This is a genomic window from Kitasatospora sp. NPDC001159, from assembly GCF_053598235.1.
Genome location: NZ_JBSFJV010000057.1, coordinates 1 through 55,745 on the forward strand (window position 1 = coordinate 1; position 55,745 = coordinate 55,745).

Sequence of the window (55,745 nt, forward strand, 5' to 3'; positions counted from 1 at the left end):
CGAACGGCTCGCGCGACTGGCCATGCACCCACCGGGACCGAGAGGTCACAACCCTACCGAAGAGGGCCGCAGAAGGGATGGTCCTCTAATGAGCGCGACGACGCGTGAGCACGACTGGCCGGGTGTCCGGCCCGAGGTGGTCGCCGAGGTGGTGGCCGGGCTGAGCGCCCGGCTGCGGAAGCGGCTGGACGGCGCGGCGGCCAAACTGGCGCACCTGCCCGTGACCCGCGACGGCGAGGAGTGGCGGGTGCAGGTGGACGAGGAAGCCCTGCTCGTCCTGCACGCCCGGGGCGGGGTGGTCGCCGACCAGGGCGACGTCCGCTGCGGCTGCCTGCTCGCCCCGGCCTGCGTCCACCGGGCCGCCGCCGTCAGCCTCTGCCCGATCGCCGAAGCGACCGAGACCACCAACGAGGCCATCAACGAGGCCATCAGCGCACCCGCGGAACCCGAGTCATCCGAGGCACCCGCCCCGCAACCGGGAGCAGGAGCAGCGAAGACGTCCGCAGCGCCCGACCCCACCCCCCTCTCCCCGCCCGAACTCGACGCCTGCCGCCACCTCCACCGGGCCGCCTGCGCCGTCCTGGCGGCAGGGGTGAGCGGAGCGGGCGCCGTCTCCCAGGCGGAGCTGCTGCGGGCCGCCCACCGGGCGCGCCTGGCGGGGCTGTACCGTTCGGCCGCGGCGGCGGTCGCCGTGGTGACCCGGATCCGGGCGGCGCGCTCCGGTGCCCCCGACCACCGGCTGGCCGATCTGGTCGCCGGACTGCGCGACCTGCTCGGCCTCACCACCGCGCTGACGGCCACCGCCGGTTCCACCCCCGGTCTGCGCGGCACCGCCCGCCAGACCTACGCGGAGGAGGGCGGCTTGCGGCTGTACGGCCTGTTCGCCGAACCCGTGCTGACCGCCACCCACGCGGGCGCGGTCAGCTGGGCGGTGGACGCCGACGGCAGGCTGAGCACGATCGCCGAGGTGGCCCCGCACGGTGACGCCGAGGCCGCCGCTCCGCTCGCGGTCGGGGCGGGCAACCGGACGGTCCGGCTGGGTGACGCTGCGCTCAGTCACCGGGAGTTCAGCCGTGCGGGGCTGGCCGTCCAGGGTGCGACCAGGTCGGTCTCCGGGCGGCTGGGCGCCGGGGCCTCGGTCCGGGCGGTCCGCGCGACGGGTACGGACTGGACGGCGCAGCCGGCGGCCCGGCTCTGGTCCGATCCGCCGGCCGCCCAGGTGGCGCGGGCCCTCGCGGCGCAGGAGCTGCCGTACGAGACCCGTCCGGCCGGGAGCGACCTGCTGTTCCTGGACATCACCCTGCTGGGCCCGGCCTCGTACGGGCCGGGCGGGGCGCCCCGGTTGCTCGCCCACTGCGGCGAAGGCGGCTCGGTCATCGCCCTGCGCCCGGGCCACGAGCACCCCGGGCTGGCCTTCCGGGCCAACCTCGCCCTGCTCGCCACCGCGCCGGGCCTGAGGCTGCGGGTGATCGGCCGCCTGGAGCGCGCGGACCGCCCGGAGCTGCGCCTGCTCGCGGTCGGCACACTCCCGGACGCCCACGACGCGCTCGCCCTCCCCGCCGATCGGGCGGGCCGGGTCAACCTCGGCCTGGAGCGTCTCCAGACCGCGGACCTCCCGGCAGGTGCCCCGACCGGTCCCACAACGGTGACGGTCGCATCCCCGGACGGCCCGCCCGTGCACGTGCTCGGCCGCCGCGTGGAGCAGACGGTCACCACCGGCCGGCACGCCCTCGCCCCGAGTGCGGCTACGGCTGCGGCCGAGCGGAGCCTGCTGCGTTCCGCCGGTCTGGCCACCGCCGCCGAGCTGCTGGACGGCCTCCGGGCGGCCGCGGTGAACCAGCAGCGCGATGTGTTCGGCCGGATCGTCCAGGACGACCACGACGCCTTCGCCACCGCCTGGTTGGCGGCCGCCGCCTACACCGAGGCGCTGGCCGCCGCACTCTGCTCGGCGGCCTGGACACCAGAGGAGGCGGTCACCGCAGAGGCGGTCACCACAGAGGCAGCTACCGCGGAGACAGCCACGGCAGAAACAGCCACCGCAGAGGCAGCCACGGCAGAAACAGCTACCGCGGAGCTATAAGTCCAAGTAATTGCAGAGACAGATAATCCGCGCGCAAATGGCATACTTGTCAGAGGGGAGACGCAACGGGAAGCACGGGCGAACGCGAAGGGAAGGCGAGCCATGGGGATCCACGATGACGCCGCCGAGGTCCGGGCCAGTGGCTGGCGCACGCTCGCCGCACTTCACGGGCTGATCGACACCGCGCTGGAGAAGGCGCTCCAAGCCGAGCACCAGCTCTCGGTGGTCGAGTACACCGTGCTGGAGGCCCTCTCCCGGCAGGACGGCTGGCACATGCGGATGCAGCAGCTGGCTGGCGCGGCGGCGCTCAGCAGCAGTGCGACCACCCGCCTGGTGACCCGCCTGGAGGACCGGGGCCTGCTCAGCCGCTATCTCTGCGCGGACGACCGCCGGGGCATCTACACCGAGCTGACACCGGAGGGTCGCGCCTTGCTGGAGGCCGCCCGCCCGGTGCACGACGCCACCCTGGAGGCGACCTTGGCCCAGGCCGCCGGCGCCCCCGAACTGGCCCCGCTGGTCGACGCGCTCACCGAACTCACCCCGACCAAGGCCTGACCGGAATACCGGGAACAACCGGAAGACCAGAGGGAACCGGAGCAGCTGGAAGTGCCGGGCGTCACCGCCGCCCGGCCGCCAGCGCTTCCCGGTGCACCCGGTCGAGCAGGGCGAGCAGCAGTTCCTTGCTGGACGCCCGCTCCCGGACGTCGCACAGCACCACCGGCACCTCCGGCCCGAGGTCCAGGGCCCGGCGGACGTCCTCCGGGCTGGCCTCGCGGCGGCCGTGGAAGCAGTTGACCCCGATCGCGAACGGGATGCCCCGTTGCTCGAAGAAGTCCACGGCGGCGAAGCTGGATTCGAGCCGCCGGGTGTCCGCGAGGACGACCGCCCCGAGGGCGCCGAGCGCGAGGTCGTCCCACATGAACCAGAACCGGAACTGCCCCGGCGTGCCGAAGAGGTAGAGCACCAGGTCCTCGCGGACGGTGATCCGCCCGAAGTCCATCGCCACCGTGGTGGTGGACTTGTCCTGGACGCCTTCGAGGCTGTCGATCCCGATGCTGGCGCGGGTCATCCGCTCCTCGGTCTGCAGCGGTTCGATCTCGCTGACCGAGCCGACCATGGTGGTCTTCCCGACGCCGAAGCCGCCGGCGACGAGGATCTTGACCGCGCCCGGCACCAGGCTCTGGGTCGTCAATTCGGGTCTCCTGGATGAGAACGGGGTGGTGCGGTGAGGGGCGGGCCCACCGGTCAGAGCCGGCGGACGCCCTCGATCACGGCCTGGATCAGCGAGATGTCCGGCGCCTCGGCGAGCTGGACCGGGGCCCGGGTGAGGATCAGCCGGGCCTCCGCCAGGTCGTCCAGCAGCACCTTGACCACGCTCACCGGCAGGTCCATGGTGGCCGCGATCTCGGCCACGGCCAGCGGGCGTTCGCGACACATGTCGAGGATCGCGGCCGGTTCCGGTGCTAACCGGCTGGTGTCGGTGCGCGGGTCGGCGGTGACCACCAGGGTGATCAGCGCGAAGCCGTCACGGACCGGGCCGGTGCGCCCGTTGGTGATCGCGTAGGGGCGGACCAGATGGCCGGCGTCCTTGTCGTAGAACCAGCCCTCGTCGGCGTCGGCGGTGGTCACGCACCGCCACCCGCGCCGACCCGGCCCGCGTCGCTTCGCGGCGCCGCGGTGAGGTACTGGCCGACCTGCTTGACCAGCATGTTGATCTCGTACGCCATCAGCCCGGCGTCCACCTGCTCGCTGGTGAGGACGGCGAGCCGGGCGCCCTGCCCGGCGGTGGTGACGAACAGGAACAGCTGGTCCATCTCGACCACGGTCTGCCGGACCCGCCCGCCGTTGAAGCGGTGCCCGGCGCCGCGGGCGAGGCTCTGCAGGCCGGAGGCGACGGCGGACAGGTGCTCGGCGTCGGCCCGGTCGAGTCCCTGGGACATGCCTACCAGCAGGCCGTCCTCGGAGAGGACGATGGCGTGCCGGGTCTCGGGTACCCGCGCCACCAGCTGGTCCAGCAGCCAGTTGAGGTCGCGCTGGGTGTCGGTGTGCTGCGTCATCACTGCTGATCCTTGGCTTCCTGAACGGCGGAGGCTTCCGCAGGGGCTTCCTGAGGGGCGGAAGGGGCGGCCGGGTTGGGGGCAATGGCGGGCGCGTCCGGTTCGGTACCGGCCGCGCGGGCGCTCCGGGTGCCGCGCTGGATGGCGGCCATGGTGGCGCGTGAGCGCGTCGGTGAGGCGTCGTCGGCATCGCGGCCGTCGAACCGGGGGCCGTTCGGGGCGGCGTGCGCCCCGTACGGCCGGGACGGCGACATCGAGGACGCCGGCGACACCGGTGGCATCATCGCGCCGGGTGCGTGGGCCTCGCGGAGCTGCTCGGCGAGGCTGGCGTTGCGGACCCGCTGCGGCAGGACCCGCGGGGTGCGCAGTTCGCCGTCCGGGCCGTGCTCCACGTGGTCCTCCTGCGGGCGTTCGTGGGTGGGCGCCGAGCGATCGGCGGGGACACCGTCGAAGGCGGCCGCCGGGTCCGCGAGCGGTCCGTCCGGAAGACCGGAGGAGCCGGATGCGTGGCCGGAAGCGCCCGAGACATGGCCGGGAGCACCGGGGGCAGGGCCGGAACCGATGCTGGCGGCGAGGTCCGCCGCGAGCCCGGCGGCGAGTTCTGAGGGGTCCGTCGGAAGGTCGTACGGCCGGGGCAGTGCGGGCCGGGGCACGACCACCGCACCGGGCAGCCCGGGGATCTCGGCGCCCACCAGCAGCCCGCCGTCGGACGGGGCGGCGCCGTCCTCCCCGCCCTGCCGTCCGAGCAGCTCACCGATGATCACACCGCCGTCCGGCTCCCCCGGGGCCGCAGCCACGAGTCCCTCGGGAGCAGACGGAGCAGACGGAGCAGAGGGAACAGGCGGAGCTGACGGACCATCGGTCGGGTCCGCGGACCCCCCGCCCAGCAGCCCGCTGAGTACCCCGGCCAGCGCGCCCGACAGCTCCTCGTCGACCTCCCCGAGGTCGCCGTCCGCTGTCGGCTGCTGCTCCGGCACCGGCGTGCGGGTGACCCGTGCACCGGAAGGCAGTCCGGGCACCGCGGCCGGCTGTTCGGCCTGCTCCAGCAGCACCGAGGGCACCAGCACCACGGCCCGGGTGCCGCCGTAGGGCGAGGGCCGCAGGGTGACCTGGATGTCATGCCGGGCGGCCAGCCGCGCGACGACGAACAGGCCGAGCCGCAGGTCGTCGCCGAGCGCGGAGACGTCCAGCTCGGGCGGGTTGGCCAGGTACTCGTTGAGTCGCTCGTACTCGTCCTCGGTCATGCCGAGGCCGCGGTCCTCGACCTCGACCGCCAGGCCCTTGGGGACCTCCTGGGCGGAGACCTGCACCTGGGTGTACGGCGGGGAGAAGGTGGTGCCGTTCTCGATCAGCTCGGCGATCAGGTGGATCACGTCGGCGACGGCCTGTCCGCTGAGCGAGGCCCGGGGCACGCCCTGGACGACCACGCGGGCGTAGTTCTCGGTCTCGGAGACGGCGCTGCGCAGCACGTTGACCACGGGCACGGCGTTGCGCCAGCGCCGGGCGGGCAGCGCGCCACCGAGGATGACCAGGTTCTCGGCGTTGCGCCGCATCCGGGTGGCCAGGTGGTCGACCGCGAACAGTTCGCGCAGCAGCTCGGGTTCCTCGTGCTCGCGCTCCAAAGCGTCGAGCATGCTGATCTGCCGGTGGATCAGGATCTGGGTGCGGCGGGCGATGTTGAGGAAGACCTTCTTCGTCCCCTCCCGGCCCTGGGCCTGGTGGACGATGGCCGCGACGGCGGCCTGCCGGACGGCGGCCAGGCCGTCCGAGGTCTGCTGGACCTCGTCGCCGATCCGCCGGGACGGCGCCCAGGTGGGCGGGGTGGGGACGGTCTCCCCGGCGCGTAGCCGCCCGACCACGTCGGGGATCTCCTGCTGGGCGAGCGCGAGGGTGTCGGTCCGCAGGCCGGTCAGCCGGGCGGACAGCGTCCGGGCGGCCCGGACGCCGCGGATCAGGCTGAACAGCAGCACCACGGCGACGACGGCGGTGCCCGCCACCAGTGCGGTGCGGTGTTCGGTGTCCCGCAGCAGGTAGGCGGCGTAGCCCCAGGCGGCGGCGAGGCCCAGACTGGGGACCAGCACGAGGGCGAGGAGCGAGCTGCGGAGGGAGCCGGACCGGCCGGCGCGGTGGCCCGTGCGGGGGGCCGATATGCCTGGCATCTGATTCCTTGTTGCAGGGCCGAGTTGCAGGCCGGGTCGCGGGTCCGAACGGCGGGGTCGGCCCGGGCGGCCCGGACGGGCTTCAGGGCGCCGGGGCCGGGGTCGCCGGACGGAGTGATGCGGTGTCACCGTCCGGGCGGGGTGCAGCCACGGCTGCCGACGGCAGGAAACCTATCAGTCCCAGGTGCCCTCATCGCAACATCAACTGACGATATGTGAACGGCTGATGGCAGTGCCGCCCGCTCCCGGTCGATGCGTTCGCCGACGGAACGCCCCAGTTCAGCGCTGTAGCGGCGAAGCGGGAACGGCTCTCCGGGAGGCCAGGTGCGTCTCCCGGAGAGCCGTCAGGAACAGGTCAAACAGTTGTTGTGCTGAAGGTTCGCCGCCGTTCGGGCGGCGGTTTCCGGCTGGCCCCAGGACCCGCGGCGGCCCCCAGCACCGTTCCGAACCGGACGGTGGCTCAGCTCGGCCGGGCTCGGCTTCGACTCGGTTCGGCTCAGCTCGCCATGGAGATCGGCACCACCCGACCGCCGCGCGGGCGCTGCGCCTTCGCCTCGGTCTCCAGCTGGTTGAGCTCCGTCCACGCCCAGCTCGCCAGGTCGGACAGCTCGGCCGACCACTGCTTGCCGTACGTGCCCGAAGCCACCTGGCCCAGCCGCAGCTTCTGCACGTCCGAGGTGCCGGCCGGGGCGTAGATGTGGGTGGCGTCCCGCAGGTAGCGGATGATGTTGTGCTCCTCCTGGGTGCCGCGCGCGGCGAAGATCTCCATCGCCTGGCGCGCCGAGTCCATGGCGTACTCGGTGTTGACGAGCTTGGCGTTCATCAGTTCGGCGTCGCAGGCCTTGCCGAGGTCGAGCAGGTGCGAGGCGTGGTAGGCGGCCAACTTGGCCGTCATCAGCCGGGACTGCATCTCGCCCAGCTTCAGTGCGACGCTGTTCAGCTGGTTGAGCGGCTTGCCGTACAGCACCCGCTCCTCGGCGTAGCGCACGGTGTCCTCGACGACGGCGACGTGGATGCCGAGCGCGACGGCGCCCAGGTTCAGCCGGCCGTACAGGGTGGAGGAGGAGTAGGCGACGTCGAGGCCCTGGCCCTCCCGGCCCAGCCGGTTGCCCACCGGGATGCGGCAGTCCTCGAAGACCAGCTCGCCGAAGCTGAAGCCGTGCAGCCCGCCCTGGGTGCCGATCGCCCCGGCGCGGAAGCCGGGCCGGTCGCTCTCGACCAGGAAGGCGGACAGGCCCTTGGTGCCGGTGTCGGTGCGGAAGACCACGCCGTGGACGTCGCCGATGTGCGAGTTGCCGACGAACACCTTGCGGCCGTTGAGTACGTACTCGTTGCCCTCGCGGCGGGCGGTGCCGGACATGCCGAGCACGTGGCCGCCGGACTCCGGCTCGGTGACCGCGATGGTCGGCAGCGACTCCCCGGACGCGAACTTCGGTAGCCACTTGCGCCGTTGGGCGTTCGAGCCGAAGTGGATGACCTTGGCGACGCCGAGCTGGGAGGCCTGTGCCATCGCGCCCATCGCGCCGCTGACCCGGGCCAACTCCTCGACGATGACGGTCTTGGCGAGGTGTCCCAGCCCGAGGCCGCCGAACTCGCGCGGGATGGTGACGCCTATCCAGCCGCGGCGGGCGATCTCGCGGGAGAGTCCGAACTCGACCTCCCGGTCGGCCTCCATTCTGGCCACTTCGGGGCGTACCTCCTTCTCCGCGAACTCACGGACCTCTGCCCGGAGGCTCTCGTGGCGCTCGTCGGTGAAGTAGTCCATCGCCATGCTCTGGTCCTCTCGTTGCGTGGGTGTCGTGCCTCCGTTCGTGCCGTCGATTCCGCTCCGACCGCTCCCCCATCGATTTCGGGTGGGGGTGTGGAGGTGTGGCGGGGCCGATCGCGTCCTCGCAATCGGGCCAATGCGGACCCCTGGGCGGGTTTTCCCAGGGGGTGGGAACTACCGTCCGTGTCTTCGGCAGGGCTCATTGTCATATGCACGCCCCGGTTCCACAGCTAGTTGATCTTGGATTGGCGGAATCCGGTTCATCTTTTTATCGAGTGGTTTGGTGTGGCGCTGAGAGGGAAGTGATCTCCACCCGCTCCGCCGATCCGCCCGTGGGGCCGCTCACATGCTGCTTTGACTGTTCATCAGCAGGGGTGGCGAGCGGTCCCGGTAACACCGCGGCGCCCCAATGTCTGATTACATGTGCGCCATGACTGATGTGATGAGCACTCAAGGCCAGTTCCCGGGTGCTGCCGGGGAGTCCGAACGGACTCGCAGGCTGCGCAGCCTGGGTCTCAACGAACCCTCCGCGGACGAGGCCTTCGACCGCTTCGCCCACCTGGCAGCCAGCATCACCCGCGCTCCCATCGCGATGGTCAACTTCATCAACGACGAGCGCCAGATGTTCCGGGGGCTCTACATTCCGCCAAACTCGTCCGACGTCGCGTCCGACGAAGGCGCCTCCTGGGCGGATCGGGGCATCGCCTTCGACCTTCCCACCCGTCAGATGCCCTTGAGCCACGGCTTCTGCCCGCACGTCGTCGCCCAGCGCTCGCCCCTCGCACTGGACGACATCCTCGCCTACCCCCGGTTCGCCGGAAATCCGGTCGTGGACGAGCTCGGCGTCCGGGCCTACCTCGGCGCCCCCCTCGTCGACGACACCAACACCGTCATCGGCACCGTCTGCGTCCTCGACCGGGAACCCCGGCAGTGGGGGCGCGAGCGGCTGCGCGACATCCAGCACCTCGCCGAGGCGCTGCTCTCCGAGATCCGGCTGCGCGACAACCTGCTCGCCCAGCAGCAGGAGATGTTCGCCGCCTTTGACGGCTCCCCGTTCCCGATCATGCTGACCGACGGCCCCGGCCAGGAGATCCGCTACGCCAACGCCCAGCACGCCGACACCTTCGGTGCCCCGGTGGCGTACGGGTCGATCGGCACGGCCTACCCGCAGCTCGGCGCGGCCGGCCTCCAGCAGGCGGTCGCGGAGGCTTACCACACCGGCCGCGCCACCGTCCTCAACGACGTCCGGCTCCAGTCCGGCCGCCCCGAGGCGCAGCGCATCCAGCAGATCTTCAGCTTCACCTGCACCCCGCTGCGCACCGCCCGCACCGGCCAGGTCAACGGCGTCCTCACCGTCGGCATGGACGTCACCGCGCAGTCCCGCACCGAGGAGGAACTCGGCACACTGGCCGCGCTGCTGGTCGACCGGCTCCAGCAGAACGGCGCCGCCACCGCGACCGGCCGCCCCGGCCTCGCCGGCGGGTCCGGACTCGTCCTGCCGAGCTGAGCCGCCGACCCGCCGCCCGCGCGCGGCACCGCGGCCGCCGACTCCACCTTCCGTACCGTCCACCACCGTGGCGGGGCGCCTCTCACCCCCGAGGAGAGGCTCCCCGCCACGGTGCCGTCCGGGGGCATCGCGCAGCGGCGTACGGCCGTGCACCCCCCTCCGCCCGGGCCGAGCGGGTGAACCGCCCGCCGCCCGCGCCCCGGCCGGGCCCGACCGGGGGCCGCCGGTGGTAGGCATGGGCCGCATGGACTGGTTCGCCGCCCCCGACTACTGGCTGAGCCGGCTGCTCGTCCAACGCCTGCTCGCCGGCCTCTACCTGATCGGATTCCTCGCCGCCGCCGCGCAGTTCCGCGCCCTCATCGGCGCCGACGGCATGCTGCCGGTGCCCCGCTTCACCGCCCGCGTCCCGTTCCGCCAGGCGCCCAGCCTGTTCCACCTCCACTACAGCGACCGCTTCTTCGCTGTCGTCGCCCGGTGCGGCGCCGCCCTGGCCGCCGCTGTTGCCGCCGGGCTCGGCGACGCCGTCCCGCTCTGGGCCTCCGTCCTGCTCTGGGCGGCGCTCTGGGCCCTCTACCTCTCCATCGTCAACGTCGGCCAGACCTGGTACTCCTTCGGCTGGGAGTCCCTGCTGCTCGAAGCGGGCTTCCTCGCCGCCTTCCTCGGCAACGCCGACACCGCCCCGCCGACCCTCGTCCTGTGGCTGATGCGCTGGCTGGCCTTCCGGGTCGAGTTCGGCGCCGGACTGATCAAACTGCGCGGCGACACCTGCTGGCGCGACCTGACCTGCCTGCGCTACCACCACGAGACCCAGCCGATGCCCGGACCGCTCAGCTGGTTCTTCCACCACCTGCCCGACCCGCTGCACCGGGTCGAGGTCGCCGCCAACCACGTCGTCCAACTCGTCGTCCCGGTCTGTCTGCTGCTCCCGCAGCCGATTGCGAGCTACGCGGCCTGCACCGTGGTCGCCACCCAGCTGTGGCTGGTCGCCTCCGGTAACTTCGCCTGGCTCAACTGGCTGACCATCATCCTCGCCCTCGCCGCGGTCGAACCGGCCCGCCTCGGCCTGCCCGTCCACGCCCGCCGCTACCCCGGCATCCCCGTCTGGTACGAGGTGCTGGTGATCGCGCTGACCGTCGCCGTCCTGGTGCTCAGCTACTGGCCTGTGACCAACATGGTCTCCCGCCGCCAGGTGATGAACCGCTCCTTCAACCGGATCCACCTCGTCAACACCTACGGCGCCTTCGGCAGTGTCAACCGGCTGCGTCAGGAGGTCGTGGTCGAGGGCACCGAGGAGGCCGTCCTCACCCCGCACACCGTCTGGCGCGAGTACGGCTTCAAGGGCAAACCCGGCGACGTGCGCCGCCTCCCGCGCCAGTACGCCCCCTACCACCTGAGGCTGGACTGGCTGATGTGGTTCGCCGGCATCTCCCCCGCCTATGCCCGCCCCTGGTTCCTGCCCTTCGTCGCCCGCCTGCTGGCCGGCGACCGGGCGACCCTGAGGCTACTGCGCCACAACCCCTTCCCCGACGCCCCGCCGACCCACGTCCGGGCGACCCTCTATCTCTACCGGTTCACCGGATGGCGCGAACTACGGGAAACCGGCGCGTGGTGGCACCGCACCGCACTGCACGAGTACCTCGCGCCGGTCGACCGACACACCCTCGGCCGGGCCGGGTACCGTCCGCCGCTCGGCCGACCGGCCCGCCGTGTCCGCAAGGTCCCGCTGGACGGGCTCCGGCGGCACCGACCGCCCCGGACGGAGCACCCCGGCCACCGACCCGGCCACCCGTCCGGACCAGGGGCGGACCACCCGGGCGGCCCTCCCGAGTAGCGGCCAGGCGGGCGGTATGGCACACGACACCGGCCCGTCCGGCGGTGGGTGCGTGCAAGGCTCGAACGGGCACCCGTATTCTGGGCCTCCACAACCGGCGGCCCGACCGCGCGCCCCCCGGCCCCGCGCCAGGGGCATCCGCGCACCCGGCTCGTCGCCCCCCGCCGCCAGCCCCGCCGTCGACGCCCAGAACCGGACCACACATGACAGTGCTTCACTCGCGCAACGCCGACGCAGCCGACCCGGCGGACGTCGCCGGCGCCGCAGACGTCAAGGACCCCCAGGACGCCGCCGCGGAGCCCGACCTCCGCGAGGACCTCGGCCGCTACGCCGAACTCGGGGCCTTCACCCTCAGCGCCGACACCCACGCCTGGTACGCGGCCGTCGACACCGTCGCCACCCCCGAGGACGCCCGCGCCGCCTCCACCGCCCTGGCCGAGCTGCGCGGTTGCGACCTCCAGCAGACCTGGGAAGCCGTCGCCGCACTGGCCGCCGAGGTCAAGCTCGACGAGCCCGACAGCGTCGCCAAGACCGCGCTGCTGGTCGAGCTGCTCCAGCGGGTCCACCGCACCTCCGCCGTCCTCGTCTCGGCCGCCTACGACACCGACCTCACCGCGCTCGCGGCCGCCACCGCCGACAGCAGCTGGCGCCGGGAGAACGGCGTCAAGCTCTCCTGGCTGCGCGGCCGCTCGCTGCGCAAGCAGGCCGCCGCCCTGGCCACCGACCGCCGGGTCCGCCGCGAGGACCTGCACGAGGCCCTCACCTCCGCCGAGATCGAGCGCCGCGCCTGGGCCGCCCTCGCCCCCGCGGGCACCCTCCCGAGCGTGCCCGCCGACGGCTCCGTGGTCGACCGCACCGCCCAGGCCTTCGAGGCCATCAACACCGGCCTGCGCGACCTCACCCGCCTGCTGCCCGACCACGACCTGGACGGGCTCGCCTTCGCGGACCTGGTCGACCTGGTCGAGCGCCTCGCCGCCGACGAGGGCACTCTCTACCGCCTGCCCACCATCCGCAGCCTGCGCGCCACCCTGGAGGAGGCCGGCCTCGGCGACCTGCTCGCCGAGCTCACCGCCGCCAAGGCCGACCGCCGTGCCGCCGAGGCCGCGTACGCGGCGCGCCAGGCGCTGGCGGGCGGGCAGCGGAACGGGCTGGCGGATTCGGACGAGCTGGTTGCCGAGGAGCCGCGCGTCGAGGAGTCGGACGTCGAGGAGCCGGGCGTCGAGGAGCCGGGCGTCGACGCCGAGGCTGCTGCGCGTCAGGCGCTGGCCGGTGGGCAGCGGGACGGGCTCGCGGAGGAGGCCCCGGTCTCGGTGACCGCTCCGGTTGAGGCCGAGGTTGTCGCGGCCGAGGTCTCGGCTGAGGTTCCGGTCGAGGTCGAGGCCGAGTCGGCTGCGGAGGAGGAGGTGACGGAGGAAGAGGCCCCGGCCGCCGTGGTGTCCCTCCCGGCGCCGTCCCCGGCCGCCGACGACCTGGTGGCCGCCGCCGCCGCGGCTCTGGCCGAGGCAGAGCAGGCGGAGGAGCCTGCCGCTGAGGTTACGGCCGTTGAGGAGACGACGGAGGAGGTCACCGAGACCGAGCCGGTGGCCGAGGCCGTTGTGGTTGAGGCTGCTGTCGAGGTTCCCGCCGTTGAGGTTGAGGAGCCGGTGGCCGGGGTCGAGGAGCCGGGCGAGGCTTCGATCGCCGAGCCCGAGGCGGTCGAGGTGGAGGAGCCGGCCGCTGAGGTCGAGGTTCCCGCCGTTGGGGTTGAGGAGCCGGGCGAGGCTTCGATCGCCGAGCCCGAGGCGGTCGAGGTGGAGGAGCCGGCCGTTGAGGTCGAGGTTGCCTTCGAGGCCCCCGTCGCCGAGGTCGAAGACGCTGCTGCCGAGGTTGAGGCTGCTGTCGAGGTTCCCGCCGTTGAGGTTGAGGAGCCGGTGGCCGAGGTTGAGGAGCCGGGCGAGGCTTCGATCGCCGAGCCCGAGGCGGTCGAGGTGGAGGAGCCGGCCGCTGAGGTCGAGGTTGCCTTCGAGGCCCCCGTCGCCGAGGTCGAAGACGCTGCTGCCGTTGAGGCTTCGATCGCCGAGGCCGAGGCCGTTGTCGTCGAGCTCGAAGAGGCGGTAGCCGTCGAGTTCGTTGCCGAGCCTGCGGTGGTTGCTCAGCCCGAGCCCGAGGCCGTTGAGGTGGAGGAGCCGACTGCCGAGGTCGAGGTTGCCGGCGAGGCCGAGGAGGCCGCCGTCGAGCCCGAGGCCGTCGAGGAAGCCCCGGCCGTCGAGCCCGAGCCCGCCGTCGAGCCCGAGGCCGCTGCCGCCGAGCCCGCTGAGGCCCCGGCAGGCCGTCGCGAGAAGCCGGACTTCACCCCCGGTCGCCCCGTGACCGCCTACTCGGCCGACGAGTTGCTCGCCGTCGTCCGGTGGATCGACGGCGACGGTACCGAGCGGACCGACGAGGAGCTGCTCCGGGCCGCCATGAAGGAGCTGGGCTTCGCCCGCCTCGGTCCCCGCATCAAGGAGGCGCTGGGTACCGCCGTCGCCGCCGCGCGCGGCTGACGCCTCAGCACCCGACAGCAGGGCCCGGGACGCCCGAGCAAGCGTCCCGGGCCCTGTGCCGTATCCGTGTCCGCAGTCGTCAGCCGGCCTTGTTCCACGGCTGGCTGGACATCAGTGCCTTCACGTTGGCCACGTACTTCGGGTTCGGGATGTCCAGACTGCCGACGACCTCGCCCGTGGTCGGGTCGGTGACGGTGTTGTAGTGCACGTTGCCCGCGCCCGCGTTGTACGCCGAGATGACCAGGTCGAGCAGCGACGTCTTGCCGGTGGCCGGATCGGGGGAGAGGTCGTACTTGCCGCCGAAGGAGGAGTCGCCGTAGTAGGCGACCAGCCAGTCGAGCAGCTGGGTGCCGAGCTGGATGTTGCCGGTCAGGGTCTTGGGGTCGGAGGCGGTGCCGAACTTGCCGTTCATCCAGCTGACGGAGTTCGGCATGACCTGCATGGTGCCGATCCCACCGTCGCAGGCGAGGATGCCAGACTGCCAGCCGCTCTCCTGCCAGGCGATGGCCTTGACCAGGTTGACCGGCAGCGGCGGGAGCTTGTCGGTGCTGCCCGAGCTGAGGGTGAGCACCCGGGACTGGCCGGCCGCGGCCGTGAGCGCGGCGCCGACGGCCTCCTTGGGTTCGTCCGGCTGGGGCTTGCTGGGCTGGCATCCGCTCTGCAACGGCGGCACGTGCGGGGCCGGCGGTGCGGGCGGCGGCGGGAGCGCCACCGCGCCGGGCTTGGCGGTCGGCACCGGGGCGGCGATGACGGGCTTGGCGACCGGCGGCTGGGTGGCGGGCGCGGCGGCCGCGTTGCCGGTGGCTGCCTTGGCGTTGCCGGCCGGGGTGCTCGGTGCGGCCTTCGCCGTCCTGCCCGCGCCGGCACTGGCCGCGGCGCTCGGGCTGCGCGAGGCGCCGGGGCTGGCCGACGCCGAGTCGGTCGGCGCCGGGGTCGCGCTCGCGGACGGGCCCGCGCTCGGCGTCTCGCTCGACGCGGCGGTGGCCGCCGCGGGCGTACCGCTTGCGGCCGCGTTCTGGTGGTTGTCAGCCTGCTTGGTGCCGCAACCCGCCAGTACGGCGGTGGAGACGGCGATGGCGGATACCAGGATCAGTGTCCGCCGGGTGGTGCTCAGCTTCATGCGTGGTCCCCCCACTTGTCGCCGGGTGATCCCGGCGAGTGGCGGTCATCCTACGATGTGCTCATCGAGCCTTGTACGAACGGGTGCTCGATCGCCTGCCGCAGCACGGTCGGAGCGGTCACCAGGGAGGGTCCGTACCAGGTCAGGTGCCGTCCGCTGACCAGGGCGGCCGGCACGTTCGGGAACGCCTCCGGGCCGTCCTCGGCGGTGAAGCGGTACGGCTCGTCCGGCAGTACCACCAACTCGGGTCGGCCCGCCAGGAGTTCGGGCAGCGGAACGGCCGGGTAGCGCTCGGGGTGCTCGGCGTGGACCAGCCGCAGGCCGAGGCGGCGCAGCATGTCCCCGGCGAAGGTGTCGCGGCCCAGCACCATCCACGGGCGGCGCCAGATCGGCACGATGGCCCGCGGGCCGTCCGCCGTCGGTCGCACGTCGCGCCAGGCCGCTTCGGCCTCGTCCAGCCAGGCCGGGCGGGGCAGTCGGCAGGCGGCGGTGAGCAGTCGGTCCAGCGAGCGGAACGCGTCGTCCAGGGTGCGGATGTCGGTGACCCAGACCGGCACCCCGTCGGCCCGCAGCGCGTCCAGGTCGGGGCGCCGGTTCTCCTCGTCATTGGCGAGGACGAGGTCCGGTTCGAGCGCGAGGATGCCCGGCACGTCCGGGTTCTTGGTGCCGCCGATCCGGGCGACGGCCAGGCCGGCGGGGTGGCCGCACCAGTCGGTCGCTCCGACCAACAGACCGGGCGCGGTGGTGGCGACCGCCTCGGTGAGCGACGGCACCAGTGAGACCACCCGGCGCGGCGGGTGCGGCCCGAGCCGTACGGGCAGGTCGAGGTCGTCGCGCAGCACGGTGGGTTCGGCCATCCGGCCACCCTATGCGCCGGGCCACCGGGCGGGGCCGCCAGCGGTCCGGAAATCGCCGGGAACCCGCCGTGGGTACCGCCCGACTACCTGGTCCGGGTCCGCAGTTCGGGCCCGCAGCACGATCACCGACCAGGAGAGTTGTCATGCGTCCTCGCGTTGTCTGCGGTATCGCGGCCGCCGTCGCCCTGTTCGCCACGGCCTGCGGAAGCGGCGGCGGAGGCGGACAGGGGATCTCCGTCACCGCCCAGGCCGCCCCGGCCGGTGGCTATCCCGTCAAGGTCGCCGACTGCATGGGCAAGGAGACCGTGATCGCCAAGGCCCCGACGAAGATCGTCACCAGCAACGCGGCGAGCCTGGAGATGCTGCTGCGCCTCGGCGCGGGCGACCGGCTGATCGGCACCGGCTTCCCGCCCGGCAAGGGCACCCTGCCGGCGGACCTCGCGGAACAGGGCGTCAAGGTGCCGGTGCTCGGCGAGAAGAGCATCCCCAAGGAGAAACTGCTCGGCTCCGGCGCCGACCTGTACGTCGACACCTTCGGCGCGATGCCGATGATGGGCGGCGGCGCCACCGGGCCGAGCGAGGAGGAGTTCGCGGCGGCCGGCATCCAGCACGTCCACCTGCTGTCCACCGCCTGCGCCGGCACCCCGAAGGCCGCCAAGGCGCCGCGCACCGACCTCGCCGAGATCGAGAACGACATCCGCCGCCTCGGCGCCGTCACGGGCACCGCGGCCCGCGCCGAGGAACTCGTCAACGGGATGGAGCAGCGGATCGGCGAGGTCCGCACCGCGCTCGCCGGAGTCCCGGAGGACAAGCGGCCCGGCTACTTCGTCTTCGACTTCGACGCCGGCACCAAGCAGCCGGTGGCGGTCTGCGGCCGGCAGGTCGCCAACGCCGTGATCACCCAGGCCGGGGCCCGCAACGTGTTCGCCGACTGCGACGCCGACTTCAAGCCCGGCTCCTGGGAGGATGTCGTCGCCAAGAACCCGGACTGGATCCAGCTGGCCGTGCGCAACCGGGGCAGCGAGGAGGCCACCCGCAAGGCCTTCGACGACGCCGAGGCGTTCCTGAGGAGCTTCCCGGCGACCCAGGGCCTGAAGGCCGTCCAGGAGGGGCACTTCGTGCGGCTGGGCTCCGAGGTGACCACCATCGCCGGGGTGCGCAACGCCGACGCCGTCCAGCAGATCGCCGCCACCGTCCACCCCGACCTCGTCAAGAACGGCCAGTAGAACGTGACGTCGGCCGCTCACGCCGATACCGCCGCCGCCCGCCGCCGGGCCCGCACTCTGCGGGCCGGGCCGCTGGCCGCCCTACTCGCCGTCGCCCTGCTGCTCGCGCTGACCACCGCCGTCTCGCTCGGCTCGGTGGACCTCCCGCCCGGCGAGGTCTGGTCGGTGGTCGCCCACCACCTCACCGGACGGGCCCTCGAACCCGGCACCCGCGACCTCATCGTCTGGCAACTGCGCGTCCCCCGCGCCCTGCTGGCGGCCGTGGTGGGCGCGGGGCTCGGCCTGGTCGGCACCGCCGTGCAGGCCCTGGTCCGGAACCCGCTCGCCGACCCCTACCTGCTCGGCATCTCCTCCGGCGCCTCGCTCGGGGCGGTCGCCACCATCGTCCTGGGCACCGCTTTCGGACTCGAACTCTCCTTCGGCAGCGCGCTCGGCCTCACCGTCTCCCTGGCGGCGTTCGCCGGCGCGCTCGCCGCGTTCTCCCTGGTCTGGCTGATGGCCCGGCGCGGCGGCGGCTTCTCCCCGCTGCGCCTGGTGCTGGCTGGCATCGGCATCGCCCAGTTCCTCGGCGGCATCACCAGCTACCTCGTCCTGCAGACCCGCGACGAGCAGCAGACCCGGGGCGTGCTGTTCTGGCTCATGGGCAGCCTCGGCGGCGCAGTCTGGGCCCAACTCGCCGTCCCCGTCGCCGCGGTGGCGCTCGGACTGATCCTGCTCCAGACCCGCGCCCGGGGCCTCAACGCCATGCTGATGGGCGACGAGACGGCCGCCGGACTCGGCGTGGACGTCGCCCGGCTGCGCCGCGAGGTGTTCGTGGTGACCAGCGTGCTCACCGGGGTGCTGGTCGCCGTCTCCGGTGCGATCGGCTTCGTCGGACTGATGGTGCCGCACGTCTGCCGACTGCTGGTCGGCGGCGACCACCGGCGCCTGCTGCCGCTGTCCGCACTCACCGGGGCGGTGCTCCTCGTCGTGGTCGACACCGTGGCCCGCACCGCGCTGGACGGCCAGGAACTGCCGATCGGCGTGGTCACCGCCGTCCTTGGCGCCCCCACCCTGCTCTACCTGCTGGACCGACGACTGGAGCGCAGTTGAGGATCGCCGTCGAGGACCTGAGCGTCGCCCTGGCCGGCCGGACGGTGGTGGCCGGGGTCCACCTGGTCGCCGAGGAGGGAGAGATCGCCGGGCTGGTCGGGCCCAACGGCAGCGGCAAGTCCAGCCTGCTGCGCACCGTCTACCGGCATCTGCGGCCGAGTGTCGGGCGGGTGCTGCTGGCTGGGCGAGACCTGGCGGAGCTGCGGCCCGTGCAGTCGGCCCGGCACATCGGGGCGCTGCCCCAGGAGCGCGGCGGGGACTTCGAGCTGAGCGTGCGCGAGGTGGTCGCGATGGGCCGCACCCCGTACAAGCGGGCCTTCGCGGCCGACGACGCCGAGGACCACCGGATCACCGCCGAGGCGCTGGCCCGGGTCGGCATGGCCGAGGCGGCCGACCGCCGGTTCGCCCAACTGTCCGGCGGTGAACGGCAGCGGGTGCTGCTCGCCCGCGCGCTCGCCCAGCAGCCGGACGTCCTGGTCCTGGACGAGCCGACCAACCACCTGGACGTCCGGCACCAGGTCGGACTCCTCGCCCTGCTGCGGGAGCAGCGTCGCACCACCCTGGTCGCGCTGCACGACCTCAACGCCGCCGCTTCGGTCTGCGACCGGCTGCACGTGCTGCACCGGGGCGCCCTGGTGGCCTCGGGGGCGCCGCGCGAGGTGCTGACCGCCGACCTGCTGGCCGAGGTCTTCGGGGTGCGGGCCGCGGTGGTCGAGCACCCGCTCACCGGCGACCCGCTGATCGCCTTCGACCACCGCGCTCCGGCCGGTGCCTCCGTACCCCAGCAGTTCGGGTCTCGGCAGCTCGGGTCTCAGTAGCCTTCGTAGTGGCTCGGCCGGCCCTCGCGCACGACCGGCTGGCCGAGCCGGGCCGCCTCCTCGTTGCGCAGCAACTCCCAGGTGCCGTCCGGGCGGTGGAGAACCGCCGAGTGCCAGGGTGTCATCCAGGCGTCGGCCGCCTCCAGCAACCGGATGCCGAACTTCAGCACCCCGGCGGGCTGCGGGTGGATGGAGAGCCGCACCGACCTGGGGTGCTGCTCGGCGATCAACTCGCCCCAGGCGCGGCTGCGCTGGATCACCCCGTACGCGCGGCGGCGGCATTCCCGCTGCAGGGCCGACTTGGTGCCGGGGAAGTCCACGGTGTCCTCGGTGAGGAAGCGGGTGATGCCGCGGTAGAGCCTCAGGATCTCCTCCTCGGTCAGCACCTGCTCACGCAACTCCTCGACGCTGGGAGCGTATTGTGCGTGCACCCGGGCCCGCTTCCGGTCGTACGGCAGGTCGCCCAGTACCGCCCGCAGGTCGAAGGTGTCGAGGTGGCGGAGGCCCTCACGCTCGATCATCGCGGTCAACTCGTCCGAGTACTCGTCGATGTGCTCGTCCGGGACGTTGATCAGGTCGCCGAAGATGTGCCCGTCCGAGCAGATCAGGATCCGCGCGCCGGGCGGGTGGATCCGGCCGATCTCGGCACAGAGCCCGTCCAGGAAGGTCAGCGACAGCCGCTCGCCCTCGTCGGGCAGGTGGCTGAGCACCTTCGCCGGGTTCGGCGACTTGCACGGGAAACCCGGCAGGGTGAAGACGATCGGCTCACCGGCGGCGACGAAGTCCGCCAACTGCGCGAGTTGGAACGGGAAGTGCTCGGGCCGGGCGTCGAACTCCGGGTCGGAGGCGCGGCGGTGCGGCAGCAGCAGGCCGAGGATGCGCGTGGCGATCTGCGCCGTCGACCGCTGGTCCGGGGCGATGGTGACGGTGGGGGCGGTGCCGACGGGCGGCATGATGGGTCTCCTCCACGGATGGGCGGGGGTGCGGGCTTCCGGCAGGCGGAGCCGGGCGGGTGGCGGCCGGTGCTCAGCTGCGGCGGTCGTAGGCGACGGGCAACCGATTGACGCCGCGGGCCAGGACGGCGGGGATCCAGACGAGGTCGTCCGGGCCGTCCCCGGGCGTCTCGGCGGGGCGCAGCCCGGGCAGCCGGGTGAGCAGGGTACCGACGGCGATCTGGAGTTCGGCCCTGGCCAGGGCGGCGCCCGGGCAGTAGTGGATGCCGTGGCCGAAGGCCAGGTGCGCGTTGGGTGTGCGGTCGAGGTCGAGCCGGTCGGCCTCGGGGAACTGCGCGTCGTCGCGGTTGGCGGCGCAGAGCGAGACGATCACCGAGTCGCCGGCCGGGACGGTGGTGCCGAACAGGTCGCTGTCCTCGGCGAAGAAGCGCCAGGTGGTGAGCTCGAACGCGGCGTCGTGGCGCAGCAGTTCCTCCACGGCGCGAGCCAGTCGGCCGGGCTCGTGGAGGCTCCCGCGCAGCGCGGCGAGCTGTTCGGAGTGGCGCAGCAGGGTGATCAGCATGGTGGTGATCTGGTTCGTGACCGGCTCCTGCCCGGCGACCAGCAGCTGGAACACCATCGAGTCGAGCTCCTCGCGGCTCAACTCGCCCGCGTCGTGGGCGGCGACGAGCCGGCCGAGCAGGTCCTCGCCCTCTGTCCGGCCGGGCGTCCGGTAGTCGGCGCGCTTGTGGGCGATGACATCGGCGATGTACGTCTGCAGGCCGCGCAGCCGTGCCTCGTACGCCGGGCGGCCCGGGTCCTGGGGGCCGACGGGTTGGACCACCTTGCCCCAGTCGCGGTCGAAGCGGTCCGCCAACTCGGCGGGCAGGCCGATGACCTCGGCGAGCACCCGGAAGGGGTAGTGGGCCGCGAAGCCCGCCACCAGGTCGGCGCCGCCGGTCCAGGGCAGTCCGTCTACCAGGGCGTCGGCGAGTTCCTGCAACCGGGGGCGCAGCGACTCCACCCGTCGAGGGGCGAAGGCGTCCAGGACGAGGCGGCGCATGGCGGTGTGCTTGGGCGGGTCCTGGTGCAGCAGGTGGACCTGGAGCTGGGAGTGCTGCGGCTCCGGCATGATCGACGCCAGCCGGCGCCAATTCTCGTTGCCCAGACTGTGGTTCTTGCCGAGCCGGGGGTCGTTGAGGGTTGCGTGGGCGGCCTGGTAGCCGGTGACCAGCCAGGCGTGGATGCCGCTCGGGAACTCCACCCGGTGCACCGGTCCGGCCGCGCGCATCCGGCGGTAGAGCGGGTACGGGTCGGTCTTGTAGGCCGAGCCGTGCAGCGGGACGGGGCCGGGGAGTTGGTCGTAGCCGTACGGGCAGCGCGAGGTCTCGGGCGGGGCCTCGGTCGTGGCCGGGGCGTGGGTGGTGTCGGTCATGGGTGTGCTTCCTCCGGTGAGGCGGATGTGTCTGTTTCGCCCTAGGGCCGAAGAGGCAGGCCCTGGGCCTGCGGGCTGCGGCGGTGCAGGGCGAGCAGCACCACGGCGGTGGCGGCAACGGTGGCGGCCAGGGCGATGCCCGCGTGGGTGCCGGTGGTGGCGCGGTCGCCCGCCAGAGCTGCGGCGGTGGCCAGGGCCGGGCCGAGGGCGAAGCCCAGGCTGCGGGAGAGCTGGACGGCGGAACCGGCGGTGGCCAGCTTTCCGGACGGGGAGGCGGACATCACCAGCGCCTGGGTGGGGCCGCCGTTGAGGCCCATCCCGGCACCGGCGAGGGCGAGCCGGGCAGCGATGTCGAGGGCGGACCAGTCGGCGCCCACCGGAATGAGCAGCGCCAGACCGAGGGCGGTGACGGCGGCACCGGTCAGCGCCGTCGGCCGGGTGCCCCAGCGGTCGGCCAGCCCGCCGCCGACCCGCCCGGCCAGCACCATGCCGAGCGGAAAGGCCAGCATGGTCAGCGCGGTGGCGGTCGCGCTCTCGCCCCGCGGGCCGCGCAGGTGCTGGACCAGCAGGTACTGGCAGGCCGCGAAGCCGGCGGCGAGCGCCAGCACAGAGGCGTTCACCCCGGCGGTTCCGGCGGACCGCAGCACCTCGGCGACCGGCCGACCGCCGGGGCGGCGCAGCCACAACAGCACCAGCGGTACGGCGGGCAGCGCGAGCAGCAGCCATTGCGGGGCCTGCGGCGCCAGGGTGAGTCCGAGCAGGACCGCGGCCACCGCGGCACCGATCAGGGCGGCATCGCCGAGCGAACCCCGCTCGGGCAGTCGAAGCCCGCCGCGCCTCGGGGCGTTCCGCCGCACGATCAGGACGGCGGCCAGGCAGACCGGCAGCTTCACCAGGAAGACCGCCCGCCAGCCGAGATGGTCCAGCAGCAGACCGCCGACCACCGGACCGGTGACGGCCCCGAGCGGCCCGAGCGTCGCAGGCACGCTCATCGCCCGTCCGCGCAGCTCGGGCCGGACGGAGGTCGCGGCCAGCACCGGCATCAGGACGAACAGCACGGCCCCGAAGGCGCCTTGCAGCAGTCGTGCCGCGATCAGCCAACCCGCCCACGGGGCCAGGGCGGCCAGCACGCCGCAGGTGGCGAAGCAGCCGACCGCGAGCAGCAGCGCGGACCGGGTGCCGACCTGGTCCAGCCACCGTCCGGCGGGCAACAGCAGTGCGACGAGCGGGAGTTGGTAGCCGAGGACGGCCCACTGGGCGACCCCGGGAGAGACGTGCAGGCCGGTGGATATGTCGGTGAGCGCCAGGTTGACCACGTTCAAGTCGAGCATGGCGACGAACGAGAGCAGCCCGGCGGCGACGACCAGGCTCCAGCGGTCGAGCGGTTGCGCCGGGCTGCCCGTCAGTGATGCTGCGGTCGTCCGGTGTTGCGCCGCCATGAGATCCTCCGTTTCCCCGTCGCTGTTCCGGGCACCGCCTCGGCGGCGGGGTCCGGTACAGCAGTCGGGGGCGCGACGGCTCCAGTTCCGAACACCTGGGGGAATTTTTCGCGGGGCGCGCCGTCAGGCGACGGATGACGGATAACAGCTGACATATTTCGAAATCCGTCAGCTGTTATCCGTCAGCTGTCATCCGTGGTCCCGTCCGCCGCCGCTCAGCAGACCGCCGCGAACTCCCCGGTCTCGGCCGCCCGCAGTCGCGCCATCAGCTCCTCCCGCGCCCGGGCGACCCGGGAGCGTACGGTGCCGACTGGGCAGCCCGCGACCTCCGCCGCCTCCGCGTAGCTCAGACCGACCACCTGGGTCAGCACGAAGGCCTCCCGGCGCTGCGCGGGCACCCGGTCGAGCAGGTCCCCGAGGGCGATCCCGTCCTCGAATCCGGCCGCCGGGGTGCAGCTCTGCCGTTCCGCCGCCTCCTGCCAGTCCGGCAGTGCCGCGCAGCGCGGCCGGGCGGCGGCCATCCGGTACCGGTCGATCACCGTGCGCCGGGCGATGGACAGCAGCCAGGTTCGGGCCGAGGAGCGTCCGGCGAAGGCGGGCAGGCCGCGCAGTGCGCGCAGGAAGGTTTCCTGGGCGAGGTCGTCGGCGGACTGGACGTCCGTCAGGTGGGCGACGAAGCGCCACACGTCCCGCTGGGTCGCGCGTACGAAGGCCTCGACGTCCGCCGCCCGGCCCGAGCGGGCGGTCAGCGCGAGCGTGGTGAGCTGGTCGTCATCCACGGCGGCCCCCCGTCCGGCCCGCCGTCCCGGCGCGGCAACCGTGCGGGACGATGGTCACATGAGATGCGCGCAGTTCCGTACCGCTCTGTCCGCCCGGCTCGACGGTGAACCGAGCGGCCTGCCGGGCACCCGGATGGACAAGCACCTCGCGCGCTGCGCCGGCTGTCAGGAGTGGCTGGACCGGGCCGGGCGGCTGCGCGGCCGGGTGCAGGCGGCTGCCGCCGACGGGCCGTCGGCGGAGTGGTCGGCCCGGCTGCTGACCCGGCTGGGGGCGGACGGTCCGGTTGGTCAGGCTCCAGAGGGGCCGCAGGCCGCGGAGCGGTAGGAGCGGTAGGACGGTGGCACCGACCGGAGCCGGGGTGCCGTCGTAGTCAGGCATGGGAAGGTCCCGAGAGGAAGGCTGGGAACGGTGCCGCGCAGAGCGGCACCGCAGGAGTCCGTAGGCAGCCGCGCGGCACACCGCACGTCCCGGAGGAGGCGTGGCGAACGCGGGCGCGAGCCCGATCGGTACGGCGCACGCGTACGGCGGCGCAGCGGCCCGGGGCGCTACGGCAGTGGGCGCAACAGCGACGGCGACGGCGACGGCACGACAGGGCGACCAGCCCATCGCGGAGGTCCCAGCGCGGACCGGGTTCGGCCGGGGGAGCGGTGCGGCGGGCGCGTCAGCAGGCGAGGGCGAACGCCGGCGGTCCGCGCCGGATGACGGCATGCGTGAGCAGCACCGACCGGGGCAGCCGGGCCGGTCGGTCGGCGGGCCGGGGCGGCGCCGGCGGCCGGTACCCGAACGGGTGCGCGAACAGCGCCAGCAACGGGAGCAGCAGCGCCCCCGCGACCACGCTCCCGAGCACGCCGAGCAGTTCGAAGAGCCGCACCAACGCCACGTCACCGCGCCAGAGCAGCAGCGCACAGGCCAGCGCCGCCAGGACGTGGGCGACGGCCATCCCCGGCGACATGCCGTGGGACATCGCGTGTGCCGTCCCCGAGGGCATCGGGTGCTGCATCCCCGGGGCCATGCCCGGCATCCCCGTTATCCCGGACAGCCCCATGTCCATGGCCATCCCGTCGGTCGACCCCGCCGCCACCCCGTGGTGCATCCCCGCCACCGGGCGCAGGCTGCCGACGGTCGGCGGGACGTCCGGGTCGATGCCCGCCATCCGCGCCAGTTCGACGGGCGAGATCCCGCCCGGTGCCCGGTCCGGGTTGCAGAGCAGCAGGGCGGTCCAGTCCGTGGTGGCGAGCCGGCCGAGACCGCCGCCCTCACGGCCAGGCGGACCGGCCTGTTCGAACAGCAAGTGCAGCGCGGTCTGCGCCGCGACCATCCACGCGCTGATCGCGCCGAGCCCGCGCCGCCTCCCGGCCAGCAGCCAGGTCAGCCAGAGGATCGACCCGAACGCGCCGAGCAGCACCGACGGCGAGACCCCGGCCCCGGCCATGGCGACGTGCGCCGTGGCGGCCATCGCCACGCACAGCGCGGCGAAGACCGCGGCGCGCAGCAGGCGGATCCGGTCGGTCATCACGATGGCACTCATCGTCGCACCCGGCCTGCCCGGCCCGGACCGCACCCTCCGGCATTGGCCGGTTCCGTCTCGTGAGAGCATGCCCGGCCGCCGACCTGCCGCCGGTGTGGCCGCCGGACCAGCCGATCAACCGCTCATAGCACCCGTTCATGCGGCGTCGATGCGATTTGACATCGCACACCCCCTGCTCGCTGAATGTGTACACGCCGTCATGGAACGTGTGTGTCGGAGTCCCGGCTGATCCGTTGATCCGTCAGGCGAGCTCCCAGACCGCGTGGTCGTGCGCGAAGAGCACCTGGCGCGGCCCGTGCTCCGCCACCCGGTCCAGCCAGCCGCGGTACCCGGGCAGCGGCGCCGCCACCCCCTCGCGCGCGGCCTGCCGGGCGAGCACCGCCTGCCCGTACTCGGTGGCGAAGTCGTACGCCTGCCCGGCCAGCAGGACGCTGCGGTCGCCCAGCCGCTCGACCAGCAGGGACTGGTGGCCGTCGGTGTGCCCGGGGGTGGGCAGCACCCGGACGTCGGGCCAGACCTCGGTCTCGCCGTCGAGCTCGCGGTAGACGGCGTCGGGGAAGTCGACCAGCGCGTCGATGGTGTAGTCGCCGCGCCGGGCGGTCGCCAGCTCCTTCACCTGGACCAGGACCGGCGTCCCGGCGAGGAGCGGGTTGCCGCCGCAGTGGTCGAAGTGCAGGTGGCAGTTGACCACCAGGTCGATGTCCGAGACCGAGACGCCGGCCGCGGCGAGCGCCTCCGGCAGCGGGCGGCGGACCGGACGGTAGTGCGCCTCGGTCTCCGGCGAGCCGGCGCCGATCCCGGTGTCGAACAGCAGCAGCCCCTCCGGGCCCCGGACCAGGTACGCGAGCACCGGCTCCACCCGCGGCTCGGGGCCGCCCACCTCGGAGGCCGGCCGGACGAAGTAGCCCAGGTCGAGACGGCGGATCCTGTACATGCGTCCCCCTTGTCACTCAGCCCCGTGCGTACGGCCGAACCGGCCGCCGTTTCGCACCCTACCCGCGCACCGCCGGCCGCCCGTCGGTCCTGCACCGCTTCTCCATCGGACCCGGGCCGACCTGCGCGATTCCCGGGAGAGCGGAGGGTGGACAGCCCGGGCTGCGAGCGTCGTCGGCGCCTGGTGGCGGGCGTCACGGCGGGTGCCCCGGGAAGCGGAGCACAATGCCGGACATGACCGATCGTCCGATGCCGCCCGGGGGCGAGCCCTCCGACCGTCCGACCGCAGACCGTCCGACCGCAGACCGTCCGACCGCCGACACCTGGGCCGCCCTCGGCGGACCGGCCGAACTCCTGGACCGGGTGGGCTTCCGCGGCCCGCAGGACGTCCTGCCCTCCGGTCTGCCGGTGCGCCGGCTCGCCCGCGCCACCGTGGCCACCTGCTCACTGGCCGCCGCCGAGCTGGCCGCCCTCCGCGCCGGCGGCGCCGTCCCCGTCGTCCGGGTGGACGAGGGGGCCGTCGCCACCGCCTTCGTCAGCGAGCGGCACCTGACCGTCGACGGCCGTACGCCCGTCAACTTCGCCCCGCACTCCGGCTTCTGGCGCACCGCCGACGGCTGGGTCCGCACCCACGCCAACTACCCGCACCACCGCGCCCGGCTGCTCGCCGCCCTCGACCTCGCCCCCGACGTCGGGCCCGAGCAGCTGGCCGAGGCGCTCGGCAGGCTGCCGGCCGAGCAGATCCAGGAGCGCGCGTACCCGGCTGGGGCGCTCGCTGTGGCGGTCGCGCCGGTGAGTGCGGCCGTGCACCCCCTGGTGGAGCGCCGAGAGATCGGGGCCGCGCCCGTCCGTCCGCTCGGTGCGGCCCCGGTGGACCGGCCCGCCGCCGGGGTCCGGGTCCTCGACCTCACCCGGGTGATCGCCGGACCGGTCGCCACCCGCACCCTGGCGCTGCTCGGCGCCGACGTGCTGCGGATCGACTCGCCCCGGCTGCCCGAAGCGGAGGACGCCCACGCCGACACCGGCTTCGGCAAGCGCTCCGCCCGCCTCGACCTCGCCGACCCCGCCGACCGGGTCACCTTCGAGGGCCTGCTCGACGCAGCCGACGTCGTGGTCACCGGCTACCGCCCCGGCGCCCTGGACGCCCACGGCCTCGCCCCCGACGCCCTGTTCGCCCGCCGTCCCGACCTGATCGTCGCCCAGCTCTGCGCCTGGGGCTGGACCGGCCCCTGGGCCGGACGCCGTGGCTTCGACAGCCTGGTCCAGGCCGGTGTCGGCATCGCCGCGCACGAGGCGGCCCCCGACGGCCGCCCCGGCGTCCTGCCGGCCCAGGCCCTCGACCACGGCACCGGCTACCTGGTTGCCGCCGCCGTCCTGCGCGCCCTCACCGACCAGCGCACCTACCGCCCCGGCGGCCGCCACCTGCGCTTCTCGCTGGCCGGCACCGCCTCCTGGCTGCTGCACGGCATCCCGCCCGAGGAGCCGGTCGAGCCGCGCGAGACCGCCGAGCCGTACGACCCGGCGAGCTGGCTCACCGAGACCGACTCGGCGTACGGGCGGCTGCGGCACGCCCTGCCGCCCATCGGCTATGAGGGTGCGCCCGCCGACTGGGCCCGCCCGCCGGGGCGTTGGGGGGCGGACGCGCCGGTCTGGCTCTGAGCGGCCAGGGGTGCGGCGGGCGGTGTCAGCGGGGTCTGGCAGCATCCTGCACATGACTGCCGCACACGCCACCGACTACACCTGGTTCGAGAAGCGCTACCCCGTCCTGGGCGAGGCCTACTGCCTCACCCAGGTCCAGGGAATCGGTGCCGACGAACTGCTGCGCCGATTCGACGCCCTGACCGGCCGGGAGGTCACCGGGCTGGACGCGGTGCTCGCCGCCTGGGAGACCTTCGACGACGGGGAGGACGAGGAGGCCGAGGAGCTGTTCGACCTGGACGAGGACCGGATCCTCGTCGCCGTCACCGAGCTCGACGGCTGGGCCCTGGCGGTCGAGCCGTACGGCTACCTCGGTAGCCTGTACGAGGTCGTCCCCCGGCTCGGCGAGGGCACCCGGCTGGTCTCGCACTTCCGGAACGTCAACGCGGCGGACGACTTCCACTGGTGGGAGCACGGCACCTGCCGGCTGCACTTCGAGCCGCTCTTCGCCGACCAGCGGGACGGTACGGACGCCGAGGCCCCGAGCACCGTGGAGCTGCTGACGGCTTGCGGCTTCCAACTGGACGGGGAGCGCTACGAGCTGCACACCGAGGCGGCGTTCGCGCTCGCCGAGCAGCTGACCGACGTCCGGCTCAGCCCGGAACGGCTGGAGGCCGCCACCTTCCGGCTCGCCTACGCGCCCCGGCCCTGAGCACGAGGCGGTAGCGCGGCGCCGAGATCGGTGACGGCCTCCGGGAGGCTCCGGGCCGGGGCGGGTCAGACCCCCGAGGGGATCTGCTTGGCCTGGCTGCGCATCCGGAGGGCCGTCGCGATCTCGATCACGCCCAGGATCAGCAGCCAGCACCCGGCCAGCACGGTCAGCGCGGTGATCGAGCCGACCGGCCAGACCATCAGCAGCACACCGGCCAGGGTGTTGGCCACGCCCGCGAAGGCCTGCCAACCGCGGGCGGGCATCAGCGGGTCGGAGATCGCGGCGGCGAGTTGGGTGATGCCGCGGAACAGCCAGCCGATGCCGATCCAGATCGCGAGCAGCAGCAGTGACTGCGCGGCGCTGCGGAAGCAGAGCAGCCCGAGCAGCACGCAGATCGCGCCGCTGATGAAGGCCAGCGCCCGCATCGCGGTGGTGGCGTGGGTGCCGAAGGCGGCGACCAGCTGCACGATGCCGATTACCAGCAGGTAGAGCCCGAACAGCACGCCCACTACCAGCAGAGTCTCCTGGGGCCAGGCGAAGACCACGATCCCGAGGGCGAGCGAGGCCACACCGGCGGCCAGCAGCACCTGCCAGGCGGCCCGGGCGAGCATGCCGAGCGGGCCCTGGACCGGGGAACCGTCGGGGGTGATGATCGGAGGGGCCATGGTGACGTACTCCTCGGGGCTGGGGGCGGAGAACGAACCCCAGCCTCTTCGCCCCCCTGTCAGACCGCGCGTCGGGTACGTCCGTTCGAGTGACTTCCGGCGGTTGCCGGAATGACACCCGCCGGTCGCTCGCCGTCGATACCATCCGTCGGTATGACTTCTGAAGGGTGGGGGACCCCTCCGGTCGAGCCGATCAGCCAGCACTACATCGTCTGCGGGGGCAACGCGCTGGCGCACCGGCTGGTCCTGGAACTCGTCGAGCACTACGAGGTCCCGGTCGTCGTCCTGGTCGCCGACCGCACCCGGGACCACGCGCCGCAGATCGAGCAACTCCCCGGTGTCGCCGCCGTGCTGGAGTACCCGAGCGTCACCGACGAGGCGCTGTGCGCGGTCTCCATCGGCACCGCCCGGGGACTCGCCCTGGTCGAGGGCAGCGACCAGGACAACATCCACGCCGCGCTCAGCGCCCAGGGCCACAACGCCGACATCCGGATCGTGTTCCGGATGTTCAACCAGCGACTCGGCGAGAACATCCAACGGCTGCTCAAGAACGGCGCCGCGCTCTCCGGCTCCGCCACCGCCGCCCCGGCCTTCGCCGCCGCCGCGCTCGGGCGGCCCAACTCGGTCGAGATCGACGGACGGTACCTGCACATCGCCTTCGACGACGCCATCGCCTCCGACCGGATCTGCGTGGTCGCCGACCAGATCGACCGGCAGGACCTCAGCAAGATCCGCCTCCTGCCGGAACAGGAGGGCGACTCGGCCGGGTTCGTCCGCCTCGCCCGGGAGTTCGGCGACGACGGACCGGTCGTCCCCGGCGGGGTGCGCCGCGATCCGGTGCCGACCGACGAGCCCGAGGAACCGCCGGGCGGGAGGGCCGCGCTGCAGGCGCTTCCCATCGAACCCCGGGAGCCGATCAGCTGGGCGCGACGGCTGCGCTGGCGGGTACTCGACACCATGCGCTTCCTCACCAGCGCCCGGCTGCGGCTGGTGCTGCTCACCGCGCTCGCCGCAGTGTTGATGGCCTTCGGTGTGCTCTGGTACCTCGACCGGGACTTCGGCTGGACCGTCTACACCTCGCTGCTCGACCTGGCCGGCGCCGCCCAGCCCGACCAGCGGGCCGACGTCGCCGCCGGGACCGGGACGGGCGGGCTCTGGCAGCGGGTCGCCCAGGTGGTCATCACCATCTGCGGGATCACCTTCGCGCCGGTCGCCACCGCCATCGCGGTCGAGGCGCTCGGCTCCGGGCGGCGCGGGCTGCCGCGCAACCCCAGCGCGGGCACCCGGGACCACGTCATCGTCGTCGGGCTCGGCAACGTCGGCACCCGCGTCGCGACCCAGCTGCACGAGATGGGCGTGCCGGTGGTCTGCATGGAACGCGACCCGCAGGCCCGCGGCATCGCCGCCGTCCGGGCGCTCGGCATCCCGGTGGTGCTGGGCGACGGGCCGTTCGAGGAGCAGCTGCGCCGGGCCCGGCTGAAGCACAGCCGGGCGGTGGTCGCGGTCAGCGGGGACGACGCCACCAACCTGGAGGCGGCGCTGGAGGCGCGGCACGGCAACCCCGAGGTGCGGGTGGTGGTGCGGCTGTTCGACGACGACTTCGCCGCCCACTTCTACAAGACGCTGGACAACGCGGCCTCCCGGTCGGTGTCCTACCTGGCCGCACCCGCCTTCGCCGCCGCCCTGATGGGCAGCGAGGTGCGCGGGACGCTGTCGGTGTTCCGGCACGCGCTGCTGATCGCCGAGCTGACGGTGGAGGACGGCAGCGGGCTGATCGGCCTGAACCGGCACGACCTGGAGGACCCGGGCGGCGTCCGGGTGATCGCCACCCGGTTCGCGCGCAGTGACCACCTGCAGTGGAACTTCCCGGACCGCACCCGGCGGCTGACCCCGGGCGACCTGATCGTGGTCGCCGCCACCCGCAGCGGACTGGCGCGGCTCAACACGGTACTGGTGGAGGAGGGGTGACGCGCGGCGGCGGCGGGACGCCGGTGACGGTGGCGGGTGACGGCGAACGGGTGCCCGCGAACAGATGACGGCTGACAGATTTCAGTTGATGAAATCTGTCAGCCGTCATCCGTCAGTTGTGCGCCGTCAGCGGTTCTCGAACTTCGGCGGGCGCTTCTCGGCGAAGGCCGCCATGCCCTCCTTCTGGTCCGCCGTGGCGAAGGCCGCGTGGAAGAGTCGGCGCTCGAAGCGGACGCCCTCGGCGAGCGTGGTCTCGAAGGCGCGGTTGACGCTCTCCTTCATCATGATCGCCGCCGGAGTGGACATCGCCGCGACGGTCTCGGCTGTGGCCAGCGCCTCCGCGAGCAGCTGGTCGGCCGGGACGATGCGGGAGACCAGGCCGGACCGCTCGGCCTCCTCGGCGCCCATCATCCGGCCGGTCAGGCACAGCTCCATCGCCTTCGCCTTGCCGACCGCCCGGGTCAGCCGCTGCGAGCCGCCGATGCCCGGGATCACACCGAGCTTGATCTCCGGCTGCCCGAACTTCGCGGTGTCCGCCGCCAGCAGGATGTCGCACAGCATCGCCAGCTCGCAGCCGCCGCCCAGCGCGAAGCCGGCCACCGCCGCGACGACCGGCTTGCGCAGCTGGCCGAGTCGGTCCCAGGGGCCCAGCCAGTCGTCCAGGTAGACGTCCGGGAAGTGGTTGCCCTGCATCTCCTTGATGTCGGCGCCGGCCGCGAAGGCCTTCTCCGAACCGGTGATCACCAGACACCCGATCTCCGGGTCCCGGTCGAAGGCGGTGGCGGCCGCCACCACCTCGTTCATCAGCTGGGTGTTCAGCGCGTTGAGCGCCTTGGGCCGGTTGAGCGTGATCAGCCCCACCCGGCCCTTGCGCTCGACCAGGATCGTCTCGTAGGTCTCGGTCTCGGTCATCGCCGTTGACTCCCATTCCGCTGCTCGGCGCCGCACGGGCGCGCCCTGACCACCCAACGATCTACGACGCGCCCCGCCTCGCGCCAGTCTTGGCATGCGAGACGCCGGTCACCAGCGCGGCCAGGCCCGCGACCGTCACCGACTGTCGCGCCACTGCGCGATCTCCTCGGCATCGACGGTTGACGGGATCAGTGGAGCGGTCGGTCAGGTGGAGCAGGCCGTCGGTACCGGGTGGGTCATGGCGGGCTCCAGGCGTGCCGGGTAGGGGAGCTGGTGGATCCGGGCGGTCCGGTGGTCAGGCCAGGCCCAGCTCGTCGCCCGCGCGCGGGGCGAGGAAGCGTGCGACGTCGGCCTCCGTCACCTCGGCGAGCGTGCGCGGCGACCAGCGCGGGTTGCGGTCCTTGTCGACCACCTGGGCGCGGATGCCCTCGACCAGGTCGTGGCCGTCCAGCGCGGCGCAGGAGACGCGGTACTCCTGGTCCAGTACGGCCTTCAGTGAGGGCAGCGTACGGGCCCGGCGCAGCGCGGCCAGGGTGACCTTGACGGCGGTGGGGGAGTTCCCGAGGACCAGTTCGGCGGCCTCCTTCGCCTCCGGAACACCGGAGTCGAGCAGCCGGTCGACGATCTCCTCGACGGTGTCGGCCGCGTAGCAGGCGTCGATCCACTCGCGCCGGGCGGCGAGCGCGGCGGGCGGCGCGGCCTCGGCGTGCGCGGCGACGGTGGCGGCCGGATCGGCGCTGCGGGCGAGGGCGTCGAGCAACTCCGGCAGGCGCGCGGACGGGACGTAGTGGTCCGCGAAGCCGCACAGCAGGGCGTCGCCGGGGCCCATCGAGGCCGAGGTGAGTCCGAGGTGGGTGCCCAACTCCCCCGGGGCGTGGGCGAGCAGGCGGCTGCCGCCGACGTCCGGGATGAGGCCGATCCGGGTCTCGGGCATCGCGACCGTGGAGCGCTCGGTGACGATCCGCACCGCGCCGTGGGCGGACAGGCCGACGCCGCCGCCCATGGCGATGCCGTCCATCACCGCGAGGTACGGCTTCGGGTAGTCGGCGATCAGCGCGTTCAGCCGGTACTCGTCGCGGAAGAAGGCGCGGGTGCCGGCCCCGCCCGCCTGGGCGTCGTCGTGCATCGCGCGGATGTCCGCGCCCGCGCAGAGGCCCCGCTCGCCGGCGCCGGTCAGCACGACGGCGCGCACCCGGTCATCGGTGGCCCAGTCGTCCAGGGTCGCGCGTAGGGCGGTGATCATGCCCTGGGTCAGCGAGTTGAGCGCCCGCGGGCGGTTCAGCACGATCCGGCCGAGGCCGCCGTCGTTGCCGTCGCCGTTGCCGCCGTCCAGGAAGGTCTGGACCTCCGCCGCCTCTGCGTTCATCGGACCCGCTCCCGTCCGTGGGTGATGTGGACTTCCGCGGTCCACCGTACCGGGGCGGTGGGCTGTTGTGATCACTGTGTCGGTGATCACGCCGCCTGGATGGGGGCGGGTGCGGCGGGGCGTCATGGCCAGGCGCGCAGGGCGAGTTCGGCGGTGCGGGCCAGGTCGGCGGCGGTGGCGCCGTCGCGGGCCTGCTGGGACATGCCCTGGACGACCGCGGCGAAGTAGCCGGCCAGGGCCTGGCTGTAAGGGCGGGGCTGTCGGCAAGGGTGAGCAAACGGATAACAGCTGACAGATGATGAAATCTGTCAGCTGTTATCCGTCATCTGTTCGCTGAAGTCTGAACTCCGTCAGCCGTCAGCCAGGCAGCTGCGGGCGTCAGTCAGCAGCCGCGGGCCTTCAGCCCCGTACCCGCCCCGCGACCTCGCCGAACCCGACCACCGCGCCGTCCGGCCCCGGGGCCGTCGCCGTGATGACGACCTCGTCGCCGTCCTCCAGGAAGGTCCGGGTCGTCCCGTCCGGCAGCTTCAGCGGCTCCTCGCCGTTCCAGGTCAGCTCGATCAGCGCACCGCGGGTGTGCGGCTCCGGACCGCTGACCGTGCCCGAGGCGAACAGGTCGCCCGTGCGCAGCGAGGCGCCGTTGACGGTCATGTGGGCCAGCTGCTGCTGCGCCGTCCAGTACATCGCGGCGAACGGCGGCCGGGAGACCAGGTGCCCGTTCAACCGGACCTCCATCGCCAGGTCCAGGCCCCACGGTTCGTTGCCGCGGTCGTCCAGGTACGGCAGCGGCTCGACGTCGCGCTCCGGCGGCGCGACCCGGGCGTGCTGCAGGGCGTCCAGCGGCACGATCCACGGCGAGACCGAGGTCGCGAAGGACTTGCCGAGGAAGGGGCCGAGCGGCACGTACTCCCAGGCCTGGATGTCGCGCGCCGACCAGTCGTTGAGCAGGCAGACGCCGAACACGTGCTCGCGGAAGTCGTCCAGCGCGACCGGCCGCCCCAGCTGCGACGGCGTGCCGACGACGAAGCCGACCTCGGCCTCGATGTCCAGCCGGCGCGACGGCCCGAAGGTCGGCGCGGCGTCACCGGGCGCCTTGCGCTGCCCGTGCGGACGCACCACCGGCGTGCCGGACACCACCACGGTGCCCGCCCGGCCGTGGTAACCGATCGGCAGGTGCTTCCAGTTGGGGGTGAGCGGCTCCGAGCCCGGGCGGAAGATCCGGCCCAGGTTGGTCGCGTGGTGCTCGGAGGCGTAGAAGTCGACGTAGTCCGCGACCTCGAACGGCAGGTGCAGCTCGACCTGGTCGGCCGGCAGCAGCGCGGGCGCGACCGCCTCGCGGAAGGACTCGTCGGTCAGCCAGCTGGTCAGGTCGGCCCGGACCTGCGTCCAGACCGAACGCCCGGCCGCCATCAGCGGGTTGAGCGAGTCCGCGGCCAGCAGGACGGACGGCGCCCCGGCCGCGCGGGCGGCTGCCCCGGCGTCCAGCACGAAGTCCCCGACCCGCACGCCGATCCGGCGCCGGCCGGGCTGGTCGGCGGCGGTGAAGACGCCGTACGGCAGGTTGTGCACGCCGAACGGCGAGTCCTGGGCGCTGGCGAGCCAGCTGCTGGGGGTGGTGCTCAACGGTCCTCCTGGGGCAGTGGGTCGGGCGACGACAGCAGGCCGAGCGCGGCCAGGTCGCCCAGCGGCTCGGCGATACTGCAGGTGCCGAACGCGGTGAACGAGTTTCGGATCACCGTAACCTGACGGGCGATCAGGTCGCGCACCGCCTTGGCCAGCGCCTCGCCGTCCCGTTCCGCCAGCACCGCCGCCGCTGCCGCCCGGTCGGTCTCCTGCGCGGCCAGCAGCACGTTCAGGAAGCCGTGGTGCTCGAAGCCGGTCTCCGGGTCGGTGTGCCGGACGGCGTTGTGCAGCCCGGCCGTGCACTTGTACGGCAGGCCGCGCTGCGCGCAGCCGGTGAGGAAGGCGGCCAGCTCGTCCTCGCTCGGGAACGCCTCGGCGACCAGGCCGCCGGTGCGGAACTTCGCCCGGTACGGGCTGTCGACCAGCACGTCCAGCACCGCGTCCAGCCCGTCCCCGCGCAGAAGCTCGCGCGGCAGCTCGACGGCGGCCGGCACGTGCGGAGGCAGCAGCCGGTCCAGCTCGGCGACCGCCTCGGCGGCGTCCTTGGTGGCCAGTTCGACGCCGGCCAGCTCGAACGGTGCGGCGGCGGCGAGCGCCGGGGCGAGCTCCGCACTGCCCCCCGGCAGCACGAGTCCGACCCTGAGCGGCGCGGCGCCCGTCTCCTCCGCACCCCCAGCGGTCGGGGCGTCCGCAGCGCCGGAGGTCGGGAGCGCCGCGGCCAACTCGCCCAGCCGACCCGCCCCGCAGAGGAACGGGCCGACCGCCTCGGCGTACCAGGCCGCGCGGTGGACGCGGTGCGCGGGAACCGCCTCGGCGACCGGCAGGTTCCCCGGGGGGAACACCGCCGCGTCGTCGAAGAGCCCGCGGAACAGCTCGGGGATCACCCCCGCGGAGACCGGAGTGCTCATCGCCCGGGCCCCCGACCGGCCCAGGTCCAGGCATAGCCGGCGTCCTCGCTGGCCCGCCCGCCCTCGCCGAGCTCCAGCGGCCGGAAGGTGTCCACCATGACCGCCAGCTCGTCGAAGAACTCCGCGCCGATGCTGCGCTCGTAGGCGCCCGGCTGCGGACCGTGGGTGTGCCCGCCGGGGTGCAGCGAGATCGAGCCCTGGGCGATGCCCGAGCCCTTGCGGGCCGCGTAGTCGCCGCCGCAGTAGAACATGACCTCGTCGCTGTCCACGTTGGCGTGGTAGTACGGCACCGGGATCGACAGCGGGTGGTAGTCCACCTTGCGGGGGACGAAGTTGCAGATCACGAAGTTGTTGCCCTCGAACACCTGGTGGGCCGGCGGCGGCTGGTGGATCCGGCCGGTGATCGGTTCGAAGTCGCTGATGTTGAAGGCGTACGGGTACAGGCAGCCGTCCCAGCCGACCACGTCGAAGGGGTGGTGCGGCACGGTGTAGCGGGTGCCCGAAACCCCGTTCGGGCCACGGTGCTTGACCAGCACGTCGATGTCCCCGGGGGTGTCGACCACGAGCGGCCCGACCGGCCCGCGGAAGTCCCGCTCGCAGTACGGCGCATGCTCCAGCAGCTGCCCGTACTTGGACAGGTAGCGCTTGACCGGGGTGATGTGGCTGTTCGCCTCGATGCAGTAGGCGCGCAGCGGCTCGTCCCCGGACGGCACCCAGCGGTGGGTGGTGGCCCGCGGGATGATCACGTAGTCGCCCTGGCCGACCTCGATCGAGCCGAAGACCGTCTCGACCGTGCCCGAGCCGGACTCCACGTACACGCACTCGTCGCCGAGCCCGTTGCGGTACAGCTCGCTCGGGGCCCCGGCGGCGACGTACGAGATCCGCACGTCGCCGTTGCCGAGGACCAGACGGCGGTTGCTCACGACGTCCGCGGACTTCCACTCGTGGCCCGCGAACAGCTCGTGCAGCTTGAGGTGGCGGGGGAGCAGGGGATGGTTGGGCACCGTGGACTGGTCCGGCAGCTCCCAGGGCACCGCGTTGACCACCGCCGAGGGGATGCCCCGGTGGTAGAGCAGCGACGAGTCGGAGGAGAACCCCTCCTCGCCCATCAACTCCTCGTAGTACAGCCCGCCTTCGGGTGTTCGGTGCTGGGTGTGCCGCTTGGGCGGGATGTTGCCCAGCTGCCGGTAGTACGCCATCTCCGTGCTCCTCCTCGACCGTCCGTCAGGGCCGGCGTCAATCAGGGTTGGCCGACGCTCACAGGTTGCCGCGACGGTCCTGCTCGCGCTCGATGGACTCGAACAGCGCCTTGAAGTTGCCCTTGCCGAAGCCCAGCGAACCGTGGCGCTCGATGAACTCGTAGAAGACGGTGGGGCGGTCGCCGATCGGCTTGGTGAAGATCTGCAGCAGGTAGCCGTCCTCGTCGCGGTCGACCAGGATGCCGCGCTTCTTCAGCTCCTCGATCGGCACCCGGACCTTGCCGATCCGCTCGCGCAGCTCCGGGTCGTCGTAGTACGCGTCCGGGGTGTTGAGGAACTCCACGCCGCGCGACCGCAGCACGTCCACGGTGGTGAGGATGTCGTTGGTGGCGAGCGCCATGTGCTGGCAGCCGGGGCCGGTGTAGAACTCCAGGTACTCGTCGATCTGGGACTTCTTCTTGGCGATGGCCGGCTCGTTGAGCGGGAACTTCACCCGGTGGTTGCCGCTGGCGACGACCTTGGACATCAGGGCGGAGTACTCGGTGGCGATGTCGTCGCCGACGAACTCGGCCATGTTCACGAAGCCCATGACCCGGTTGTAGAACTGGACCCACTCGTCCATCCGGCCCAGCTCGACGTTGCCCACGGCGTGGTCGAGGGCCTGGAACAGGCGCTTGGGCGAGCCCTCCGGGTGGGTGACGCTGCTCTGCGCGGTGACGTAGCCCGGCAGGTACGGGCCGTGGTAGCGGGAACGGTCGATCAGGGTGTGGCGGGTCTCGCCGTAGGTGGCGATGGCCGCGCGGCGCACGGTGCCGTTCTCGTCCGAGACGTCGTTCGGCTCCTCCAGGACGGTGGCGCCGGTCGCGCGGGCGTGTTCGATGCACTTGTCGACGTCCGGGACCTCCAGGGCGAGGTCGACCACACCGTCGCCGTGGCGGCGGTGGTGGTCCAGCAGCGGGCTGTCCGGCCGGACGCCGCCCTTGATCACGAAGCGGCAGGAGCCGGAGCGGAGCACGTAGGCCTTGCGGTCGCGGCGGCCGGTCTCCGGGCCGGAGTAGGCGACCAGCTCCATGCCGAACACGACCTGGTAGAACTGCGCCGTCTGGGTGGCGTTGCCGACCACGAAGACGACCGCGTCCTGGGCGGTGACCGGGAAAGGGTCGGTAGTGGCGTCGTGCTCGACGAGGCCGACGAGGCGGCGCAGCTGGTCGGCGTCGAGACCGGCCTCGCGCTCCTCGGGGGTCAGCTCAAGGGCGTGGGTCTGCGGGGTCATCGCTCGTTCCTCCACTCAGGGCCTCGGCGCTGAGGCTTTTGCTGGATCGCGTGGATCGCGGCCGCACGGCGAACGGGTGGGCGGTGCGGATGGCGCAGAGCTTGCTCCTGTCGGAGTGGTTGGGCAACAGGTCCACTTTTCACTGCTCAATGTGTACAAGCTGATCAGGAAATCCTGTCTTGGGCTGCGCAAAATGCGCTGCTCCGCGGCAGTTGTCGCATGAATTCTGCGCAACCGGCCGCTACGGGCTCTCGGGGGACGCGTCGCCGGACCGTTCGGTGGACGTCCCGGCAGGTGGGAGGTGGTGCAGGAACCAGTCCCCGGCCAGCTCGGCGACCCGGTCGAGCGTTCCCGGCTCCTCGAACAGGTGGCTCGCGTGCGGCACCACCACCAGCTCACTCTCGCAGCGCAGCTGGTCCCGGGCCTGCCGGTTGAGCTCGATCACGACGGTGTCCAGCGCGCCGACCAGTAGCAGCGTCGGGGCGCTCACCCGGCCCAGCACCTCCGGCCCGGCGAGGTCCGGGCGCCCGCCCCGGGAGACCACGGCGCGCACCGCCGGGCCCAGCTCGCCGGCGGTGTGCAAAGCGGCGGCGGCACCGGTGCTGGCGCCGAACAGGCCGAGCGGCAGGCCCCGGGTGGCGGTGAGCCCGCCCAGCTGCCCGGCGACGGCGGTCAGCCGCGAACCCAGCAGGCCGACGTCGAACACCTTGCGCCGGTCCGGCTCCTCGGCCTCGGTCAGCAGGTCGAACAGCAGCGTGCCCAGCCCGGCGCGGTTCAGGTGGCGGGCGACGTACCGGTTGCGCGGGCTGTGCCGCCCGCTACCGCTGCCGTGCGCGAAGACCACGATGCCGTGCGCCCCGCCCGGGACGGTCAGCCGGCCCGCGAGCTGGACCCCGGCGGCGGGCAGCACCAGCTCGCGGTCGACCCGGGCGGGCTCCGGGGGCCGCTCGCCCCAGGCCTGGGCCAGCAGCGCCAGCACCTCCTCGTCGCCGGTCTGCGAGAAGTCGGCGTAGAACTCGCCGATCGCGAAGAACGGGGACGGCGTGTCGACGCAGACCAGCTCGTCGGCGACCTCGGTCAGGCGGTCCGTCCAGTCCGGGGGCGCCACCGGGACGGCCAGCACCACCCGGGCCGCGCCGCGCGCCCGGGCGATCCGGCAGGCGGCCTTGGCGGTGGATCCGGTGGCGATGCCGTCGTCCACCACGATCACGGTGCGCCCGCGTAGGTCAGCGGTCGGACGGTCGCCCCGGTAGGCGCGGGCCCTGCGCTCCAACTCGACGCGCTCGCTGCGCTCCACCGCCGCCAGCTGGTCGTCGGTGACCCCGGCGATCCGGATGACCTGCTCGTTCAGCACCCGCACCCCGTCCTCGCCGATCGCTCCCATGCCCAGCTCGGGCTGGTACGGCACGCCGAGCTTGCGGATCACGCAGATGTCCAGCGGCGCGCCGAGCGCCGCCGCCACCTCGGCGGCCACCGGCACCCCGCCGCGCGGCAGCGCGACCACCACGGTGTCGGGAGCGGCCAGGTGGCCGAGGCGGGCGGCCAGGCGCCGGCCCGCGTCGGTGCGGTCGGTGAAGTGGGTTCCGGTGACGTGCATGACACGGCCTCCAGGTACCACCGTACGCCGATCCGGTAGGCCGCTCGCGGGTGTGTCACGGCGGGGCCGGGACACGGCGGGCGCGGGGCCGGGATCGCGACGGCGTCCAGACGGGAGCCGGAGCGGCAGAACGTGGAGGACGGTCGCGCTGATCACGTCGCACACGGCCCGGAGCACCACCGCCGCGGCCACCGTGCCCGGGTCGGACACCTCCACCCACACGGGCGCGGACGCGGCGTCGGGCAGGATCGGCCGAGCGGCACCGGCCCAACGTGGTGATCACATGGGGCACGGCGACGGCTGAGCCCGCCGGAGGTGATCCGGGGGTGCCGGCCCGCCGACCGGCACCCCCGGGGTCTTACCCGGTGTTCCCTGCTTTACGGCTGCATCTCGTACGCGCCCGAGAGTGCCTCGACCCGCGCCCACACCTTCGCCGCGCGCTCGGCGTCCGCGACCGGGCGGCGCACGTTCGCCAGCGCCCAGGCGGCCTGCTCCTCGGTGGCGGAGGCCTTGCCGTGCAGCTCGGTGGCGTGCGCGGAGAAGTCGCGGACCAGCGCGTCGAAGATCTGGTCCAGCACGTCGGCCGACAGGTCGGTCAACTCGGCCTGCTCCAGCACCAGCTGGCCGTAGACGATCAGGGCGAACAGCTGGCCGATCTCCAGCAGGAAGTCCAGGTCGGCCTGCTGCTCCTTGCCCGGCGCGTGCTTGAGCAGCAACTCGCAGAAGCCGTCGGCCTGCTCGCGGAAGCGGGCGACGTTCGGAAGCTCCGCGTGGCGGTCGTAGGCGGTGCGCCAGTCGTGGAAGCGGATCGCGCCGAGGCCGCGGGCCGGGCCCTGGCGGAACAGGAAGGTGTCGTCGGCGGCGTCCAGACGGGTCGGCACCGGGGCGTAGTCGGCGGGCGCGAACAGGTAGTTGCCCATGAACTTGAGGATCAGTGCCAGGTTGACGTGGACGGTGCCCTCCAGCTTCGGCAGGCCGCGGATGTCCTTGGCGGCCTTGTCGAAGTAGGTGTCCGCCTCGAAGCCCTTGGCCGCGATGACGTCCCACATCAGGTCGATGACCTTCTCGCCCTCGGTGGTGACCTTCATCTTGGTCATCGGGTTGAACAGCAGGTAGCGGCGGTCCTCGGGGGAGGCGGTGCGGAAGTAGTCCACGGCCCGGGCGCTGAACAGCTTCATCGCCACCAGGCGGGCGTAGGCGTCGGTCAACTCCCGTCGCACGTGCGGGAAGTCGGTGACCTTCCGGCCGTACAGCACCCGGTTGTGGGCGTGCGTGACGGCCTCGTACATCGCGTGTTCGCAGATGCCGACCGAGGCGGTGCAGAGGTTGAACTTGCCGACGTTGACGGTGTTCAGCGCGGCGTCGAAGGCGGCCTGGCCGGTGTGCAGCACGTCCTCGGCGCGGACCGGGTAGTCCTCCAGCCGGAACTCGCTGACGTACATCTGGGCGTTCACCACGTTCTTGACCAGGTGGTACGCCTCGTGGCGGCTGTCGGCGGCGAAGAAGACGTAGCCCTCCGGGCCCTCGACGTCCGAGCGGCGGCCGAAGACCGAGACCAGGCCGGCCACGTTGCCGTTCCCGATGTAGTACTTGGGGCCGGTCGCGGTGAAGCCACCCTCGCCGTCCGGGGTGAGGATCATGTCGGTGGAGTAGATGTCGGCGCCGTGGGTGCGCTCGGACAGGCCGAAGGCCATCACGTGGCCCTCGGCGAGGAGCTTGGCGGCGCGGGCCCGGACGGCCTCGTTCTCGCTCTGCCAGACCGGGCCGAGGCCCAGGATGGTGACCTGCCAGGTGTACCAGTAGCCGAGGCCGTAGAAGCCGAGGATCTCGTTCAGCTCGGCGATCCGCGCGGTGTCCCAGCGCTTGTCGGGGTCGGCCGCGGAGGGGGTCAGGAACTCCGCGAACAGGCCTTCCCGGGCGGCGAATTCGAGGAAGTCGGCGTACCAGGCGCGGTCGATGTAGGTGTCGATGAGCGCCTTCTTGCCGCGGGACTCGAACCAGTCGACGGTCGCGCGCAGCAGGCGGCGGGTCGGCTCGTCGAACTGCGCGGGGTCGTAGGTGCGCGGGTTGAAGAGCATCAGGGGCTCCCGGGGGTCGAGGGTGTGAGGGCTCGGCGAACAGGCGTCAGGCGACGGTGCTCGGACGGCGGCTTTCGGCGAACGGAGCTCAGCGAACAGAATTCAGCGAACAGATTTCAGATGACAGATTTCAGACTCTGTCATCCACATCCTGCCCCCGCCCCTCGTCCGCGAGCCGGCGCAGCGTGGCGAGCACGTCGTCCAGCCAGGCGAGGGTCATCCGCTCGTACTCGATGCCGCCGCGCAGCACCACGTGCTGGAGATCCTGCCGGGTGTCGAGCGCGGAGGGATCGGGGAAGTCCCGCTGCTCGCCGTGCAGGTAGCGGGCGAGCAGGGCGGCGTGGCTCTCCCGGTGCCGCTCGACCTCGGAGATCAGTGCGCCCGGGTCGTCGAAGGCGGCGGCGCGGATCTTGACCGCCAGCTCGTGCCGCACGGTCTCCGGCTCGACCGGCTCGCGCAGCCAGCCGGCCAACGCGACCCGTCCGGGCTCGGCGGCCGAGTAGACCTTCTTGTCCGGACGGCCGTCCTGCGCGACCTCCTCCGCCGCGATCCAGCCGTCCGCTTCCATCCGCCGAAGCACCCGGTAGATCTGCTGGTGGGTGGCGGTCCAGAAGCGCCCGATGGAGCGGTCGAAGCGTCGGGCCAGCTCGTAGCCGGAGCCGGGCTGCTCCAGCAGCGAGACGAGGATCGCGTGCTCCAGTGCCATGCCCGCATCCTGCTATGCAACGAGTTGCATAGGCAATGGGACCTCGGAGTGTTGAGACGCAGGTCACCGGCGTGATCAGATGGTTATCGATGATTCCGGACCATCAGGTGCAAAACCATGGATAAGCGCCAGAATGGGTACGGGGCAAGCCCCTTTCATGGTCCGAGCCACAGGAGGTGGTATCGGTGGCAACCCATATGCCGACTGGCATGGAGCACCACCCGGACATCGTTGAACTCCGGGAACACTACGAGCGGGTCACCTCGACCCCCCGCGCCCAGGGTGTGGAAGCCCTGGCAGTACTGGCCGGCCTCTTCCTGGCGGCATCGCCGTGGATCGTCGGTTTCACCGCGTTCAGCACCCTGACCGTGACCTGCCTGATCGTGGGTCTGGCCTACACGGCGCTGATGGCCGGCTACGGATCGGCCTACGAACGGACGCACGCGCGGGCCTGGGCGGCCGCCGCGCTCGGTGTCTGGACGATCCTCTCCCCCTGGGTCATCTCGGGGTCCGTCGCGCGCGGCAAGAACATCACCACCTGCGTCATCGTCGGCGCCGTGATGTTCCTGCTCGGTCTCGCGGCGATCTCGATGGCCACGATCACGGCGAACGGAGCAGCGATGCGGCTCGGCCGTGCCGGCCGCGCCAAGGGCTGATCTTCCCCGCAGCCCGTGTCCGGGGCGCGGAGGGCGCGAGCCCGCCGCGCCTCGGCGCACGTCCGGCTGGGGCTGGGGTGGCTACGGGTGCGTCATCCGCAGCACGTCCAGGGCCCGGTCCAGCTGTTCCTCGGTGAGCTTTCCCTGCTCGACGTAGCCGCGCTCCAGTACCACCTGACGGATCGTCTTCCGCTCGGCCAGTGCCTGTTTGGCGACCTTCGCCGCCTCCTCGTACCCGATGTACCGGTTCAGCGGCGTCACCACCGAGGGCGAGGACTCCGCGTACTCGCGGGCCCGCTCGACGTTGGCGGTGATGCCGTCCACCGTCCGGTCCGCCAGCAGCCGGGCGCTGTTGGCCAGCAGCCGCACCGACTCCAGCACGTTGCGGGCGATCACCGGGAGCATCACGTTCAGCTCGAAGTTGCCGCTCGCGCCGGCCAGCGTCACCGTCGCGTCGTTGCCCACCACCTGGGCGGCGACCATCAATACCACCTCGGGCAGCACCGGGTTCACCTTGCCCGGCATGATGGACGAACCGGGCTGCAGGTCCGGCAGGTTGATCTCGCCGAGGCCGGTGCGCGGGCCGGAGCCCATCCACCGCAGGTCGTTCGCGATCTTCGTGAACCCGACCGCCACCGTGCGCAGCTGGCCGCTCAGCTCGACCAGCGCGTCCCGGGCGCCCTGCGCCTCGAAGTGGTCCCGGGCCTCGGTCAGCGGCAGGTCGGTGGCGCGGGCCACCTCCTCGATGACCGCCGCCGGGAAGCCGGGCGGAGTGTTGATGCCGGTGCCCACCGCCGTTCCACCGAGTGGCAGTTCGGCGACCCGGGGGAGCGTCGCCAGCAGCCGCTCCCGCCCGTGCCGCACCTGCGCCGCGTAGCCGCCGAACTCCTGGCCGAGGGTGACGGGCGTGGCGTCCATCAGGTGCGTGCGGCCCGACTTGACCACCTGGGCGAACTCGGCGGCCTTGCGCTCCAGCGCCTCCGCCAGGTGCTCCAGTGCCGGGATCAGGTCGTGGGTGACGGCGGAGGTCGCGGCGATGTGGATCGAGGACGGGAACACGTCGTTGGACGACTGGCTCGCGTTCACCTGGTCGTTCGGGTGCACCGGCCGCCCGAGCCGCTCGCCGGCCAGGGTGGCGATCACCTCGTTGGCGTTCATGTTGGACGAGGTGCCCGAACCGGTCTGGAAGACGTCCACCGGGAACTGGTCGTCCCAGCGGCCCTCCGCGACCTCCTCGGCCGCCGCCGCGATCGCCCCGGCCGCCTCCTCGTCCAGGACCCCGAGGCGGGCGTTGACCCGGGCCGCGGCCGCCTTGATCCGGGCCAGCGCGGCGATGTGCGCGCGCTCCAGCCGCTGGCCGGACACCGGGAAGTTCTCCACCGCCCGCTGGGTCTGCGCCTGCCACTTCGCGGCGGCCGGCACCCGCACCTCCCCCATCGAGTCGTGCTCGATCCGGTACTCCTGCGGCTTCTCCCGCTCGTCACCCATCGCGCGCTGCACCTCCTGTACGGGCCCGCTCGGCCCGGTCACGGGTCTGCAGATCGGCCGCTCCACCGCTCCACCGCTCCACCGATCCGCGGACCCGCTGATCCGCTGATCCGCTGATTCACCGATCCGCTGATTCACCGATCACGACAGCCCCGCGCGAGCCCCGGGTATTTCCACCCGGGGCCGAATGATCCACCGGTGACGCCGTCACCGCCGGGTCAGCTCGGCGCGGACCAGGTCGCCCGCCGCGGTGCCGGCCCGGGCGACCACCTCACCGTCCGGCGCCCAGACGCCGGAGCCGCCCGAGCTGTCCGGGAACACGCCGGTGAGGCCCGCCGAGGTGGACAGCACGACCCAGACCCCGTGCGCGGTGGAGCGGGCCCGGCAGTGGCCGTCCCGCCGCTCGGCCTGTGCGGCGCCCGGACCGTACAGGGTGGAGGCGATGTAGGCGTCGATGCCGAGGGCGGCGGTCTCCTCGGCGTGCGTCGGATCGGCGGCGTCGGCGCAGACCGCGAGGCCGAGCCGCAGGCCGTCCAGCTCCAGTACGACGGGCTTCTCGCCCGGGGTGAAGCGGTCGGGCTCGCCTTCGCCGTGCAGCCGCATCTTCCGGTAGACCACGGCGGCACCCTCGCCGGTGACCGCCAGGGTGGCGATGGACTCGCGCCCGTCGGCCTCCCTGACCGGCGCGCCGACCAGCGCGAGGGCGCCGGTGGCGGCGCAGGCCTCGACCAGCGGGGCGAGCCGCGGGTCCGCCGGGTCGACGGCGGGGGCGGTCAGGTCGTAACCGGTCAACGACAGCTCGGGGAACACCACCAGGCGGGTCCCGGCCGCCCGGACCGCCTCGGCGTGCCGCTCGACGTTGAAGGACACGGTGTCCGGGCGCCCGGGCTCGTCGCAGACGGGCTGGGCGACGGTGACGGTCAGCGGCGCGGACGAGGGCATGGCAGGGCCTCCGGGCGGGCGAGGGTCGGTGGTCAAGATCAACCTATGCGTCCGCCGAGGAGCGGGGCAACAGCCGGCACCTCCGTGACGGCCGCGGTGGCCGTTCGCCAGGTCGGGCCCCACCCTGGCGTATGACCAGCAGCGCGGAGGCCCTGGCACTGGCGGGGGCGCACCTGTTCGACCCGGGCGGGCGGGCGGCCGATGAAGGACTGGGTCTGCGTGCCGACGCGGCGGGTGACCGGTGGCAGCGCTACGCGGAGGCAGCCCTCGCGGCGCGGCGTTGAGCACCGTCACGGGTGAGGCCCACGGCTGTTCGAGCCGCGATCACTCGAAGGAGTGAGATCATGGCCAGTTCGCTTCAATCGGCCGTACGGCGCTTCGTACGCTCCTGACCGGGGTCGGGCGGACACCGGCCCGCCCCGGATCGCCGCAGCGTCGGCCCGGGGACACCAGCGCAGGGGGCGGGCCCGGATGACCACAGGACACGGTGTGAACGGCGGAGCGGGCGAACGAGTGGGCGGCGAGGGGAACGGCCCGGGCCGCAGCCGGGGGAGCGGCCTGAGCAGACGCCGGCTGCTCGGCGCCTCGGCCGCACTCGGCGGCGCGGCCTGGCTGCTGCGCGGCACCGTCGGCCCGGACAGTGCCGAGGCCGCCACACCCGTACCGCCCGGCCTGCCCGCCGGCACCGAGCTCTACCAGCGGGTCTTCCAGAACTGGTCCGGCGAGATCCGCACTGACCAGCTGTGGACCTGTGCGCCGCGCACCCCCGAGGAGGTCCCGGCGCTCGCCGACTGGGCGCACGCCAACGGCTGGCGGCTGCGCGCCACCGGCTACCGGCACACCTGGGCGCCGCTCACCGTCCCCAACGGGACCCCGGACAGCGCCCGCGTGCTGCTCCTGGACACCAGCCGCCACCTCACCGCCCTCACCGCCGACTCGCCCACCACCGTCCGGGCGCAGACCGGCGCGAGCATGGGGGCGCTGCTCGCCCACCTGGCCGACCGGGGCCTCGGCCTGACGGCCTGCCCGGCACCGGGCGACCTCACCGTCGGCGGCGTGCTCGCCGTCGGAGGCCACGGCACGGCCGCCCCCGCCGCCGGCGAACTGCGGCCGGACGGGCACGGCTACGGCTCGGTCAGCAACCAGGTGGTCCGGCTCACCGCCGTCGTCCTCGACCCGGCCACCGGCCGCTACACCCTGCGCACCTTCGACCGCGCCGAGGCCGACAGCGCCGCCTTCCTGGTGCACCTGGGCCGTGCCTTCCTCACCGAGGTCGTGCTGCGGGTCGGAGCCGACCGGCCGCTGCGCTGCGTCAGCCGACTCGACATTCCGGCCACCGAGTTGTTCGCCCGGCCGGGCAGCGACAGCGGCGGCGGACTGCTCGGGGGAGTGCTCGGCGGACTGCTGGGTAGCGGCGGCCCGCGCACCCTGGCCGACTTCGTCGAGCGCGACGGCCGGGTGGAGGCGATCTGGTTCGCCTACACCGACTACCCGTGGCTCAAGTCCTGGACCGTCACCCCGGCCAAGCCGCTCGCCTCCCGGGCCGTCGACCAGCCCTACAACTACCCGTTCTCGGACAGCATTCCGGAACCGGTCGCCCGGCTGGCCGGCCAGATCGTCAGTGGAGCCTGGGGCTCGGCCCCGCTGTTCGGCCAACTCCAGTACCTCATCGCCAAGGTGGCGCTCACCGGCGACCTCACCGATGTCCTGCTGTCCGGCGGACTGCTGCGCGACCTGCTCACCGGCGACCTGATCACCCACCTGCTCGCCGGCGGCCTGCGCTCCGACCTCTGGGGTCCCTCGCGCACCCTGCTGCAGTACGTCCGGCCCACCACGCTGCGGGTCACCGCCAACGGCTACGCGATTCTGACCAAGCGCGCCGACCTGCAGTGGGTGGTCAGCGAATTCGCCGCCTTCTACCGGCAGTTGCTCGGCGATTACCAGGCCCGGGGCGAGTTCCCGGTGAACGGCGCGGTGGAGATCCGGGTCACCGGCCTGGACGACCCTTCGTCCTCCGGCGTCCCCGGCGCCCGCCCGCCGCTGCTGTCCGCGCTGCGGCCCCGGGCCGACCGGCCGGAGTGGGACACCGCGGTCTGGCTGGACGTGCTCGCCCTCCCCGGCACCCCCGGGCTGGAGCGCTTCGCCCGGGACCTGGAGCAGTGGCTGCTGCGCACCTTCGACGGCACCCGGGCGGGAACGCGCGTCGAGTGGTCCAAGGGCTGGGCCTACACCGCCGACGCGGTCTGGGCCGACCCGGACCTGCTCGGCCGGGTCATCCCCGACAGCCTGCGCGTCGGGGGCGGGCCCGGCTGGGACGAGGCGGTCGCCGTACTGGACCGGCACGACCCGCACCGGGTGTTCGGAAACCCCTTCCTGGACGGGCTGTTGAAGTAGCATGTCGGTCCCTTCGTTCGGCTTGACGAACTGCGGGTGGGGGTTCATCGGCGAGGCAGACCAGGGCGGGGGAGTCCGCCGGGTCCGCCGGGGTCGACGTGGTGGCCGTGCAGGAGGGGGTCCGATGATGCCGCCGTACGCCGTCCTGCTGCTGGCGGTCGGGACGTACGCCTACCGGGTTGCCGGGCCGCTGCTCGGGCACCGGCTCGCGCTCTCGGAGCGGTTGCGGCATCTGCTGGCCGTCGCGGCGGCGGTACTGCTGGTCGCGTTGGTGGCGACCGGTGCACTGACCCAGGGGCACGGCTTCGCGGGGTGGGCGCGCCCGGCGGGCGTGCTGGTCGCGGGGGTGCTCGCCTGGCGTCGGGTGCCGTTCCCGGTGGTGGTCGTCGCGGGCGCGGCCACGGCGCTGCTGCGGCTGTGCGGGGTGGGGTGACGGCGGGCGGCCCGGGGGCCGGCGGGTGTTCGACCAGCATGGCGAGGAACCCGACCGAGGCGCCGCCGTTGACGGTCTCCACCAGCAGCCCGGCGAGCTCCTCCGCCGAGCGGTCCAGTTCCTCCGCGGTCACCTCGTCGACCACGTGCGCCGCACTGGACATGTCGCCTTCGTCACTCGCTCCCGTCCACCCGAGGCCGGGCGGGGTGCGGAATACTCCCCGGTATTCCGCCGAGAGTACAAGGAGCTTCAATGACGAAGCCGACCCGGATCGACCCGTCCGACCTGCTCGCCGTCGGCGACCTCCTCTCCGACGAGGAGCGGCTGATCCGCGACACCGTCCGCAAGTTCGCCGAGGAGCGGATCCGCCCGCACATCGGCGACTGGTTCGAGCGCGGTGTCTTCCCGGCCCGCGAACTCGCCCCCGAACTCGGCGCCCTCGGCGTGCTCGGCATGCACCTCGACGGCTACGGCTGCGCGGGCGCCGACGCCGTGGCCTACGGGGTCGCCTGCATGGAGCTGGAGGCCGCGGACTCCGGGCTGCGCAGCTTCGTCTCCGTCCAGGGCTCGCTGGCGATGCGCTCGATCCACGCCTTCGGCTCAGAGGAGCAGAAGCAGCGCTGGCTGCCCGGGATGGCGGCCGGCGAGCTGATCGGCTGCTTCGGCCTCACCGAGCCGGACTTCGGTTCCGACCCGGCCAGCATGCGCACCCGGGCGGTCCAGAAGGGCGGCAAGGGCGGCGACTGGGTGCTGTCCGGCAGCAAGATGTGGATCACCAACGGCAGCATCGCGGACGTGGCCGTGGTCTGGGCGCAGACCGAGGAGGGGGTGCGCGGCTTCCTGGTCGAGCGCGGCACCCGCGGTCTGACCGCCACCGACGTGCACGGCAAGCTCTCGCTGCGCGCCTCGGTCACCAGCGAGCTCGCCTTCGACGAGGTGGTGCTGCCCGCCGACGCCGTGCTGCCCGGGGTCACCGGCCTGCGTGGACCGCTCTCCTCCCTCAACGAGGCCCGCTACGGCATCCTCTGGGGCACCGTCGGCGCCGCCCGCGACTGCTACACGGCCGCCCTGGACTACGCCACGAGCCGGATCCAGTTCGACCGCCCGATCGCCGGCTTCCAGCTCACCCAGCAGAAGCTGGTCGAGATGATGCTGGAGGTCGAGAAGGCCTACCTGGTGGCGCTGCGGATCGGCCGGCTCAAGGAGGAGGGCGCGGCCCGCGCGCCGCACATCAGCTTCGGCAAGCTGAACAACGTCCGCACCGCGCTGGAGATCGCCCGCAGCGCCCGGACCGTACTCGGTGCCAACGGCATCACCACCGAGTACCCGGTGCTGCGGCACGCCAACAACCTGGAGTCGGTGCTCACCTACGAGGGCACCAGCGAGATCCACACCCTGGTCCTCGGCGAGGCCATCACCGGCGAGTCCGCCTACCGCTGACGGCCCGTCCACGCCGGTCGACAGCTGACCGGCGACTTACCGACACCTTGCGGACACCTGTCGTTCGACGCGGCGACGCCGAGCGGTACGGCGGGCGGTGAAGCATGGCGCGGTCGGCGGTGCCCTCGGCGGGCGCGGCCGGGTGCGCACGACCGAAAGGAAGCCCCAGCATGTCCGCAGCTCAGTGGCCCCGCCCCCGGGTGCTCGTCGTCGGGATCGACGGAGTACGCCACGACTACCTGGCCGAGGTGCCGATGCCACGCCTCCAGGAGGTCGCCGACGCCGGGTTCCTGGTGCCGGTCACCGTCGCGGACAGCACGCCCACGATGTCCGGCCCCTGCTGGGCCACCATCGTGACCGGCGTCGAGCCCGCCAAGCACGGCGTCTGGGGCAACCACCTGGGCGGCAACCGGCTCGACGTCTTCCCCGACTTCGCCACCCGCCTCAACCGCGGCGACCGCCGCCGCACGTTCGTCGCGGCCGGCTGGGACCCACTGATGATCAACGAGTCCGGCGGCCCGCTGTTCCGCGCCCCCGGCCGGCTCTCCTACACAGCCCCGGCCGAGGACACCCCCGAGGCCTGGGAGACCGTCGACGAGGAGGTCACCCGGGAGGCCGTCCACGTCCTCTCCACCGCCGACCCCGAGGCCTCCTTCGTCTACCTCGGCGCCGTCGACGAGACCGCCCACTTCCTCGGCTGCGGCGAGGAGTACCGCGCCTCGATGCGCACCGCCGACGAGCGGCTCGGCCGCCTGCTCGACGCCGTCCGCGGTCGGGCGACCTACGCCGAGGAGCAGTGGACCGTCATCGTCGTCACCGACCACGGGCACGTCGACGCCGGCGGCCATGGCGGGCGCACGGTCGAGGAGCGGACCGCCTGGGTCGCCTGCGCCGGGCACGACATCCCGGCTGGCCCGCCCACCGGCGAGATCCGCCACCCCGACGTCGCCGCCCAGGTGTACGCCTCCCTGCTGCGCCCCATCGACCCGCACTGGACCCTCGACGGGCGCCCCTTCCCGGTCGCCCGACCGGTGCCCGCGACGGTCTGACCCACCCTGCCCGGCGCCGTTCGGCGGACCCGTTCGGGGCGGTCCGTGCCCCGGGTGCAGCAGGAGGGGCTGCGGCGGTCCCGCGCTTCAGGCAGGCTCGATCGGGGCCCGAACGGCACGTACTCGGGGATCGGGCCGCCGGACATACGCCTGAAGGTGGAGACGGCACCCCGTGGGTTGGATGCAAGACCGCGACCTCGTGGTGACGATCCGGAGGGTCGGCCCGGGCCACGATAGGTAGACCCGGGCGGCGGACCACTCCGCCGGACGGTCCGGACCGACCGGAAACGGTCACACCGGCAACCGGCACATCGGCAACCGACACATCGGCACCGGACACGGAGAGGGCAGTTGGGCATGAAGGGCATCGTGAGCAAGGTCGCGCTGGGAGTCGCGGGCACCGGCATGGCCGTCGCCGTGGCCGCCGTGGCAATCGGCCCGCGGGTGTCCGAGTGGTGGGACGGGCGCCACCAGGAGCAGGCCTCGTACGAGAGCGGGTCCCAGGCCAAGGCCGACCGCCGATCGATGCCCGCCTGGCTGCCCGACAACGCCTCCTCGGTGAAGTACCTGATGTCCACCACAGGCGACGACCGCCTGCTGCGCGCCACCCTCCCCGAGGGCCGGCTGCCCTCCGGCTGCACCGCCGGGCTGCCGGGCAAGGGCCCGCACCCGGTGCCGGTCTCGCTCAAGGCCCGCTGGTTCCCGGAGAGCATCGCGACCAAGGCGAGCGGCACCTGCGGGCACTACAATGTGACGCTCACCGGCAACCAGCTCTACGCGTGGCAGGACGGCGCGGCGATGCAGGCGGCCCGTCGGGCCGAGCACGTCGCCAAGCACTGAGGGTGCTGACCGGGCGCTGATCCCGGATCAGCCGTCCTGACCAGGGAGTGGAACGGCCCGCCGGGCACCGGAGGGTGGCCGGCGGGCCGTCGTCGTGCGCGTGCCGTGAGCCGTGCGGCGTGCTGTGATCGGCCAGTGGGCGGATCCGCCCGGCCGCACCCCTGCTGTCGTTCCCCCGCTGGGCTGCGCCGGGACGGATCGTGAACGAACCCACGTCACCGCGTCCGTTAGGAGAGCCATGCCCGGCCCGACCGTCGGCCCCGCCGACGACACGTCGACCGCTCCCGCACCCGCAGCAGACACCGTGTCCGGCATCGGCCGAGCCGGTGCCGGCCGGGCGGTGATCGCGGTCCTCGGCGGTCTCACCGCACTCGGACCGCTCACCACCGACCTCTACCTGCCCGGTCTGCCCGCGATCGCCGAGGACCTGACGGCCGAACCGGCGGCCGTCCAGCTCACCCTCACCTTCTCGATGTTCGGGGTCGCGGCCGGACAGCTGCTCTTCGGACCGCTCAGCGACCGCTTCGGGCGCCGCCCGCCGCTGCTCGTCGGCCTGCTCGTCTACACCGTGTCCAGTGTGGTGTGCGTGCTCGCGCCCAACCTGTCGGTGCTGATCGCCGCCCGCTTCGTCCAGGGCGCGGCCGGGTCGGCGGGGCTGGTCATCGGGCGAGCCGTCGCCAGGGACCGCTTCCAGGGCGTCGCGATGCTGCGCTTCCTCGCCTCGATCGCGCTGATATCCGGGCTGGCGCCGATCCTCGCCCCGATCATCGGCGCCCAGCTGATGCGGTTCACCTCCTGGCGCGGCACCTTCGGCGCGCTGACCGCGCTCGGACTGCTGCTCACCCTGGCCGCGTTCGGCGCGCTGCGCGAGACGCTGCCGCCACAGGCCCGGGACGGCGGCGGGGTGGGCGCGGCGCTGCGCACCATCGGGCGGCTGCTTCGCCATCGTCCCTTCCTGGGACTGGCGTTGACCAGCTCGCTGTCCTTCGGCGCGCTGTTCGGTTACATCAGCGGGTCGTCGACGGTGCTGCAGCACGTGTACCAGGTCTCGCCGCAGACCTACAGCCTGCTGTTCGGGCTGAACTCGCTCTCGATCGTGGTGATGACCCAGTTGAACGGGCGGGTGCTGGCCCCGCGCTTCACGGTGCGGGCGCTGATGCTGGGCGGGCTCGTGACGGCGGTCGCGGCCGGGATGGCGCTGGTGCTGCTGACGACGGTGTGGGACTTCGGGCTGGCCGGGTTCTGCCCGCCGCTGTTCGTGCTGATGGGCAGCCTCGGGGTGGTCCTGCCGAACACGGCGGCGCAGGCGTTGGGAATGGTCGAGCCGCAGGTGGCGGGGACGGCCTCGGCGCTGCTGGGCACCGGCAACTTCCTGTGCGGCGCGCTGGTCGCGCCGCTGAGCAGCCTCGGCGGACGGCCGTCGGCGGTGCTGCTGGCGGTGATGGTGCTGGGGTGCGGGGTGCTGGCGACGGTCGCGTACGTGACGATATGCCGGCCGGGGCGGCTGCGGGCCGCGGCGGGGTGACCTCGGCGGGCGGGTGACAGCTGACGGCGGGTGACAACTGTCGGCGAACAGATGACGGCTGACAGATTTCAACATCTGTCAGCCGTCATCTGTTACAAGTCGGCCGTCGGCCGTCGGCCGCTGGGCGATCGAGAAGTCGTCCCCGTAGACATTGCCCTGCCCGTACCAGCCGTGCAGGTACACCGTCACGGTGCCCGAGGAACTGGTCGTGAACGGCACGGACAGCTTGGTCCAGCCCGAGGAGTTGGTCCAGGTACTGGCGATGGCACCGCCGCTGACCCCGACGTAGGCGTAGTTGCCCTGTACCCACCCGCTCAGCGTGTAGCTGGTGTTGGGCTGCAACGTCACGGTCTGCGAGCACTCGCCGGTCTGGCTCGCGCCGGGCGCGGCCTGCAGCGCGTAGGAGCCGGAGTGGACCGGGGCGGAGACCCCTCCGCCGCCGCTCTGGCAGGTCCACGGGGCCAGGCTTACGGTCTCCAGGTCGCCGTTGACCAGGCCGGTCGACGGCGCCGTGCCGGTGACGGTCAGCGAGTAGGTCGCGGTGTGGGTGCCGGAGGGCGCGGTGGAGGTCACGGTCAGCAGGTAGGTGCCCGCAGCGGCGGCCGAGGTGGTGGCGACGTTGAGCGTCGCGCTGCCGCCTGCGGTGACGCTGCCGGGGGTGACGGTGGCGGTGACGCCCGTCGGGGCGCCGCTCACCGACAGGCTGATGCTCTGCGCCGAACCCGCCCTCACCGCCGTCGAGATGGCCGCTGAGGTGGACGAACCGGCGGTGATCGTGGCCGAGTTGGGGTTCACCGCCACCGAGAAGTCGTTGGTCGCCGTTGAACCACTGGTGAACGGCGCGAAGGCGTGGGAGAAGTCCCAGGTGTTCTGGTTGATGCCGGAGCAGGAGTCGTCCCCGCGCTTGCCCGGGCAGCCGCCGTTGTCGCGTTGGAGTGCCCAGAAGGACAGCGTGTTGATGCCCTTCGACACCGCCCAGTTGTAGACGGTGGTGGCGTTCGCCACCGTGAAGGTCTCGGCCGCGCCGTAGTCGTCGATGCCGACCATCTCGGTGATCCCGATCGAACCCCACAGCTGCGCCGGCATCTTGGGCGGGTAGAGCTTGGCCAACTGGTTGTACAGGCCCTGCGCGGGGGTCTGGGTGTCAGCAGCCATGTCGTGGGTGGCGCCGTCGTAGTAGTCGAAGGTCATCATGTTGACGACGTCGATCCGCGCGTTGTTGCCGACCGCGTTCTTCAGCACCGCGAGGCCGCTGGCGGCCAGTCCGCTGGTGGTGGTCGGCAGGGTGTAGGAGAACTGGACGTTGCGCCCGTTGGCGGCGGCCCAGTCCTGCACGGTCTTGATGGCCTTGTTGCGGCGGTCGATCCCGGCCGTGTTGGTCAGTGAGTTGTCCTCGGTGTCGAGGTCGATCCGGCTGATGTCGTAGGTGGTGATCAGGTCCTCGTAGGCGGCCGCGATCTGGTTGACGTCGGTGCAGCTGTCGGCCAGCTCGGTGCCGGTGTTGTCGGCGGTGTAGCCGCCGAAGGAGGGGATCACGTCCCCGCCGTCGGCTCGGATGGTGGCGATGTCGGCGCCGAAGGTCGAGGAGGAGACCGGCTTGGAGGTGTCGCCGTTCCAGTACGGGGTGCAGGAGCCCTTGGCGGCGGCCTGCAGGAAAGCCATCGTCAGGTACTTGGCGCCGGACTGCGCGGCCAGGGTGGCGGGACTCTGGCCCGTCCAGGACTCGAAGTAGGGGGCGAACACCCGGCTGGGCAGCGGGGCCGCGGCCTGGGCGGTGCCCGTTCCGGCGGCGACCAGACCGGCCGAGGCGGCCAGTGTGGCGCAGGCCGTCAGCGCGGCCTGTACGGTTCTGCGAAGACGCATGGATTCTCCAACAGACTTGGTGGGGCAGGACGTTGGGGAGTTCGAGCGGGCCGTGGCGTCGGCGGCCGTGTGGGGTCGGCCGTGCGGGCCCTGGTCCGGGGCGTTCGAGACGGACGCGAGGGCGTGCGGAACCCGCTGACTCGCGTGGAGGCGGGCGACGGTGCGAACGTGCGCACGCCGTACGGAGCGGGGGTGGAGCGGAACAGGGCAGGACGGTGCCTCAGTCGCCGGTGGTCACACCCCCACAGTGCATCCCGGTCGGATCGACATGCTTATGTTTGGACTAGACCACTAGGAGCGTGTCTCAGTAACAGGCAACCCACCTGCGTCTCGTGATCATTCGTGCGGGATGATCCCGGTGTGCATGGCGAGGATGGGCTGTTCGA

General features: G+C 73.0%; 46 protein-coding genes and 1 pseudogene. 20 read left to right on the plus strand and 27 right to left on the minus strand.

Annotated features, from left to right (window positions below):
• Window positions 1-88: 88 nt before the first annotated feature.
• Window positions 89-2,080, plus strand: a complete 1,992-nt coding sequence (locus ACWC9T_RS25905) for a hypothetical protein (RefSeq protein WP_449823440.1) — start codon at window positions 89-91, stop codon at window positions 2,078-2,080.
• A 102-nt stretch (window positions 2,081-2,182) separates the two neighbouring features.
• Window positions 2,183-2,635: a MarR family winged helix-turn-helix transcriptional regulator gene (locus tag ACWC9T_RS25910; RefSeq protein ID WP_449823441.1), complete on the plus strand. Its 453-nt coding sequence runs from the start codon at window positions 2,183-2,185 to the stop codon at window positions 2,633-2,635.
• Between the two features lie 61 nt (window positions 2,636-2,696).
• Here the strand turns inward: ACWC9T_RS25910 and ACWC9T_RS25915 are convergent, their stop codons facing one another.
• The 5 genes from ACWC9T_RS25915 to ACWC9T_RS25935 form a co-directional block, all read right to left on the minus strand.
• Window positions 2,697-3,272 carry a GTP-binding protein gene (locus tag ACWC9T_RS25915; RefSeq protein WP_449823442.1) on the minus strand — a complete coding sequence of 192 codons (576 nt, stop codon included), beginning with the start codon at window positions 3,270-3,272 and terminating at the stop codon, window positions 2,697-2,699.
• 53 nt (window positions 3,273-3,325) lie between these two features.
• Window positions 3,326-3,709 (minus strand): DUF742 domain-containing protein, encoded by a 384-nt coding sequence (locus tag ACWC9T_RS25920; RefSeq protein WP_355670498.1) that lies wholly within the window; start codon window positions 3,707-3,709, stop codon window positions 3,326-3,328.
• Window positions 3,706-4,137: a roadblock/LC7 domain-containing protein gene (locus tag ACWC9T_RS25925; RefSeq protein ID WP_449823443.1), complete on the minus strand. Its 432-nt coding sequence runs from the start codon at window positions 4,135-4,137 to the stop codon at window positions 3,706-3,708. Before ACWC9T_RS25925 ends, ACWC9T_RS25920 begins: the two co-directional genes overlap by 4 nt.
• The gene (locus ACWC9T_RS25930; RefSeq protein WP_449823444.1) at window positions 4,137-6,296 is read right to left on the minus strand and encodes an ATP-binding protein; all 2,160 of its coding nucleotides are present in this window, start codon (window positions 6,294-6,296) and stop codon (window positions 4,137-4,139) included. The genes ACWC9T_RS25925 and ACWC9T_RS25930 overlap by 1 nt, the downstream gene beginning before the upstream one ends.
• Before the next feature lie 496 nt (window positions 6,297-6,792).
• Complete coding sequence (locus ACWC9T_RS25935; protein WP_449823445.1) at window positions 6,793-8,067, minus strand: acyl-CoA dehydrogenase family protein; 1,275 nt, start codon at window positions 8,065-8,067, stop codon at window positions 6,793-6,795.
• A gap of 427 nt (window positions 8,068-8,494) precedes the next feature.
• On the opposite strand from ACWC9T_RS25935, the gene ACWC9T_RS25940 reads away from it, so the two are divergent.
• From ACWC9T_RS25940 to ACWC9T_RS25950, 3 genes are all read left to right on the plus strand, one after another.
• Window positions 8,495-9,571 carry a GAF domain-containing protein gene (locus ACWC9T_RS25940; protein ID WP_449823446.1) on the plus strand — a complete coding sequence of 359 codons (1,077 nt, stop codon included), beginning with the start codon at window positions 8,495-8,497 and terminating at the stop codon, window positions 9,569-9,571.
• A gap of 244 nt (window positions 9,572-9,815) precedes the next feature.
• Window positions 9,816-11,402 carry a lipase maturation factor family protein gene (locus tag ACWC9T_RS25945; RefSeq protein WP_449823483.1) on the plus strand — a complete coding sequence of 529 codons (1,587 nt, stop codon included), beginning with the start codon at window positions 9,816-9,818 and terminating at the stop codon, window positions 11,400-11,402.
• 203 nt (window positions 11,403-11,605) lie between these two features.
• Window positions 11,606-13,924: a hypothetical protein gene (locus ACWC9T_RS25950; protein ID WP_449823447.1), complete on the plus strand. Its 2,319-nt coding sequence runs from the start codon at window positions 11,606-11,608 to the stop codon at window positions 13,922-13,924.
• 79 nt (window positions 13,925-14,003) lie between these two features.
• On the opposite strand, the gene ACWC9T_RS25955 is transcribed toward ACWC9T_RS25950, so the two are convergent.
• Complete coding sequence (locus tag ACWC9T_RS25955) at window positions 14,004-15,044, minus strand: transglycosylase SLT domain-containing protein (RefSeq protein WP_449823448.1); 1,041 nt, start codon at window positions 15,042-15,044, stop codon at window positions 14,004-14,006.
• 50 nt (window positions 15,045-15,094) lie between these two features.
• Window positions 15,095-15,901, minus strand: a complete 807-nt coding sequence (locus ACWC9T_RS25960; RefSeq protein WP_449823449.1) for a helical backbone metal receptor — start codon at window positions 15,899-15,901, stop codon at window positions 15,095-15,097.
• 143 nt (window positions 15,902-16,044) lie between these two features.
• Between ACWC9T_RS25960 and ACWC9T_RS25965 the strand changes: the two genes are divergently transcribed.
• From ACWC9T_RS25965 to ACWC9T_RS25975, 3 genes are read left to right on the plus strand one after another with little or no spacing between them, the layout of a single operon-like run.
• Complete coding sequence (locus ACWC9T_RS25965) at window positions 16,045-17,127, plus strand: ABC transporter substrate-binding protein (RefSeq protein ID WP_449823450.1); 1,083 nt, start codon at window positions 16,045-16,047, stop codon at window positions 17,125-17,127.
• Window positions 17,128-17,130: 3 nt separating this feature from the next.
• The gene (locus ACWC9T_RS25970; protein ID WP_449823451.1) at window positions 17,131-18,219 is read left to right on the plus strand and encodes a FecCD family ABC transporter permease; all 1,089 of its coding nucleotides are present in this window, start codon (window positions 17,131-17,133) and stop codon (window positions 18,217-18,219) included.
• Window positions 18,216-19,037: an ABC transporter ATP-binding protein gene (locus ACWC9T_RS25975; protein WP_449823452.1), complete on the plus strand. Its 822-nt coding sequence runs from the start codon at window positions 18,216-18,218 to the stop codon at window positions 19,035-19,037. Before ACWC9T_RS25970 ends, ACWC9T_RS25975 begins: the two co-directional genes overlap by 4 nt.
• Here ACWC9T_RS25975 and ACWC9T_RS25980 read toward each other — a convergent pair.
• The 4 genes from ACWC9T_RS25980 to ACWC9T_RS25995 all read right to left on the minus strand — a co-directional run bounded on the left by ACWC9T_RS25980 (window position 19,031) and on the right by ACWC9T_RS25995 (window position 23,622).
• Window positions 19,031-19,990, minus strand: coding sequence for an L-tyrosine/L-tryptophan isonitrile synthase family protein (locus tag ACWC9T_RS25980; RefSeq protein WP_449823453.1), 960 nt, complete (start codon window positions 19,988-19,990; stop codon window positions 19,031-19,033). The two genes, ACWC9T_RS25975 and ACWC9T_RS25980, sit on opposite strands and share 7 nt — an antisense overlap.
• Window positions 19,991-20,063: 73 nt before the next feature.
• A complete protein-coding gene (locus tag ACWC9T_RS25985) occupies window positions 20,064-21,404 on the minus strand; it encodes a cytochrome P450 family protein (protein WP_449823454.1) in 1,341 nt (446 codons plus the stop codon).
• Window positions 21,405-21,445: 41 nt separating this feature from the next.
• The gene (locus ACWC9T_RS25990; protein ID WP_449823455.1) at window positions 21,446-22,843 is read right to left on the minus strand and encodes an MFS transporter; all 1,398 of its coding nucleotides are present in this window, start codon (window positions 22,841-22,843) and stop codon (window positions 21,446-21,448) included.
• Between the two features lie 215 nt (window positions 22,844-23,058).
• A complete protein-coding gene (locus ACWC9T_RS25995; protein ID WP_449823456.1) occupies window positions 23,059-23,622 on the minus strand; it encodes a sigma-70 family RNA polymerase sigma factor in 564 nt (187 codons plus the stop codon).
• Window positions 23,623-23,680: 58 nt separating this feature from the next.
• On the opposite strand from ACWC9T_RS25995, the gene ACWC9T_RS26000 reads away from it, so the two are divergent.
• Entirely contained in the window at window positions 23,681-23,947 is a 267-nt protein-coding gene (locus ACWC9T_RS26000) for a zf-HC2 domain-containing protein (protein WP_449823457.1), read from the plus strand.
• Window positions 23,948-24,284: 337 nt separating this feature from the next.
• On the opposite strand, the gene ACWC9T_RS26005 is transcribed toward ACWC9T_RS26000, so the two are convergent.
• Together ACWC9T_RS26005 and ACWC9T_RS26010 are read right to left on the minus strand one after the other, a co-directional pair.
• Window positions 24,285-25,151 carry a hypothetical protein gene (locus tag ACWC9T_RS26005; RefSeq protein WP_449823458.1) on the minus strand — a complete coding sequence of 289 codons (867 nt, stop codon included), beginning with the start codon at window positions 25,149-25,151 and terminating at the stop codon, window positions 24,285-24,287.
• Between the two features lie 241 nt (window positions 25,152-25,392).
• Window positions 25,393-26,085: an N-acyl homoserine lactonase family protein gene (locus ACWC9T_RS26010; RefSeq protein WP_449823459.1), complete on the minus strand. Its 693-nt coding sequence runs from the start codon at window positions 26,083-26,085 to the stop codon at window positions 25,393-25,395.
• Window positions 26,086-26,318: 233 nt separating this feature from the next.
• Between ACWC9T_RS26010 and ACWC9T_RS26015 the strand changes: the two genes are divergently transcribed.
• The gene (locus tag ACWC9T_RS26015; protein WP_449823460.1) at window positions 26,319-27,743 is read left to right on the plus strand and encodes a CoA transferase; all 1,425 of its coding nucleotides are present in this window, start codon (window positions 26,319-26,321) and stop codon (window positions 27,741-27,743) included.
• Between the two features lie 52 nt (window positions 27,744-27,795).
• On the plus strand, window positions 27,796-28,434 hold the full coding sequence (locus tag ACWC9T_RS26020; protein ID WP_449823461.1) for a DUF6461 domain-containing protein: 639 nt from the start codon (window positions 27,796-27,798) through the stop codon (window positions 28,432-28,434).
• Window positions 28,435-28,499: 65 nt separating this feature from the next.
• On the opposite strand, the gene ACWC9T_RS26025 is transcribed toward ACWC9T_RS26020, so the two are convergent.
• Complete coding sequence (locus ACWC9T_RS26025) at window positions 28,500-29,099, minus strand: HdeD family acid-resistance protein (protein WP_449823462.1); 600 nt, start codon at window positions 29,097-29,099, stop codon at window positions 28,500-28,502.
• 153 nt (window positions 29,100-29,252) lie between these two features.
• On the opposite strand from ACWC9T_RS26025, the gene ACWC9T_RS26030 reads away from it, so the two are divergent.
• Window positions 29,253-31,067 carry an NAD-binding protein gene (locus ACWC9T_RS26030; RefSeq protein ID WP_449823463.1) on the plus strand — a complete coding sequence of 605 codons (1,815 nt, stop codon included), beginning with the start codon at window positions 29,253-29,255 and terminating at the stop codon, window positions 31,065-31,067.
• A gap of 126 nt (window positions 31,068-31,193) precedes the next feature.
• On the opposite strand, the gene ACWC9T_RS26035 is transcribed toward ACWC9T_RS26030, so the two are convergent.
• From ACWC9T_RS26035 to ACWC9T_RS26080, 10 genes and pseudogenes are all read right to left on the minus strand, one after another.
• On the minus strand, window positions 31,194-31,979 hold the full coding sequence (locus ACWC9T_RS26035; RefSeq protein WP_449823464.1) for an enoyl-CoA hydratase: 786 nt from the start codon (window positions 31,977-31,979) through the stop codon (window positions 31,194-31,196).
• A gap of 295 nt (window positions 31,980-32,274) precedes the next feature.
• Complete coding sequence (locus ACWC9T_RS26040; RefSeq protein ID WP_449823465.1) at window positions 32,275-33,345, minus strand: enoyl-CoA hydratase/isomerase family protein; 1,071 nt, start codon at window positions 33,343-33,345, stop codon at window positions 32,275-32,277.
• Window positions 33,346-33,467: 122 nt separating this feature from the next.
• Window positions 33,468-33,587, minus strand: a pseudogene (locus tag ACWC9T_RS26045) (TetR/AcrR family transcriptional regulator); the annotation flags it as partial.
• A gap of 157 nt (window positions 33,588-33,744) precedes the next feature.
• On the minus strand, window positions 33,745-34,968 hold the full coding sequence (gene fahA / locus ACWC9T_RS26050; RefSeq protein ID WP_449823466.1) for a fumarylacetoacetase: 1,224 nt from the start codon (window positions 34,966-34,968) through the stop codon (window positions 33,745-33,747).
• Window positions 34,965-35,876, minus strand: a complete 912-nt coding sequence (locus ACWC9T_RS26055) for a hypothetical protein (RefSeq protein ID WP_449823467.1) — start codon at window positions 35,874-35,876, stop codon at window positions 34,965-34,967. Before ACWC9T_RS26055 ends, fahA begins: the two co-directional genes overlap by 4 nt.
• A complete protein-coding gene (locus ACWC9T_RS26060) occupies window positions 35,873-37,075 on the minus strand; it encodes a cupin domain-containing protein (protein WP_449823468.1) in 1,203 nt (400 codons plus the stop codon). The genes ACWC9T_RS26055 and ACWC9T_RS26060 overlap by 4 nt, the downstream gene beginning before the upstream one ends.
• Before the next feature lie 58 nt (window positions 37,076-37,133).
• Window positions 37,134-38,348 carry a 4-hydroxyphenylpyruvate dioxygenase gene (gene hppD / locus ACWC9T_RS26065; protein ID WP_449823469.1) on the minus strand — a complete coding sequence of 405 codons (1,215 nt, stop codon included), beginning with the start codon at window positions 38,346-38,348 and terminating at the stop codon, window positions 37,134-37,136.
• 241 nt (window positions 38,349-38,589) lie between these two features.
• The gene (locus ACWC9T_RS26070; RefSeq protein WP_449823470.1) at window positions 38,590-39,945 is read right to left on the minus strand and encodes a phosphoribosyltransferase family protein; all 1,356 of its coding nucleotides are present in this window, start codon (window positions 39,943-39,945) and stop codon (window positions 38,590-38,592) included.
• Window positions 39,946-40,322: 377 nt separating this feature from the next.
• Complete coding sequence (locus tag ACWC9T_RS26075; protein WP_449823471.1) at window positions 40,323-42,023, minus strand: acyl-CoA dehydrogenase family protein; 1,701 nt, start codon at window positions 42,021-42,023, stop codon at window positions 40,323-40,325.
• 130 nt (window positions 42,024-42,153) lie between these two features.
• Window positions 42,154-42,729: a PadR family transcriptional regulator gene (locus ACWC9T_RS26080; protein ID WP_449823472.1), complete on the minus strand. Its 576-nt coding sequence runs from the start codon at window positions 42,727-42,729 to the stop codon at window positions 42,154-42,156.
• A 209-nt stretch (window positions 42,730-42,938) separates the two neighbouring features.
• Here ACWC9T_RS26080 and ACWC9T_RS26085 point away from each other — a divergent pair, with 209 nt between their 5' ends.
• Window positions 42,939-43,385 (plus strand): SPW repeat protein, encoded by a 447-nt coding sequence (locus ACWC9T_RS26085; RefSeq protein WP_449823473.1) that lies wholly within the window; start codon window positions 42,939-42,941, stop codon window positions 43,383-43,385.
• 81 nt (window positions 43,386-43,466) lie between these two features.
• Here the strand turns inward: ACWC9T_RS26085 and ACWC9T_RS26090 are convergent, their stop codons facing one another.
• Entirely contained in the window at window positions 43,467-44,873 is a 1,407-nt protein-coding gene (locus tag ACWC9T_RS26090) for a class II fumarate hydratase (RefSeq protein ID WP_449823474.1), read from the minus strand.
• A gap of 207 nt (window positions 44,874-45,080) precedes the next feature.
• Complete coding sequence (locus ACWC9T_RS26095; protein ID WP_449823475.1) at window positions 45,081-45,815, minus strand: carbon-nitrogen hydrolase family protein; 735 nt, start codon at window positions 45,813-45,815, stop codon at window positions 45,081-45,083.
• Window positions 45,816-45,946: 131 nt separating this feature from the next.
• Here ACWC9T_RS26095 and ACWC9T_RS26100 point away from each other — a divergent pair, with 131 nt between their 5' ends.
• The 7 genes from ACWC9T_RS26100 to ACWC9T_RS26130 all read left to right on the plus strand — a co-directional run bounded on the left by ACWC9T_RS26100 (window position 45,947) and on the right by ACWC9T_RS26130 (window position 53,496).
• The gene (locus ACWC9T_RS26100; RefSeq protein ID WP_449823476.1) at window positions 45,947-46,099 is read left to right on the plus strand and encodes a hypothetical protein; all 153 of its coding nucleotides are present in this window, start codon (window positions 45,947-45,949) and stop codon (window positions 46,097-46,099) included.
• A 187-nt stretch (window positions 46,100-46,286) separates the two neighbouring features.
• Complete coding sequence (locus ACWC9T_RS26105) at window positions 46,287-48,209, plus strand: cholesterol oxidase substrate-binding domain-containing protein (protein WP_449823477.1); 1,923 nt, start codon at window positions 46,287-46,289, stop codon at window positions 48,207-48,209.
• Between the two features lie 127 nt (window positions 48,210-48,336).
• Entirely contained in the window at window positions 48,337-48,642 is a 306-nt protein-coding gene (locus ACWC9T_RS26110) for an AzlD domain-containing protein (RefSeq protein ID WP_449823484.1), read from the plus strand.
• 252 nt (window positions 48,643-48,894) lie between these two features.
• Complete coding sequence (locus ACWC9T_RS26115; protein ID WP_449823478.1) at window positions 48,895-50,082, plus strand: acyl-CoA dehydrogenase family protein; 1,188 nt, start codon at window positions 48,895-48,897, stop codon at window positions 50,080-50,082.
• 170 nt (window positions 50,083-50,252) lie between these two features.
• A complete protein-coding gene (locus ACWC9T_RS26120) occupies window positions 50,253-51,131 on the plus strand; it encodes an alkaline phosphatase family protein (protein ID WP_449823479.1) in 879 nt (292 codons plus the stop codon).
• Between the two features lie 357 nt (window positions 51,132-51,488).
• Entirely contained in the window at window positions 51,489-51,971 is a 483-nt protein-coding gene (locus ACWC9T_RS26125; protein ID WP_449823480.1) for a hypothetical protein, read from the plus strand.
• 238 nt (window positions 51,972-52,209) lie between these two features.
• On the plus strand, window positions 52,210-53,496 hold the full coding sequence (locus ACWC9T_RS26130) for a multidrug effflux MFS transporter (RefSeq protein WP_449823481.1): 1,287 nt from the start codon (window positions 52,210-52,212) through the stop codon (window positions 53,494-53,496).
• 78 nt (window positions 53,497-53,574) lie between these two features.
• Here ACWC9T_RS26130 and ACWC9T_RS26135 read toward each other — a convergent pair whose 3' ends face one another.
• Window positions 53,575-55,359, minus strand: a complete 1,785-nt coding sequence (locus ACWC9T_RS26135) for a glycosyl hydrolase family 18 protein (protein ID WP_449823482.1) — start codon at window positions 55,357-55,359, stop codon at window positions 53,575-53,577.
• Window positions 55,360-55,745 lie beyond the last annotated feature (386 nt).

Excerpts from the sequence above, each read along its gene's own strand:
- ACWC9T_RS25905 (WP_449823440.1), top strand. The coding sequence starts at position 89 with ATGAGCGCGACGACGCGTGAGCACGACTGGCCGGGTGTCCGGCCCGAG.
- ACWC9T_RS25910 (WP_449823441.1), top strand. The coding sequence starts at position 2,183 with ATGGGGATCCACGATGACGCCGCCGAGGTCCGGGCCAGTGGCTGGCGC.
- ACWC9T_RS25925 (WP_449823443.1), bottom strand. The coding sequence starts at position 4,137 with ATGACGCAGCACACCGACACCCAGCGCGACCTCAACTGGCTGCTGGAC.
- ACWC9T_RS25930 (WP_449823444.1), bottom strand. The coding sequence starts at position 6,296 with ATGCCAGGCATATCGGCCCCCCGCACGGGCCACCGCGCCGGCCGGTCC.
- ACWC9T_RS25935 (WP_449823445.1), bottom strand. The coding sequence starts at position 8,067 with ATGGCGATGGACTACTTCACCGACGAGCGCCACGAGAGCCTCCGGGCA.
- ACWC9T_RS25940 (WP_449823446.1), top strand. The coding sequence starts at position 8,495 with ATGACTGATGTGATGAGCACTCAAGGCCAGTTCCCGGGTGCTGCCGGG.
- ACWC9T_RS25945 (WP_449823483.1), top strand. The coding sequence starts at position 9,816 with ATGGACTGGTTCGCCGCCCCCGACTACTGGCTGAGCCGGCTGCTCGTC.
- ACWC9T_RS25950 (WP_449823447.1), top strand. The coding sequence starts at position 11,606 with ATGACAGTGCTTCACTCGCGCAACGCCGACGCAGCCGACCCGGCGGAC.
- ACWC9T_RS25955 (WP_449823448.1), bottom strand. The coding sequence starts at position 15,044 with ATGAAGCTGAGCACCACCCGGCGGACACTGATCCTGGTATCCGCCATC.
- ACWC9T_RS25960 (WP_449823449.1), bottom strand. The coding sequence starts at position 15,901 with ATGGCCGAACCCACCGTGCTGCGCGACGACCTCGACCTGCCCGTACGG.
- ACWC9T_RS25965 (WP_449823450.1), top strand. The coding sequence starts at position 16,045 with ATGCGTCCTCGCGTTGTCTGCGGTATCGCGGCCGCCGTCGCCCTGTTC.
- ACWC9T_RS25980 (WP_449823453.1), bottom strand. The coding sequence starts at position 19,990 with ATGCCGCCCGTCGGCACCGCCCCCACCGTCACCATCGCCCCGGACCAG.
- ACWC9T_RS25985 (WP_449823454.1), bottom strand. The coding sequence starts at position 21,404 with ATGACCGACACCACCCACGCCCCGGCCACGACCGAGGCCCCGCCCGAG.
- ACWC9T_RS25990 (WP_449823455.1), bottom strand. The coding sequence starts at position 22,843 with ATGGCGGCGCAACACCGGACGACCGCAGCATCACTGACGGGCAGCCCG.
- ACWC9T_RS26000 (WP_449823457.1), top strand. The coding sequence starts at position 23,681 with ATGAGATGCGCGCAGTTCCGTACCGCTCTGTCCGCCCGGCTCGACGGT.
- ACWC9T_RS26005 (WP_449823458.1), bottom strand. The coding sequence starts at position 25,151 with ATGAGTGCCATCGTGATGACCGACCGGATCCGCCTGCTGCGCGCCGCG.
- ACWC9T_RS26010 (WP_449823459.1), bottom strand. The coding sequence starts at position 26,085 with ATGTACAGGATCCGCCGTCTCGACCTGGGCTACTTCGTCCGGCCGGCC.
- ACWC9T_RS26015 (WP_449823460.1), top strand. The coding sequence starts at position 26,319 with ATGACCGATCGTCCGATGCCGCCCGGGGGCGAGCCCTCCGACCGTCCG.
- ACWC9T_RS26020 (WP_449823461.1), top strand. The coding sequence starts at position 27,796 with ATGACTGCCGCACACGCCACCGACTACACCTGGTTCGAGAAGCGCTAC.
- ACWC9T_RS26025 (WP_449823462.1), bottom strand. The coding sequence starts at position 29,099 with ATGGCCCCTCCGATCATCACCCCCGACGGTTCCCCGGTCCAGGGCCCG.
- ACWC9T_RS26030 (WP_449823463.1), top strand. The coding sequence starts at position 29,253 with ATGACTTCTGAAGGGTGGGGGACCCCTCCGGTCGAGCCGATCAGCCAG.
- ACWC9T_RS26035 (WP_449823464.1), bottom strand. The coding sequence starts at position 31,979 with ATGACCGAGACCGAGACCTACGAGACGATCCTGGTCGAGCGCAAGGGC.
- ACWC9T_RS26040 (WP_449823465.1), bottom strand. The coding sequence starts at position 33,345 with ATGAACGCAGAGGCGGCGGAGGTCCAGACCTTCCTGGACGGCGGCAAC.
- ACWC9T_RS26055 (WP_449823467.1), bottom strand. The coding sequence starts at position 35,876 with ATGAGCACTCCGGTCTCCGCGGGGGTGATCCCCGAGCTGTTCCGCGGG.
- ACWC9T_RS26060 (WP_449823468.1), bottom strand. The coding sequence starts at position 37,075 with ATGGCGTACTACCGGCAGCTGGGCAACATCCCGCCCAAGCGGCACACC.
- hppD (WP_449823469.1), bottom strand. The coding sequence starts at position 38,348 with ATGACCCCGCAGACCCACGCCCTTGAGCTGACCCCCGAGGAGCGCGAG.
- ACWC9T_RS26070 (WP_449823470.1), bottom strand. The coding sequence starts at position 39,945 with ATGCACGTCACCGGAACCCACTTCACCGACCGCACCGACGCGGGCCGG.
- ACWC9T_RS26075 (WP_449823471.1), bottom strand. The coding sequence starts at position 42,023 with ATGCTCTTCAACCCGCGCACCTACGACCCCGCGCAGTTCGACGAGCCG.
- ACWC9T_RS26080 (WP_449823472.1), bottom strand. The coding sequence starts at position 42,729 with ATGGCACTGGAGCACGCGATCCTCGTCTCGCTGCTGGAGCAGCCCGGC.
- ACWC9T_RS26085 (WP_449823473.1), top strand. The coding sequence starts at position 42,939 with ATGGAGCACCACCCGGACATCGTTGAACTCCGGGAACACTACGAGCGG.
- ACWC9T_RS26090 (WP_449823474.1), bottom strand. The coding sequence starts at position 44,873 with ATGGGTGACGAGCGGGAGAAGCCGCAGGAGTACCGGATCGAGCACGAC.
- ACWC9T_RS26095 (WP_449823475.1), bottom strand. The coding sequence starts at position 45,815 with ATGCCCTCGTCCGCGCCGCTGACCGTCACCGTCGCCCAGCCCGTCTGC.
- ACWC9T_RS26100 (WP_449823476.1), top strand. The coding sequence starts at position 45,947 with ATGACCAGCAGCGCGGAGGCCCTGGCACTGGCGGGGGCGCACCTGTTC.
- ACWC9T_RS26105 (WP_449823477.1), top strand. The coding sequence starts at position 46,287 with ATGACCACAGGACACGGTGTGAACGGCGGAGCGGGCGAACGAGTGGGC.
- ACWC9T_RS26110 (WP_449823484.1), top strand. The coding sequence starts at position 48,337 with ATGCCGCCGTACGCCGTCCTGCTGCTGGCGGTCGGGACGTACGCCTAC.
- ACWC9T_RS26115 (WP_449823478.1), top strand. The coding sequence starts at position 48,895 with ATGACGAAGCCGACCCGGATCGACCCGTCCGACCTGCTCGCCGTCGGC.
- ACWC9T_RS26120 (WP_449823479.1), top strand. The coding sequence starts at position 50,253 with ATGTCCGCAGCTCAGTGGCCCCGCCCCCGGGTGCTCGTCGTCGGGATC.
- ACWC9T_RS26125 (WP_449823480.1), top strand. The coding sequence starts at position 51,489 with ATGAAGGGCATCGTGAGCAAGGTCGCGCTGGGAGTCGCGGGCACCGGC.
- ACWC9T_RS26130 (WP_449823481.1), top strand. The coding sequence starts at position 52,210 with ATGCCCGGCCCGACCGTCGGCCCCGCCGACGACACGTCGACCGCTCCC.
- ACWC9T_RS26135 (WP_449823482.1), bottom strand. The coding sequence starts at position 55,359 with ATGCGTCTTCGCAGAACCGTACAGGCCGCGCTGACGGCCTGCGCCACA.